Origin of the sequence: Escherichia fergusonii ATCC 35469 (assembly GCF_000026225.1) — a bacterium.
Lineage (GTDB): Bacteria > Pseudomonadota > Gammaproteobacteria > Enterobacterales > Enterobacteriaceae > Escherichia > Escherichia fergusonii.
In genome coordinates, this window is record NC_011740.1 from 288,358 (window position 1) to 346,028 (window position 57,671).

The 57,671-nt window shown below is 49.7% G+C and carries 50 protein-coding genes, 2 pseudogenes and 2 CRISPR repeat arrays (2 of these 54 only partly in view); of the genes and pseudogenes, 38 read left to right on the forward strand and 14 right to left on the reverse strand.

Annotated elements, in window-relative coordinates; translation table 11 throughout:
• Together EFER_RS01590 and EFER_RS01595 are read right to left on the reverse strand one after the other, a co-directional pair.
• Positions 1 to 89, reverse strand: partial view of a tripartite tricarboxylate transporter permease gene (locus EFER_RS01590; protein WP_000502612.1) — the 5' end (the start) only. The gene continues 1,414 nt to the left of window position 1, outside the view; the window shows 89 of its 1,503 coding nt (coding positions 1–89); its start codon is at positions 87 to 89; the stop codon falls past the left edge of the window.
• 24 nt (positions 90 to 113) lie between these two features.
• Positions 114 to 593, reverse strand: a complete 480-nt coding sequence (locus EFER_RS01595; protein ID WP_000429763.1) for a tripartite tricarboxylate transporter TctB family protein — start codon at positions 591 to 593, stop codon at positions 114 to 116.
• Between the two features lie 765 nt (positions 594 to 1,358).
• Here EFER_RS01595 and EFER_RS01600 point away from each other — a divergent pair.
• From EFER_RS01600 to EFER_RS01610, 3 genes are all read left to right on the forward strand, one after another.
• Positions 1,359 to 2,699, forward strand: a complete 1,341-nt coding sequence (locus EFER_RS01600) for an enolase C-terminal domain-like protein (RefSeq protein ID WP_012599880.1) — start codon at positions 1,359 to 1,361, stop codon at positions 2,697 to 2,699.
• 20 nt (positions 2,700 to 2,719) lie between these two features.
• A complete protein-coding gene (gene gudD / locus EFER_RS01605; RefSeq protein WP_000098272.1) occupies positions 2,720 to 4,060 on the forward strand; it encodes a glucarate dehydratase in 1,341 nt (446 codons plus the stop codon).
• 88 nt (positions 4,061 to 4,148) lie between these two features.
• Positions 4,149 to 5,303: a glycerate kinase gene (locus EFER_RS01610; RefSeq protein ID WP_000706448.1), complete on the forward strand. Its 1,155-nt coding sequence runs from the start codon at positions 4,149 to 4,151 to the stop codon at positions 5,301 to 5,303.
• Between the two features lie 114 nt (positions 5,304 to 5,417).
• Here the strand turns inward: EFER_RS01610 and barA are convergent, their stop codons facing one another.
• Positions 5,418 to 8,174: a two-component sensor histidine kinase BarA gene (gene barA / locus EFER_RS01615; protein WP_000186472.1), complete on the reverse strand. Its 2,757-nt coding sequence runs from the start codon at positions 8,172 to 8,174 to the stop codon at positions 5,418 to 5,420.
• Positions 8,175 to 8,230: 56 nt separating this feature from the next.
• On the opposite strand from barA, the gene rlmD reads away from it, so the two are divergent.
• From rlmD to eno, 7 genes are all read left to right on the forward strand, one after another.
• Positions 8,231 to 9,529 carry a 23S rRNA (uracil(1939)-C(5))-methyltransferase RlmD gene (gene rlmD, locus EFER_RS01620; RefSeq protein WP_000046872.1) on the forward strand — a complete coding sequence of 433 codons (1,299 nt, stop codon included), beginning with the start codon at positions 8,231 to 8,233 and terminating at the stop codon, positions 9,527 to 9,529.
• A 50-nt stretch (positions 9,530 to 9,579) separates the two neighbouring features.
• Positions 9,580 to 11,814 (forward strand): GTP diphosphokinase, encoded by a 2,235-nt coding sequence (gene relA / locus EFER_RS01625; RefSeq protein WP_000226845.1) that lies wholly within the window; start codon positions 9,580 to 9,582, stop codon positions 11,812 to 11,814.
• Positions 11,815 to 11,891: 77 nt separating this feature from the next.
• Complete coding sequence (gene mazE, locus EFER_RS01630; protein WP_000581937.1) at positions 11,892 to 12,140, forward strand: type II toxin-antitoxin system antitoxin MazE; 249 nt, start codon at positions 11,892 to 11,894, stop codon at positions 12,138 to 12,140.
• Positions 12,140 to 12,475 carry an endoribonuclease MazF gene (gene mazF, locus EFER_RS01635; RefSeq protein ID WP_000254732.1) on the forward strand — a complete coding sequence of 112 codons (336 nt, stop codon included), beginning with the start codon at positions 12,140 to 12,142 and terminating at the stop codon, positions 12,473 to 12,475. Before mazE ends, mazF begins: the two co-directional genes overlap by 1 nt.
• Before the next feature lie 70 nt (positions 12,476 to 12,545).
• Positions 12,546 to 13,337, forward strand: a complete 792-nt coding sequence (mazG, locus tag EFER_RS01640; protein WP_001071671.1) for a nucleoside triphosphate pyrophosphohydrolase — start codon at positions 12,546 to 12,548, stop codon at positions 13,335 to 13,337.
• Between the two features lie 227 nt (positions 13,338 to 13,564).
• Positions 13,565 to 15,202 (forward strand): glutamine hydrolyzing CTP synthase, encoded by a 1,638-nt coding sequence (gene pyrG / locus EFER_RS01645; protein ID WP_000210878.1) that lies wholly within the window; start codon positions 13,565 to 13,567, stop codon positions 15,200 to 15,202.
• 87 nt (positions 15,203 to 15,289) lie between these two features.
• On the forward strand, positions 15,290 to 16,588 hold the full coding sequence (gene eno, locus EFER_RS01650) for a phosphopyruvate hydratase (RefSeq protein WP_000036723.1): 1,299 nt from the start codon (positions 15,290 to 15,292) through the stop codon (positions 16,586 to 16,588).
• A gap of 54 nt (positions 16,589 to 16,642) precedes the next feature.
• On the opposite strand, the gene EFER_RS01655 is transcribed toward eno, so the two are convergent.
• The 5 genes and pseudogenes from EFER_RS01655 to EFER_RS01675 all read right to left on the reverse strand — a co-directional run bounded on the left by EFER_RS01655 (position 16,643) and on the right by EFER_RS01675 (position 21,653).
• The gene (locus EFER_RS01655; RefSeq protein ID WP_000547318.1) at positions 16,643 to 17,971 is read right to left on the reverse strand and encodes an IS4-like element IS4 family transposase; all 1,329 of its coding nucleotides are present in this window, start codon (positions 17,969 to 17,971) and stop codon (positions 16,643 to 16,645) included.
• Positions 17,972 to 18,087: 116 nt separating this feature from the next.
• Positions 18,088 to 18,960, reverse strand: a complete 873-nt coding sequence (locus tag EFER_RS01660; RefSeq protein WP_024256376.1) for a TPM domain-containing protein — start codon at positions 18,958 to 18,960, stop codon at positions 18,088 to 18,090.
• Between the two features lie 5 nt (positions 18,961 to 18,965).
• Positions 18,966 to 20,114 carry a TPM domain-containing protein gene (locus EFER_RS01665; RefSeq protein ID WP_001217995.1) on the reverse strand — a complete coding sequence of 383 codons (1,149 nt, stop codon included), beginning with the start codon at positions 20,112 to 20,114 and terminating at the stop codon, positions 18,966 to 18,968.
• Positions 20,115 to 20,365: 251 nt separating this feature from the next.
• Positions 20,366 to 21,037: pseudogene (locus EFER_RS01670) on the reverse strand (TPM domain-containing protein); the annotation flags it as partial.
• A gap of 13 nt (positions 21,038 to 21,050) precedes the next feature.
• The gene (locus EFER_RS01675) at positions 21,051 to 21,653 is read right to left on the reverse strand and encodes a LemA family protein (RefSeq protein ID WP_000944221.1); all 603 of its coding nucleotides are present in this window, start codon (positions 21,651 to 21,653) and stop codon (positions 21,051 to 21,053) included.
• A gap of 172 nt (positions 21,654 to 21,825) precedes the next feature.
• On the opposite strand from EFER_RS01675, the gene queE reads away from it, so the two are divergent.
• Together queE and EFER_RS01685 are read left to right on the forward strand one after the other, a co-directional pair.
• The gene (gene queE / locus EFER_RS01680) at positions 21,826 to 22,497 is read left to right on the forward strand and encodes a 7-carboxy-7-deazaguanine synthase QueE (RefSeq protein WP_001199973.1); all 672 of its coding nucleotides are present in this window, start codon (positions 21,826 to 21,828) and stop codon (positions 22,495 to 22,497) included.
• Positions 22,498 to 22,835: 338 nt separating this feature from the next.
• A CRISPR array of direct repeats spans positions 22,836 to 23,779; the repeat unit is 29 nt; unit sequence GAGTTCCCCGCGCCAGCGGGGATAAACCG.
• A 125-nt stretch (positions 23,780 to 23,904) separates the two neighbouring features.
• Positions 23,905 to 24,168, forward strand: a complete 264-nt coding sequence (locus EFER_RS01685) for a hypothetical protein (protein ID WP_000105745.1) — start codon at positions 23,905 to 23,907, stop codon at positions 24,166 to 24,168.
• Positions 24,169 to 24,528: 360 nt separating this feature from the next.
• Here the strand turns inward: EFER_RS01685 and queD are convergent, their stop codons facing one another.
• Positions 24,529 to 24,891, reverse strand: a complete 363-nt coding sequence (queD, locus tag EFER_RS01690) for a 6-carboxytetrahydropterin synthase QueD (RefSeq protein ID WP_000108294.1) — start codon at positions 24,889 to 24,891, stop codon at positions 24,529 to 24,531.
• A gap of 318 nt (positions 24,892 to 25,209) precedes the next feature.
• Here queD and cysJ point away from each other — a divergent pair, with 318 nt between their 5' ends.
• The 11 genes from cysJ to cas2e all read left to right on the forward strand — a co-directional run bounded on the left by cysJ (position 25,210) and on the right by cas2e (position 38,527).
• Entirely contained in the window at positions 25,210 to 27,009 is a 1,800-nt protein-coding gene (gene cysJ, locus EFER_RS01695; protein ID WP_000211943.1) for an NADPH-dependent assimilatory sulfite reductase flavoprotein subunit, read from the forward strand.
• A complete protein-coding gene (gene cysI, locus EFER_RS01700) occupies positions 27,009 to 28,721 on the forward strand; it encodes an assimilatory sulfite reductase (NADPH) hemoprotein subunit (protein WP_001003081.1) in 1,713 nt (570 codons plus the stop codon). Before cysJ ends, cysI begins: the two co-directional genes overlap by 1 nt.
• Positions 28,722 to 28,784: 63 nt before the next feature.
• Positions 28,785 to 29,519 carry a phosphoadenosine phosphosulfate reductase gene (gene cysH / locus EFER_RS01705; RefSeq protein WP_000039850.1) on the forward strand — a complete coding sequence of 245 codons (735 nt, stop codon included), beginning with the start codon at positions 28,785 to 28,787 and terminating at the stop codon, positions 29,517 to 29,519.
• Between the two features lie 357 nt (positions 29,520 to 29,876).
• Entirely contained in the window at positions 29,877 to 32,543 is a 2,667-nt protein-coding gene (cas3, locus tag EFER_RS01710; RefSeq protein WP_000433148.1) for a CRISPR-associated helicase/endonuclease Cas3, read from the forward strand.
• Between the two features lie 414 nt (positions 32,544 to 32,957).
• Positions 32,958 to 34,466: a type I-E CRISPR-associated protein Cse1/CasA gene (gene casA, locus EFER_RS01715; protein WP_001050409.1), complete on the forward strand. Its 1,509-nt coding sequence runs from the start codon at positions 32,958 to 32,960 to the stop codon at positions 34,464 to 34,466.
• Entirely contained in the window at positions 34,459 to 34,941 is a 483-nt protein-coding gene (gene casB / locus EFER_RS01720) for a type I-E CRISPR-associated protein Cse2/CasB (protein ID WP_000752794.1), read from the forward strand. The genes casA and casB overlap by 8 nt, the downstream gene beginning before the upstream one ends.
• 12 nt (positions 34,942 to 34,953) lie before the next feature.
• Positions 34,954 to 36,045, forward strand: a complete 1,092-nt coding sequence (gene cas7e, locus EFER_RS01725; RefSeq protein WP_000064441.1) for a type I-E CRISPR-associated protein Cas7/Cse4/CasC — start codon at positions 34,954 to 34,956, stop codon at positions 36,043 to 36,045.
• A 2-nt stretch (positions 36,046 to 36,047) separates the two neighbouring features.
• Positions 36,048 to 36,722 carry a type I-E CRISPR-associated protein Cas5/CasD gene (gene cas5e, locus EFER_RS01730; RefSeq protein ID WP_001258267.1) on the forward strand — a complete coding sequence of 225 codons (675 nt, stop codon included), beginning with the start codon at positions 36,048 to 36,050 and terminating at the stop codon, positions 36,720 to 36,722.
• Entirely contained in the window at positions 36,709 to 37,308 is a 600-nt protein-coding gene (gene cas6e, locus EFER_RS01735; protein ID WP_000281395.1) for a type I-E CRISPR-associated protein Cas6/Cse3/CasE, read from the forward strand. The genes cas5e and cas6e overlap by 14 nt, the downstream gene beginning before the upstream one ends.
• A 15-nt stretch (positions 37,309 to 37,323) precedes the next feature.
• Positions 37,324 to 38,241 carry a type I-E CRISPR-associated endonuclease Cas1e gene (cas1e, locus tag EFER_RS01740; protein ID WP_000220067.1) on the forward strand — a complete coding sequence of 306 codons (918 nt, stop codon included), beginning with the start codon at positions 37,324 to 37,326 and terminating at the stop codon, positions 38,239 to 38,241.
• A gap of 1 nt (position 38,242) precedes the next feature.
• The gene (cas2e, locus tag EFER_RS01745; protein ID WP_012599884.1) at positions 38,243 to 38,527 is read left to right on the forward strand and encodes a type I-E CRISPR-associated endoribonuclease Cas2e; all 285 of its coding nucleotides are present in this window, start codon (positions 38,243 to 38,245) and stop codon (positions 38,525 to 38,527) included.
• 105 nt (positions 38,528 to 38,632) lie between these two features.
• A CRISPR array of direct repeats spans positions 38,633 to 39,821; the repeat unit is 29 nt; unit sequence GAGTTCCCCGCGCCAGCGGGGATAAACCG.
• Between the two features lie 81 nt (positions 39,822 to 39,902).
• On the opposite strand, the gene EFER_RS01750 is transcribed toward cas2e, so the two are convergent.
• Positions 39,903 to 40,940 carry an aminopeptidase gene (locus EFER_RS01750; RefSeq protein WP_000490452.1) on the reverse strand — a complete coding sequence of 346 codons (1,038 nt, stop codon included), beginning with the start codon at positions 40,938 to 40,940 and terminating at the stop codon, positions 39,903 to 39,905.
• A gap of 251 nt (positions 40,941 to 41,191) precedes the next feature.
• Here EFER_RS01750 and cysD point away from each other — a divergent pair, with 251 nt between their 5' ends.
• The 12 genes and pseudogenes from cysD (at position 41,192) to rpoS (ending at position 50,949) form a co-directional block, all read left to right on the forward strand.
• Entirely contained in the window at positions 41,192 to 42,100 is a 909-nt protein-coding gene (gene cysD, locus EFER_RS01755) for a sulfate adenylyltransferase subunit CysD (RefSeq protein WP_000372392.1), read from the forward strand.
• Between the two features lies 1 nt (position 42,101).
• Positions 42,102 to 43,529: a sulfate adenylyltransferase subunit CysN gene (gene cysN / locus EFER_RS01760; protein WP_001098966.1), complete on the forward strand. Its 1,428-nt coding sequence runs from the start codon at positions 42,102 to 42,104 to the stop codon at positions 43,527 to 43,529.
• Positions 43,529 to 44,134, forward strand: coding sequence for an adenylyl-sulfate kinase (cysC, locus tag EFER_RS01765; RefSeq protein WP_001173682.1), 606 nt, complete (start codon positions 43,529 to 43,531; stop codon positions 44,132 to 44,134). The genes cysN and cysC overlap by 1 nt, the downstream gene beginning before the upstream one ends.
• Positions 44,135 to 44,183: 49 nt before the next feature.
• Positions 44,184 to 44,507 carry a DUF3561 family protein gene (locus tag EFER_RS01770; protein ID WP_001246060.1) on the forward strand — a complete coding sequence of 108 codons (324 nt, stop codon included), beginning with the start codon at positions 44,184 to 44,186 and terminating at the stop codon, positions 44,505 to 44,507.
• 174 nt (positions 44,508 to 44,681) lie between these two features.
• Positions 44,682 to 44,993 carry a cell division protein FtsB gene (gene ftsB, locus EFER_RS01775; protein ID WP_000517469.1) on the forward strand — a complete coding sequence of 104 codons (312 nt, stop codon included), beginning with the start codon at positions 44,682 to 44,684 and terminating at the stop codon, positions 44,991 to 44,993.
• Between the two features lie 18 nt (positions 44,994 to 45,011).
• A complete protein-coding gene (ispD, locus tag EFER_RS01780) occupies positions 45,012 to 45,722 on the forward strand; it encodes a 2-C-methyl-D-erythritol 4-phosphate cytidylyltransferase (RefSeq protein WP_000741662.1) in 711 nt (236 codons plus the stop codon).
• Positions 45,722 to 46,201, forward strand: a complete 480-nt coding sequence (ispF, locus tag EFER_RS01785) for a 2-C-methyl-D-erythritol 2,4-cyclodiphosphate synthase (RefSeq protein ID WP_001219242.1) — start codon at positions 45,722 to 45,724, stop codon at positions 46,199 to 46,201. Before ispD ends, ispF begins: the two co-directional genes overlap by 1 nt.
• A complete protein-coding gene (gene truD, locus EFER_RS01790; RefSeq protein ID WP_000568909.1) occupies positions 46,198 to 47,247 on the forward strand; it encodes a tRNA pseudouridine(13) synthase TruD in 1,050 nt (349 codons plus the stop codon). Before ispF ends, truD begins: the two co-directional genes overlap by 4 nt.
• Entirely contained in the window at positions 47,228 to 47,989 is a 762-nt protein-coding gene (gene surE / locus EFER_RS01795; RefSeq protein WP_001221544.1) for a 5'/3'-nucleotidase SurE, read from the forward strand. Before truD ends, surE begins: the two co-directional genes overlap by 20 nt.
• On the forward strand, positions 47,983 to 48,609 hold the full coding sequence (pcm, locus tag EFER_RS01800; RefSeq protein WP_000254699.1) for a protein-L-isoaspartate O-methyltransferase: 627 nt from the start codon (positions 47,983 to 47,985) through the stop codon (positions 48,607 to 48,609). Before surE ends, pcm begins: the two co-directional genes overlap by 7 nt.
• Positions 48,610 to 48,802: 193 nt before the next feature.
• Positions 48,803 to 49,894 (forward strand): murein hydrolase activator NlpD, encoded by a 1,092-nt coding sequence (gene nlpD / locus EFER_RS01805; protein ID WP_224219353.1) that lies wholly within the window; start codon positions 48,803 to 48,805, stop codon positions 49,892 to 49,894.
• Between the two features lie 62 nt (positions 49,895 to 49,956).
• A pseudogene (gene rpoS / locus EFER_RS01810) lies at positions 49,957 to 50,949 on the forward strand (RNA polymerase sigma factor RpoS).
• A gap of 120 nt (positions 50,950 to 51,069) precedes the next feature.
• Here rpoS and EFER_RS01815 read toward each other — a convergent pair.
• The gene (locus tag EFER_RS01815) at positions 51,070 to 51,477 is read right to left on the reverse strand and encodes a MarR family winged helix-turn-helix transcriptional regulator (RefSeq protein WP_001208086.1); all 408 of its coding nucleotides are present in this window, start codon (positions 51,475 to 51,477) and stop codon (positions 51,070 to 51,072) included.
• Between the two features lie 146 nt (positions 51,478 to 51,623).
• Between EFER_RS01815 and EFER_RS01820 the strand changes: the two genes are divergently transcribed.
• Genes EFER_RS01820 through EFER_RS01830 form a run of 3 tightly spaced genes read left to right on the forward strand, consistent with a single transcriptional unit; the run spans position 51,624 to position 53,891 of the window.
• Positions 51,624 to 52,217, forward strand: a complete 594-nt coding sequence (locus EFER_RS01820; protein WP_001237173.1) for a non-oxidative hydroxyarylic acid decarboxylases subunit B — start codon at positions 51,624 to 51,626, stop codon at positions 52,215 to 52,217.
• Positions 52,217 to 53,644 carry a non-oxidative hydroxyarylic acid decarboxylases subunit C gene (locus EFER_RS01825; RefSeq protein ID WP_000863233.1) on the forward strand — a complete coding sequence of 476 codons (1,428 nt, stop codon included), beginning with the start codon at positions 52,217 to 52,219 and terminating at the stop codon, positions 53,642 to 53,644. Before EFER_RS01820 ends, EFER_RS01825 begins: the two co-directional genes overlap by 1 nt.
• A 10-nt stretch (positions 53,645 to 53,654) precedes the next feature.
• Complete coding sequence (locus EFER_RS01830) at positions 53,655 to 53,891, forward strand: non-oxidative hydroxyarylic acid decarboxylases subunit D (RefSeq protein ID WP_000562985.1); 237 nt, start codon at positions 53,655 to 53,657, stop codon at positions 53,889 to 53,891.
• Positions 53,892 to 53,932: 41 nt separating this feature from the next.
• Here the strand turns inward: EFER_RS01830 and pphB are convergent, their stop codons facing one another.
• The 3 genes from pphB to EFER_RS01845 all read right to left on the reverse strand — a co-directional run.
• On the reverse strand, positions 53,933 to 54,589 hold the full coding sequence (pphB, locus tag EFER_RS01835) for a protein-serine/threonine phosphatase (protein ID WP_001141288.1): 657 nt from the start codon (positions 54,587 to 54,589) through the stop codon (positions 53,933 to 53,935).
• Positions 54,590 to 54,694: 105 nt separating this feature from the next.
• Complete coding sequence (mutS, locus tag EFER_RS01840) at positions 54,695 to 57,256, reverse strand: DNA mismatch repair protein MutS (RefSeq protein WP_001272891.1); 2,562 nt, start codon at positions 57,254 to 57,256, stop codon at positions 54,695 to 54,697.
• 238 nt (positions 57,257 to 57,494) lie between these two features.
• On the reverse strand, positions 57,495 to 57,671 hold the end of the coding sequence (locus EFER_RS01845; RefSeq protein WP_000876522.1) for a sugar-binding transcriptional regulator. It continues 777 nt past the right edge of the window; only the last 177 of its 954 coding nucleotides appear in the window; its start codon lies beyond the right edge, outside the window; the stop codon is at positions 57,495 to 57,497.

Genomic DNA, 57,671 nt, shown 5'->3' on the forward strand with positions numbered 1-57,671 from the left:
ATAATACCAACCGTTACGCCAGCCAGAATGTACAATAAATAAGTTGGTGTACCTACGGTTAAAATACCTTGTAAGAATAAATCACCCATTTTTTATCATCCTTGTAGTGTTAATCATAGTAATGCTCCCATTACACCGGCGGGTAACAAAATGTCGAATCCAAATCTAAAGAGGAAAAAGATAGACGACGAAACCACAAATGCGACAACCGCAAATAAAGGATAATTACGTTTTTTCTTACGAGGCAGGAGAACCAATGTCTGCAAGAAAATGTAGATGGCACAGGAGATAACAAATCCCAAAGATTCCAGGAAAAAGATACAACAGAAGATTAAAGCAGCAGTTAATAACAGGCGTTGATAAGAAACTTTTGACGATTCTTCTTGTGTAACTTTGTTTTGTTGATGAAGTCTATACCCCTTAATCGTTTGGATTACACCCAAAAGAATGATGATAACAGCGATAGAGACTGGAAATGTTTGCGAATCTATCCCTTCACTTCCTGGGATTTGTAGCGCATAAACCCCATAAATCAGCCCGAAGATGAGCATCGAAATACCGAGAATAAATTCACTACGTTTATTATTCTCCATGAAATATACTCCATTTTTATAGGACGTCAGTGTAAATGCTATGGTGCGTTTTTAATAACTTGCCAGATAACGCAATTAAAATTATTAACTGTGACGTTTCCAGTATAGAAGGGGCATCATGATGAGAATATGTGCATTTGCATAATACTTATTGGTGAAGAAGAGAAAAAATTAAACGTGTGATCAGACGCACAATGTAATTAAAGTGTTATATTCGTCATGCTACGAGTTACATGTGCAGTGCCTTGAATTATTTAGCGTATATTTTATTAAAACAAGTTTAATCTTTAAAGATTAGTCATGAGTTATGGCTGGCTAAGGCTGATGACAACGCAAAATTATCTGGACTGCTCTTAATTGAGTAATGAATTTATCTTAATTCATTGAATTTAAAGTGTTTTGTTGTGTGTCTGGTATTTGTGGTGTATCTGGCATTTACAAAGTACTCTTTTCAAAAGTGTGACTAATGTCTTTTATCCTCATTTTCGTGAAGTAGGTTGCTCTGACCAGGGCTTTTGCAACAAATGCCTTAAATTAACCGGGTAAATATTGTGTTTTTGCACGGTGAGTCGTATCGATGCGCTTTTTATACTAATTACACAAGCTATATTCGGCAATATTATCGGTGTTGTTACGTCTGACGTGATGAGTAATGCCGTTGCCATTAATATTTCATTTTGTAGTGTGCTGTTGGTTATATCGAATTATCAGCCACCGGAGAATGATATTAAGCATACCGAATCCAAACCTGTCACAGGGCAAAAAATGACAACACAATCCAGTCCCATTATTACCGATATGAAAGTCATTCCGGTCGCCGGACATGACAGCATGTTGCTTAATATTGGTGGTGCACATAACGCATATTTCACCCGCAATATTGTGGTACTCACCGATAACGCCGGGAATACCGGCATTGGTGAAGCACCGGGCGGAGAGGTGATTTATCAGACACTGGTCGATGCTATTCCGATGGTGCTGGGCCAGGAGATCGCGCGACTGAATAAATTGGTCCAGCAGGTGCATAAAGGTAATCAGGCTGCCGATTTTGATACCTTCGGCAAAGGCGTCTGGACTTTTGAATTGCGCGTTAATGCCGTGGCGGCGCTGGAAGCTGCCTTGCTTGACCTGTTAGGTAAGGCGCTGAATGTTCCAGTCTGCGAACTGTTAGGGCCAGGCAAACAACGCGATGCTATTATCGTCCTCGGTTATCTGTTTTATATCGGTGATCGGACTAAAACCGATCTTCCTTATCTGGAAAATACGCCGGGCAATCATGAGTGGTATCAGTTGCGGCATCAGAAAGCGATGAACAGCGAAGCCGTTGTGCGTCTGGCAGAAGCTTCACAGGATCGCTATGGTTTTAAAGATTTCAAACTTAAGGGCGGCGTGTTACCTGGCGAGCAAGAAATCGACACTGTTCGTGCATTGAAGAAACGCTTCCCGGATGCACGAATTACCGTTGATCCCAACGGTGCATGGCTGCTGGATGAAGCCATTTCTCTGTGCAAAGGGCTGAACGATGTGCTGACCTATGCGGAAGATCCATGCGGCGCAGAACAGGGTTTCTCCGGACGTGAAGTGATGGCGGAGTTTCGGCGGGCGACCGGCTTGCCCGTCGCGACCAACATGATTGCCACCAACTGGCGCGAAATGGGCCATGCGGTAATGCTCAATGCAGTAGATATTCCACTTGCCGATCCGCATTTCTGGACGCTTTCCGGTGCAGTTCGCGTGGCGCAGCTTTGCGACGACTGGGGGCTGACCTGGGGCTGCCATTCCAATAATCACTTCGATATCTCTCTGGCGATGTTTACCCATGTGGGCGCGGCGGCACCGGGTAATCCTACCGCTATAGATACCCACTGGATTTGGCAGGAGGGGGGTTGTCGCCTGACCAAAAATCCGCTGGAGATTAAAAACGGAAAAATTGCCGTTCCTGATGCGCCCGGCCTGGGCGTGGAACTGGACTGGGAACAGGTACAGAAGGCGCATGAAGCCTATAAACGTCTGCCTGGCGGTGCGCGTAACGACGCAGGCCCGATGCAGTATCTGATCCCCGGCTGGACCTTTGACCGTAAACGCCCCGTTTTCGGCCGTCACTGATTTTGAATAAGGACATAGATATGAGTTCTCAATTTACGACGCCTGTTGTTACTGAAATGCAGGTCATCCCGGTGGCGGGTCATGACAGTATGCTGATGAATCTGAGTGGCGCACACGCACCGTTCTTCACGCGTAATATTGTGATCATCAAAGATAATTCCGGTCACACCGGTGTAGGGGAAATACCCGGCGGCGAGAAAATCCGTAAAACGCTGGAAGATACGATTCCGCTGGTGGTGGGTAAAACGCTGGGTGAATACAAAAACGTTCTGACGCTGGTGCGTAATACTTTTGCTGATCGTGATGCCGGCGGGCGCGGTTTGCAGACATTTGATTTGCGGACCACTATTCATGTGGTTACCGGGATAGAAGCGGCAATGCTGGATCTGCTAGGGCAGCATCTGGGGGTTAACGTGGCATCGCTGCTGGGCGATGGTCAACAGCGTAGCGAAGTCGAAATGCTCGGTTATCTGTTCTTCGTCGGTAATCGCAAAGCCACACCGCTGCCGTATCAAAGCCAGCCGGATGACTCATGCGACTGGTATCGCCTGCGTCACGAAGAAGCGATGACGCCGGATGCGGTGGTGCGCCTGGCGGAAGCGGCATATGAAAAATATGGCTTCAACGATTTCAAACTGAAGGGCGGTGTACTGGCCGGGGAAGAAGAAGCTGAATCTATAGTGGCACTGGCGCAACGCTTCCCGCAGGCGCGTATTACGCTCGATCCTAACGGTGCCTGGTCGCTGAACGAAGCGATTAAAATCGGTAAATACCTGAAAGGTTCACTGGCTTATGCAGAAGATCCGTGCGGTGCGGAGCAAGGCTTCTCCGGGCGTGAAGTGATGGCAGAGTTCCGTCGCGCGACTGGCCTGCCGACCGCAACCAATATGATCGCCACCGACTGGCGGCAGATGGGCCATACGCTCTCCTTACAATCCGTTGATATCCCGCTGGCGGACCCGCATTTCTGGACGATGCAAGGTTCAGTACGTGTGGCGCAAATGTGCCATGAATTTGGCCTGACCTGGGGTTCACACTCTAACAACCACTTCGATATTTCCCTGGCGATGTTTACCCACGTTGCCGCTGCTGCGCCGGGTAAAATTACTGCTATTGATACGCACTGGATCTGGCAGGAAGGTAATCAGCGCCTGACCAAAGAACCGTTTGCGATCAAAGGCGGTCTGGTTCAAGTGCCGCAAAAACCAGGATTGGGCGTAGAAATCGATATGGATCAGGTGATGAAAGCCCACGAGCTGTATCAGAAGCACGGACTTGGTGCGCGTGACGATGCGATGGGAATGCAGTACCTGATCCCAGGCTGGACGTTCGATAACAAGCGTCCATGCATGGTGCGTTAATCATGATGCCGGTTCCCGAGGAAATCGGCATTATTCACCCACAAATTGAATGTGTTATTAACATAATTGGCATGAATAAGGACGGCTAATGAAAATCGTAATCGCACCGGATTCATATAAAGAAAGCCTGAACGCTTTTGCAGTGGCGACCGCCATTGAGCAGGGTTTCCGGGAAATCTGGCCTGATGCGGATTACGTAAAACTGCCAGTAGCAGATGGTGGTGAAGGTACTGTCGAGGCGATGGTTGAGGCGACAAGCGGTCATATTGTTCATGTTGATGTTACCGGACCGCTTGGGCAACAAGTGTCGGCATTTTATGGCCTTTCTGGTGATGAACGTACGGCGTTTATTGAAATGGCAGCAGCCAGCGGCCTGGAACTGGTGCCCGTCAATAAACGTAATCCGCTGATAACCACCTCCTGGGGAACAGGAGAGCTCATTCGCCATGCGCTTGATGCGGGTGTTGAGCATATCATTATTGGAATTGGTGGCAGTGCAACCAATGATGGCGGTGCCGGAATGGTACAAGCACTGGGAGCGAAACTGCTGGATGCGCAAGGACAACAAATTGCGCAAGGTGGTGCAGCACTTGAATTGCTGGCAAAAATTGATATCAGTCAGTTGGATCCCCGGTTGGCAAGTTGCCGTATTGAAGTGGCTTGTGACGTCACCAATCCTTTAACGGGAGAAGAGGGCGCATCAGTGATTTTTGGGCCGCAGAAAGGCGCGACACCGAAAATGATTGCGCGACTGGATAATGCACTTAGCCATTATGCACAGATCATCGCAAGTGATCTGGGGCTTGAAGTGTCAGAACTTGCAGGCGGTGGTGCTGCGGGCGGCATGGGCGTGGCGCTATATGCGTTTTGTGGTGCTCAGTTACGCCGTGGCATTGAAATTGTGACCGACGCGTTAAACCTCGATGAGTGTGTGGCCGATGCAGATCTGGTGATTACCGGAGAAGGGCGGATCGACAGTCAAACCATTCACGGTAAAGTACCTGTTGGTGTGGCGAAGATTGCCAAGCGCTACCATAAGCCGGTGATCGGAATTGCAGGCAGCCTGACAGCGGATGTGGGGGTTGTTCACCAGCATGGGCTGGATGCTGTGTTTAGTGTGATTTACAGTGTGTGTTCACTGGACGATGCACTGGAAAATGCTGCTGAAAATGTGCGCCTGACCGCGCGTAATATTGCCGCGACAATTAAGATTGGCCAGACTGTTAATTCAGCACCATATTAAAAAATGGATATTGGATTAATTTTAATTCATTGAATTTAAAATATATTATTAGCCGAATGGAGCGTTTGCGCTGCATCCGGCTAATAACATGTCACTCAGTCAGCAATCTGATTATCACCCGAGAATTTTTTTTGCTTCCCGCGCTACGTTGTCCATCTCATCCAGCAATTCCAGGAACTCAGGTTCGAGATCCTCTTCTTTAGTACCGCTACGCAACTGCTGTTCTATCAACTGACAGAGATTTTTCATGCGTGGTACACCGCTATAGCCACAACTGCCGTGTAATTTGTGAATCAAATCAACCAAACCATCGGTGTTTTCCCCCACCAGTTGTTCTTCAACTTTGTTGCGAACTTCTGGCAGAAAATCGAGCAGCATTTGCAGCATGTCACGCGCCAGATCCGTTTTTCCTGCGGCCTGACGCAACGCCAGTTGCCAGTCGAGGGTCGTATTTTGATTAACCATCACTTCATTTACATCAGGCGTGACGACCCGGGAAGAGATTCCGCTTCCAGGCTTATAGCGCAAGAGCAGATTATGCAAGCGCTCTTCTTCGATGGGTTTCGCCAGATAATCGCTCATTCCTGCACCAAGTAACTTTTCTTTCTGCCCGGCCATCGCGTGGGCGGTAACGGCGATCACTGGTGTTTGCTGCTGATGAGGCAACTGATGGATAAGTTCACATGCCCGAATACCATCCATGTCGGGCATTTGAATATCCATCAGAATCAAATCGAACGGCATTTGTTTAGCGCGCTCAACTGCCTGATGCCCACTGTCGCAAAGCTCGACGTGTTGCACTTTATCTTCCAGTAACGCACCAATAAGTTTCAGGTTAGCTGGGTTATCATCAACCGCCATAACGGTCATCGCCAGTTTGTTTTCGTCTGTGGAAGATAAACTATGAATTTGATTTTTATTGCCAAACTCTTTTAGGGCCGGTAGTAAGCGAGTGGAGGTCAGCGGTTTTAGTAAGCAGGCGCCAACACCCTCTTGTTTGAGTTTTTCAGCATTAACTTGAGCATGACACGGCAGTGCTAACAGCAAAAAGTCGGTCATTGCGACGGCTTTATCCAGCCGTTCATGATGCAGCGTCAAAGGCTCACGGAAAGTAACCGCAATCCCCAGCAACATAATATCGTAATGACTTTCCGGTAATGCCGAGAAGGTTGGACTGTAGATCACTTCCAGCGGTGTTTCGCTCAGGATATCAAGCGTACATTGCGCAGCTGCAGAGTTCGGTTCGACATAGGCCAGGCGCTTACCGGCGAGGCACTGAGTTGACGGCCCTTCGATAATAATATTGGGGTTCAGATCGAGATTAATGTGGAACCAGAACGTGGAACCACGGTTTGGCTGGCTATGGAAAGAGATATCGCCGCCCATCTCATTAACCAATTTTTGTGTAATAACCAGCCCCAGCCCGGTACCACCATGACGGCGCGAAATACTGGCATCAGCCTGGCGAAATGCCTGGAACAGGCGTGATTGATCTCGCTCAGGAATACCAATTCCGGTATCGCGGATTTGCACTTCTATCTGCACTTTGGTGTTACTGAGCGCGCGTTTTTCGACCAGGATATCGATGTTACCGCGCTCAGTAAATTTAATCGCATTACCTACCAGGTTGGTGATGATCTGTTGTAAACGCAGCGGGTCGCCAATCACGTTATCTGGTACATCGCCCTTAATATTAAGAGTCAGTTCCAGACCTTTATCGTGTGAAGAGTGCGCCAGTAATGTTACAACTTCATCAAGCGTGCTGCGCAGCGGGAACGGAATACTTTCCAGAATCAGTTTGCCTGCCTCGAGTTTTGAAAAGTCGAGCACATCATTAATGATGGTGAGCAGATTATTAGCTGAACGTTCGATGGTATTCAGGTGATCACGCTGTGTAGGAGTGAGTTCCGTTTTTAATGTCAGGCGAGTAAAGCCAATTACACCATTGAGTGGTGTACGCAGCTCATGCGACATATTGGCGAGGAACTCCGATTTAATACGAGCAGCTTCCTGAGCGCGTTTTTTTGCCAGATCCAACTCGACGTTTTGAATCTCCATCTGCTCCAGTGTTTCGCGCAAATCAGAGGTGGCCTGGTCAATATTATGTTGCATCTCTTCGTGGTAGGCTGCCAGCGACATCGCCATCGAGTTAATGCCGTTTTTCAGCATATCCAGCTCGCCGAGCATAAAGCCTTCAACACGACTATCGAGTTGCCCACGACGGATGCGGTCAACCGTATTGACCATGTTACGAATGGGGCCGGTGACATCACGCATCAGACGCCAGCCAAAAATAAGCGCAATGCCTATACAAAACAGCATCATCACGCTGGAGATAAAAATCTCTTTATATTGTTGTAAGCGAACAGATTTGAGATCCAACTCCAGTGCGACATAGCCCAACATATTTTGGCTATTTTTGGCTTCGCTACTGGGTGATTCATCTGGTGAGTAACTTTCAGAAATAATCGGCGTGCGCAGAATCATGACATCGCCATTGCGCGTCACACTAAGTTGCCGGGGAAACGGCGCACCGCTGGAAAGTTGCATCGCTGACGGATCGAGATGAAAATTCGAAGTGACAAAAAGATGGTTATTCTCATCAAAAACCGAAATCGCCCGCACAATATCAGAATGGCGACGATGCAGGACGCTAATCAACTGGCCTATCGATTCGCGGTTTTGCAAATTCATACCGTATTCGGTGGATACCGCAAGAGGCTCGATAATACTGGCTCCGGCATCTTCCAGTTGACGCTGCAAGTCGTTATAGCGGTGCACAACGAAAAATAAACTTAGCAACAAACCAATCAGGACGGTCGGTGCCAGGATCAGTATCATCATGCGTGCGCGCAGGCTGTAGTTGGTCATGGAGTTCCGTTATGGGACAATTAAGTTCACACTGTTAAATTGAGAAAGTCTCGCCAATGGCGCAATTCTACTCTGCAAAACGACGCGTGACGACGCGTCAGATCATAACCGTTACAGCCAACGACCTCGACGCTTTTGGTCAGGGTGTCGCTCGTCATAACGGAAAAGCGCTGTTTATTCCCGGCTTATTGCCGCAAGAAAGCGCGGAAGTCTCTGTCACCGAAGATAAAAGGCAATTTGCCCGGGCTAAAGTTGTTCGTCGTTTGAACGATAGTCCCCAGCGTGAAGTTCCTCGCTGCCCACATTTTGGCGTTTGCGGTGGCTGCCAGCAACAGCATGCCAGCGTCGAACTCCAGCAGCAAAGCAAAAGTGCGGCGTTGGCGAGATTAATGAAACACGATGTTGCAGATATTATCGCTGATGCGCCGTGGGGATATCGCCGCCGTGCGCGGTTAAGCCTGAATTATCTGGCCAAAACGCAACAATTACAGATGGGGTTTCGCAAGGCTGCCTCCAGTGACATTGTCGATGTGAAGCAATGCCCTATTCTGGTGCCCCAAATTGAAGCATTACTGCCAAAGGTCAGAGCATGTCTGATGAGTTTGCAGACAGTGCGCCATCTCGGACACGTCGAGCTGGTGCAAGCGACCAGCGGGACGTTAATGATTTTGCGCCACACTGCGCCGCTAAGTTCTGCCGACAGAGAAAAACTGGAACGCTTTTCGCATTGTGAAAGACTTTCTCTGTTCCTGGCGCCCGATAGTGAGATACTCGAACCCCTGGTCGGTGAGACGCCCTGGTATGATTCCAACGGTCTACGGTTGATGTTTAGCCCACGCGATTTCATCCAGGTGAATGACGGCGTAAACCAGAAAATGGTTGCACAAGCCATTGAATGGCTGGATATCCAGCCACAGGATCGCGTGCTGGATCTGTTCTGTGGAATGGGGAACTTTACCCTGGCGTTGGCAACACGCGCAGCCAGTGTGGTAGGTGTAGAAGGTGTTCCTGCTTTGGTCGAAAAAGGGCGAGAAAATGCACGTGAAAATGGCTTAGCTAATGTCACGTTTTATCACGAAAATCTTGAAGACGATGTTACGAAGCAGCCCTGGGCGAAAAACGGCTTTGATAAAGTCCTTCTTGACCCGGCGCGGGCAGGTGCAGCAGGGGTAATGCAGCAAATTATAAAGCTGGAACCAATTCGTGTTGTTTATGTATCCTGTAACCCTGCGACGCTGGCTCGGGATAGCGAAGCGTTAATAAATGCAGGATATACCATTGCGCGACTGGCGATGCTGGATATGTTCCCACACACGGGGCATCTGGAGTCGATGGTTCTTTTTGAGCGCGTGTAATAATTGCAGCTTGTCGTTTACGACAGGCTTTGTCCCTAAAGGAGAGGACGATGGTTGCGGTAAGAAGTGCACATATCAATAAAGCTGGTGAATTTGATCCGAAAAAATGGATCGCGAGTCTGGGTATCTCCAGCCAGCAGTCGTGTGAGCGCTTAGCCGAAACCTGGGCGTATTGCCTGCAACAAACACAAGGGCACCCGGATGCCAGTCTTTTGTTGTGGCGTGGTGTTGAGATGGTGGAAATCCTTTCAACATTAAGTATGGATATTGACACGTTGCGGGCTGCGTTGTTGTTCCCTTTGGCGGATGCCAACGTCGTGAGCGAAGACGTACTGCGTGAAAGTATGGGCAAGTCTGTTGTTCATCTGATTCATGGTGTGCGGGATATGGCTGCCATTCGCCAGCTTAAAGCCACGCATACCGATGCGGTATCTTCTGAGCAGGTAGATAACGTACGCCGGATGCTGCTGGCAATGGTCGATGATTTCCGTTGCGTGGTCATTAAGCTGGCAGAGCGAATTGCCCATCTGCGTGAAGTGAAAGACGCGCCGGAAGATGAACGTGTACTGGCGGCAAAAGAGTGTACTAACATCTACGCACCGCTGGCCAATCGTCTCGGAATCGGGCAACTGAAATGGGAACTGGAAGATTACTGCTTCCGTTACCTCCATCCAACCGAATACAAGCGAATTGCCAAACTGCTGCATGAACGCCGTCTCGACCGCGAACACTACATCGAAGAGTTCGTTGGTCATCTGCGCGCTGAGATGAAAGCAGAAGGCGTTAAAGCTGAGGTGTATGGCCGTCCTAAACACATCTACAGTATCTGGCGCAAAATGCAGAAAAAGAACCTCGCCTTCGATGAGCTGTTTGATGTGCGTGCGGTACGTATTGTCGCCGAGCGTTTACAGGATTGTTATGCCGCACTGGGGATAGTGCACACTCACTATCGCCACCTGCCGGATGAGTTTGATGATTACGTTGCTAACCCGAAACCAAACGGTTATCAGTCTATTCATACCGTGGTTCTGGGGCCGGGTGGCAAAACTGTTGAAATCCAGATCCGCACCAAACAGATGCATGAAGATGCAGAACTAGGTGTGGCGGCACACTGGAAATATAAAGAAGGCCCGTCGTCCAGTGGAGCAAGATCCGGGCATGAAGACCGTATTGCATGGTTGCGTAAACTGATCGCCTGGCAAGAAGATATGGCAGACTCCGGTGAGATGCTCGACGAAGTACGTAGTCAGGTCTTTGACGACCGGGTGTACGTCTTTACGCCGAAAGGTGATGTCGTTGATTTGCCTGCGGGATCAACACCACTTGATTTTGCTTACCACATCCATAGCGATGTCGGGCACCGTTGCATCGGGGCAAAAATTGGCGGGCGCATTGTGCCGTTCACCTACCAGCTGCAGATGGGCGACCAGATTGAAATTATCACCCAGAAACAGCCGAACCCCAGCCGTGACTGGTTAAACCCAAACCTGGGTTACGTCACAACCAGCCGTGGGCGTTCGAAAATTCACGCCTGGTTCCGTAAACAGGACCGTGACAAAAACATTCTGGCTGGGCGGCAAATCCTTGACGACGAGCTGGAACATCTTGGAATCAGCCTGAAAGAGGCTGAAAAACACCTGTTGCCGCGTTATAACTTTAACGAGCTTGAAGAGCTGCTTGCTGCAATAGGCGGGGGAGATATTCGCCTCAACCAGATGGTGAATTTTCTGCAATCCCAGTTCAATAAGCCAAGTGCTGAAGAACAAGATGCAGCCGCGCTGAAACAGCTTCAGCAAAAAACATATGCCCCACAAAACCGACGTAAAGATGACGGTCGAGTGGTAGTAGAAGGTGTTGGCAACCTGATGCACCACATCGCGCGTTGCTGCCAGCCGATTCCTGGAGATGAGATTGTCGGCTTCATTACTCAGGGACGCGGTATTTCAGTGCATCGTGCAGACTGTGAGCAACTGGCGGAGCTGCGCTCACACGCACCAGAACGTATTGTTGACGCGGTATGGGGCGAGAGCTACTCCGCCGGATATTCGCTGGTGGTCCGCGTGGTGGCTAATGATCGTAGTGGGTTGTTACGTGATATCACGACCATTCTCGCCAATGAGAAAGTGAACGTGCTTGGCGTTGCCAGCCGTAGCGACACCAAACAGCAACTGGCGACCATCGACATGACCATTGAGATTTACAACCTGCAAGTGCTGGGGCGCGTGCTGGGTAAACTCAACCAGGTGCCGGATGTTATTGACGCGCGTCGGTTGCACGGGAGTTAGGCCGAAATTTGCTCGTATCTACAATGTAGATTGATATATACTGTATCTACATATGATAGCGGTTTGAGGAAAGGGTTATGATCCACAGTAGCGTAAAGCGTTGGGGAAATTCTCCTGCGGTGCGGATCCCGGCTACGTTAATGCAGGCGCTCAATCTGAATATTGATGATGAAGTGAAGATTGACCTGGTGGATGGCAAATTAATTATTGAGCCAGTGCGTAAAGAGCCCGTATTTACGCTTGCTGAACTGGTCAACGACATCACGCCGGAAAACCTCCACGAGAATATCGACTGGGGAGAGCCGAAAGATAAGGAAGTCTGGTAATGGTAAGCCGATACGTACCCGATATGGGCGATCTGATTTGGGTTGATTTTGACCCGACAAAAGGTAGCGAGCAAGCCGGACATCGTCCGGCTGTTGTCCTGAGTCCGTTCATGTACAACAACAAAACAGGTATGTGTCTGTGTGTTCCTTGTACAACGCAATCAAAAGGATATCCGTTCGAAGTTGTTTTATCCGATCAGGAACGTGATGGCGTAGCGTTAGCTGATCAGGTGAAAAGTATCGCCTGGCGGGCAAGAGGAGCAACGAAGAAAGGAACGGTTGCCCCAGAGGAATTACAACTCATTAAAGCCAAAATTAACGTACTGATTGGGTAGTGTTACTAACTCACTTCTATTCTGGTCTCAGGTTTCTACCTGACAGACCCGCAATTTTCAGGACATTCTAATGAATCAAATCGACCGTTTGCTCACTATTATGCAGCGTCTTCGCGACCCGGAAAACGGCTGCCCGTGGGATAAAGAGCAGACATTTGCCACCATTGCACCTTACACCCTTGAAGAAACCTACGAAGTGCTGGACGCCATCGCCCGCGAAGACTTTGACGAACTGCGCGGTGAACTCGGCGATCTGTTGTTCCAGGTGGTGTTTTACGCGCAAATGGCTCAGGAAGAAGGGCGCTTTGATTTTAATGATATCTGCGCCGCGATTAGCGATAAGCTAGAACGTCGCCATCCGCATGTTTTTGCAGGCAGTTCTGCCGAAAACAGTAATGAAGTGCTCGCCCGTTGGGAAGAAATCAAAACCGAAGAGCGCGCGCAGAAAGCGCAGCATTCGGCGCTGGACGATATTCCTCGTAGTTTGCCGGCTTTAATGCGTGCGCAAAAAATCCAGAAACGTTGCGCCAACGTTGGCTTTGACTGGACGACGCTCGGCCCGGTAGTCGATAAGGTCTACGAAGAGATCGACGAGGTGATGTACGAGGCGCGGCAGGCTGTTGTCGACCAGGCTAAACTGGAGGAGGAAATGGGTGACCTGCTGTTTGCCACGGTTAATCTGGCTCGTCATTTAGGGACAAAAGCGGAAATCGCATTGCAAAAAGCGAACGAAAAATTCGAGCGTCGTTTTCGCGAAGTGGAGCGTATTGTTGCCGCGCGTGGACTGGAAATGACAGGTGTTGACCTCGAAACAATGGAAGAAGTCTGGCAACAGGTAAAACGGCAGGAAATTGATCTCTAAGGGAATTACGCGGTCAAGCGCGATTTGTGTCATTTTTTAAATGACAAGCGCTTGATTTGCGTCAAAAACATTTACCCCAAAGGGGCTATTTTCTCACTCCTGATTTCAATGGTGCGCTGGCGAAGAGGAGGGATAATGAAAGTTTGTGGCACAGGTCATGTTCGGGTATACTGCTTTCCCGTCCTGGTTATTCCATCGTCTTTTCAACCTAACTTCTCAGGTTCAGCATGACAACGAACTATATTTTTGTGACCGGCGGGGTCGTATCCTCTCTGGGTAAAGGCATTGCCGCAGCCTCCCTCGCAGCCATTCTTGAAGCCCGTGGCCTCAATGTGACCATCATGAAACTGGATCCGTACATCAACGTCGATCCAGGTACTATGAGCCCAATCCAACACGGGGAAGTGTTCGTTACTGAAGACGGCGCTGAAACCGACCTGGACCTGGGGCATTACGAGCGTTTCATTCGTACCAAAATGAGCCGCCGCAACAACTTCACCACGGGTCGTATCTACTCTGACGTTCTGCGTAAAGAACGCCGCGGTGATTACCTCGGCGCAACCGTACAGGTTATTCCGCACATCACTAACGCTATCAAAGAGCGCGTGCTGGAAGGCGGTGAAGGTCATGACGTGGTACTGGTAGAAATCGGCGGTACTGTAGGTGATATCGAGTCCCTGCCGTTCCTCGAAGCGATTCGCCAGATGGCTGTTGAAATTGGCCGTGAGCACACCCTGTTTATGCACCTGACGCTGGTGCCTTACATGGCAGCGTCTGGTGAAGTCAAAACCAAACCGACTCAGCACTCCGTAAAAGAGCTGCTTTCAATCGGTATCCAGCCTGACATCCTGATTTGTCGTTCAGATCGCGCCGTTCCGGCGAACGAACGTGCGAAGATTGCATTGTTCTGTAATGTCCCGGAAAAAGCGGTTATTTCTCTGAAAGACGTCGATTCCATCTATAAAATTCCGGGCCTGTTGAAATCTCAGGGGCTGGACGATTATATTTGTAAACGATTCAGCTTAAACTGCCCGGAAGCGAATCTGTCCGAATGGGAACAGGTTATCTTCGAAGAAGCGAATCCGGTAAGTGAAGTCACCATCGGTATGGTCGGCAAGTACATTGAACTGCCGGATGCTTACAAATCCGTGATCGAAGCACTGAAACACGGTGGGCTGAAGAATCGTGTCAGCGTCAACATCAAACTGATCGATTCACAAGATGTTGAAACGCGCGGTGTTGAAATCCTTAAAGGTCTGGACGCGATCCTCGTACCTGGCGGTTTCGGCTATCGTGGCGTTGAAGGCATGATTACGACCGCGCGTTTTGCGCGTGAGAACAATATTCCTTATCTGGGCATTTGCCTGGGTATGCAGGTGGCGTTAATTGATTACGCTCGCCATGTTGCCAACATGGAGAACGCCAACTCTACGGAATTTGTGCCAGACTGTAAGTACCCGGTTGTGGCGCTGATTACCGAGTGGCGCGATGAAAACGGCAACGTTGAAGTTCGTAGCGAGAAGAGCGATCTCGGCGGTACCATGCGTCTCGGCGCACAGCAGTGCCAGTTGGTTGACGATAGCCTGGTTCGCCAGCTGTACAATGCGCCGACAATTGTTGAGCGTCATCGTCACCGTTACGAAGTCAACAACATGCTGTTGAAACAGATTGAAGATGCAGGTCTGCGCGTTGCGGGCCGTTCCGGGGATGATCAGTTGGTCGAGATCATCGAAGTTCCGAATCATCCGTGGTTCGTGGCTTGTCAGTTCCATCCGGAGTTTACTTCTACTCCACGTGATGGCCACCCGCTGTTTGCAGGCTTTGTGAAAGCCGCCAGTGAGTTCCAGAAACGTCAGGCGAAGTAAGTAAAAAAGTTAGAACGGCAACGCGTACCCAGGGTACGCGTTGTTTGTCTGGAGTTTCAGTTTAACTAGTGACTTGAGGAAAACCTAATGTCCAAAATCGTAAAAATCATCGGTCGTGAAATCATCGACTCCCGTGGTAACCCGACTGTTGAAGCCGAAGTACATCTGGAGGGTGGTTTCGTCGGTATGGCAGCTGCTCCGTCAGGTGCTTCTACTGGTTCCCGTGAAGCTCTGGAACTGCGCGATGGCGACAAATCCCGTTTCCTGGGTAAAGGCGTAACCAAAGCTGTTGCTGCGGTGAATGGCCCGATCGCTCAGGCACTGATTGGCAAAGACGCTAAAGATCAGGCTGGCATTGACAAGATCATGATCGACCTGGACGGCACCGAAAACAAATCCAAATTCGGCGCGAACGCAATCCTGGCTGTATCTCTGGCTAACGCCAAAGCTGCTGCTGCCGCTAAAGGCATGCCGCTGTACGAGCACATCGCTGAACTGAACGGTACTCCGGGCAAATACTCCATGCCGGTTCCGATGATGAACATCATCAACGGTGGTGAGCACGCTGACAACAACGTTGATATCCAGGAATTCATGATTCAGCCGGTTGGCGCGAAAACTGTTAAAGAAGCCATCCGCATGGGTTCTGAAGTTTTCCATCACCTGGCAAAAGTTCTGAAAGCGAAAGGCATGAATACTGCTGTTGGTGACGAAGGTGGCTATGCGCCGAACCTGGGTTCCAACGCTGAAGCTCTGGCTGTTATCGCTGAAGCTGTTAAAGCTGCTGGCTATGAACTGGGCAAAGACATCACTCTGGCGATGGACTGCGCAGCTTCTGAATTCTACAAAGACGGTAAATACGTTCTGGCTGGCGAAGGCAACAAAGCATTCACCTCTGAAGAATTCACTCACTTCCTGGAAGAACTGACCAAACAGTACCCGATCGTTTCTATCGAAGACGGTCTGGACGAATCTGACTGGGACGGTTTCGCATACCAGACCAAAGTTCTGGGCGACAAAATCCAGCTGGTTGGTGACGACCTGTTCGTAACCAACACCAAGATCCTGAAAGAAGGTATCGAAAAAGGTATCGCTAACTCCATCCTGATCAAATTCAACCAGATCGGTTCTCTGACCGAAACTCTGGCTGCGATCAAAATGGCGAAAGATGCTGGCTACACTGCAGTAATCTCTCACCGTTCCGGTGAAACTGAAGATGCTACCATCGCTGACCTGGCTGTTGGTACTGCTGCAGGCCAGATCAAAACGGGTTCTATGAGCCGTTCTGACCGTGTTGCTAAATACAACCAGCTGATTCGTATCGAAGAAGCTCTGGGCGAAAAAGCACCGTACAACGGTCGTAAAGAGATCAAAGGCCAGGCATAAGCCTGACTTTATCTGATTTAAAAATGCCAGCCTTCGGGCTGTAATGCCAGTCAGTTAAGCAACTGACTGGCTCTTTTTCGGGGCTGTGGGGTATTTCCAGGGCCTCTCCTTTACCACTCTCGGGAAGGCCCTTTCCCTTCTTGTCGGTAATTTCACAAGTTGTCCCATACTTGCAAGATCGCGCATCAGCTCCGGTATACGTCCCGGTGAAGCGCCCTGCAATGTCATCAGCATTCTCATCACCATTCCGCATGATTCTGAGAAACTCAGTTGATTCGGCCAGTAACCTTTCTGATGTTCCGCCATTTTAATCATCTGATATCTCACCAGATTATAAGCCAGTAAGACACCCCACAGCTCTTGCTCCACAAGCTCCGGCTTTTTACTTCTCAGCGTCAGCCTGCTCAGTTGCATCGTCTGTTTTATCTCCCTGTATCCCAGTTCGATTTCCCAGCGATGACTGTACAGATCCGCCATTTCTCCTCCGGGGAAGCGCATGGCGTCCGTCATCGACGTCAGCAGATGGCAGACCTTTCCTTTGCGCGTCACAGTCAGCAGGCGGGCTGTCACCTCATTTCCCAGTCCCGGCCACTTTTTTCGTGCCTGTGGGCTGGTTTTCAGCTTCACCAGATGATCGCCTTTACCCAGTTTTCTGATCTCTTCATATTGCGCTCCCTTTCTGAGAGGGATCATCCAGTGGCGGTGTTCTCCCGCCAGGCTCCAGGCATTTAACAGTCCCAGTGAGTAATAACCTTTATCCATTAACGTCAGAGTGTTATCGCCGGTTTGTTCTATAAGTTGCTCAGCAAGCTCATTTTCGCTGTTCTTCATCGTGCCGAAGGCTGCAGCCGTCAGCAGATGGCTGGTCAGTTCCATCTGGCAGACCATTTTGACCTGCGGGTAGAGCGCCGGGTTCCCGGCATGTGTCTGGCGGGGGAAGGCTGCATCGTTCTCTGGTGTATCCGGTGTGCGCCAGAACACACCATCGATGGCCAGCAGGGTCAGGCCGCACCATTGCGGATGCGGCGTGGCGTTATGCCAGAGCTGCGCTGTTTTCGTGAACACGCGGCGGACAGCCTCACTTCCCAGGCGCTGGCGGGCCTGAATAACGGCACTGGGGGCAACGAAAGGGCGATTGCCCGGCAGCATGATGTCCAGGCGATTCACAATCTGGTGAAGAGGTTCTTTACGCTCAAGCGCCATGCCAACAATACACCAGACCATCATTTCGAGGGGAAGACGGCGCTTGCGTAGCGTTACAGTACCAGATTCGGCAAGGCAACGAGAGATGAGTTCGGGGTCGAGGTAATCCCCCAGAGAAGTCAGTGGGTTACGCAGAGAATCATAACGGGATACCAGATCAAGAGCCTGTCCAATGTGCATAAAAAAATCCGGAAACGAGTGAGCGTTTCCGGATTCTTACACAGCCACTGGATCGGTCAACTGATCCTTAACTGATCGGCATTACAGCCTTCGGGCTGGCATTTTTTATGGCTGAGTTACCAGCGGCCAGACGCGCCGCCACCGCCAGAAGAACCGCCACCTCCGCTAAATCCGCCGCCACTTGAGCCGCCACCAGAACCGCCGCTGTCTGAATGATAACTTCTACCTGATGCTTTTTTCTGTGGGACACATAACCAGGTAAAGACCATAATGATGGTGAAAGCAAAAAAGAAGGAAAATACAGCAATGGAAAAAGTTTTATCGGAGAACAGGAATAAATCTATAAGATAGACTGTTGAAATACAAACACTGCTTTTAAATGCCCGACAAAAATTATTGCCTTGATGAAAAAACCAGAAAGGGAAGAACATCACTGCAAATACCCAAAAAATAGCAAAGTAGTAATGATCACTGGAAGACGCTGATTCACTTTCTGAAGGATTAGACGAATATTGGTGTTGTGAAGTGAGTTGGTTATTCAAAGCGATTATAGCTAACTCTAATCCCTTAGCTAATTTTTGTTTTTTAAAGGCGGGTATCATGATGCTACGGATGATATTGCCAGCCAGAGCATCGGTTACCTTTTCTTCCAGCCCATAACCTACCTGAATGCGGACAGTTCGATCCGACCAGGCAACAACGATCAGTATCCCATCATTGCGTTTGGCATCTCCTAAACGCCAATTGTCAAAAACCCTTGTAGCATATTGTTCAATAGAATCGTCTCCGGTGGATGGCACTATTAATACAGCGACCTGTGCCCGTGTTTTTTGTGTAATATCCTGCAGCTGTTGTGTTAGTGATTGTTGTTCAGACGTGCTTAAGGTACCAGTAATATCGGTCACCTGTTGGCGCAGCTCCGGCACAGCAATTTGCTGGGCAAGCACAGGAAGGCACCATAAAGTGAGTAGAAAAAGGATTATACGCATAACGATCACCAACGGTCGGATGAACCGCCGCCTCCTGAAGAACCGCCGCCACCGCGGAAAGAATTTTTCGACGAAGAGCGAGAATGAGCATTACGATTCCCCGTTTTCCTGTTGCTTTTATGTCCTGATCCCAGTTTAAGATTGCCAGTAAATTTGGCCACAATGATCAGCAGAACGATGCCAGCAATGGTTATTGGACCGATAAAATGATCAATTAGCCCAATAATTGTTGAGATGAATGCTATATCTTTATTACTGGCGAACACCAGGCACCATCCCACAACAATTATCAGCAGCACGACAAACAATGAGTTTCGTTCGGATTGAGAAACCTGCTGAGTCGTCTTTTGTTTTTTCACTTTAGCGTTTTTATTTTTTGGGGCCAGCATCATAGGAAATACGCGACACATATGAAAAATTACCGCGAGACGCTGCCAGCAGGTTGCTGCGAAAAATAAACTAAAACAAACGACCGATACCCGCCGAATGATGACATCATCCTGAAAGCAGAAAAACCAGACCATAGGGGTAATCATCGATATCATCCATATGCCAGGCCCTGGATGGGTGGTAAATCGCCAGAGGACAACGATGGCAACGATTATCAGCAGTGTCCAGGCAAGACATGGCAGAGAGCGTTGCGGATTAGCAAACAGATGATTGGCTAAAGCATCCAAAGGGCTAAGATTCGCTTTTATATAGGTAAACTGTGCGATGCCTTCAATTCCCTGCGTTAACCCGGAGAAGAGATTATTTTTTTTGAATTCCGGTTGCATATGGTAATGAACAATTTGCGCAGCTTGTTCCGGTGGCAGCATCTCTTCCAATCCATGCCCAATCTTCATTGACGCCAGCCCTTCCGGCCAAACGACGAGAATTAAGATACCTTCGCCGTACCGCTTCTCTCCAACAGGTTTCCAGTGATATAACCCGTAGCTTTGCGAGGCTGCAAGTTTAATGTCTTTACCCCCAGTGGTCGGCGTTACCAACACGGCAACCTGAAAGTGGTTTTGCTGCTCGAGAGTCTGTAATTGTTGATTTAAAGCAGTTTGTTCTTCTGTCGTTAATGTCCCGGTTAAGTCAGTTACTGAAGGCAATTGTTCAGCGAATGCCTGGAAACCATATAGCATCAGAAGTAAGAGAAAAATACGCATTTCAATTCCTTTTGTTACCAGCGCCCGGAGGCGCCACCGCCGCCAGATGAACCGCCGCCGCCGCTGAAATTATCATTGTCAAAAGAGGATGAAGAGGAAGATGACGACGATGATGAAGAACGCCTGGAGGCCGAGTTACTTCTTTCGTAATGTGACGGTCGGTTGGCACTGCGCATCGAATCCCGAACCTTTTTGCCGAAGGGGGTAAAAGCGATGGCGACAGCCAGGAACGGTGTGGCGAAGCAGAGTAATGTTGCGAGTACTCCCCAGCTTCCGCTGAAACCTGCTATAGGTAAAACAAAGGCCAGTACAATAGCTGTGAAGCAAATTAGTCCCAGCGTTTTGAAATATCCTCTGGCAGAAATAAAGGTCAGTACTATTGCCCAGACTAACAAAGCCCACCAACCGTTAAAGGGCAAAGGGTGAACGGTCGGTGTTATCGTTGCTAAATTATTCCCCGTCAGACGATTATCAATATCGCTTATTCCCTTTTGCAAGCCGCCAGCCAGGTCGCCATTTTTAAATGCCGGAATAATACTGTTGCGAATAATTTTCCCGGACTGCGCATCCGTAATAACGCCTTCCAGTCCGTAACCGATTTCAATACGCACGGCCTGATCCTGCCAGGCGACTAACAGTAGAACGCCATCATCGCGGTCTTTATCACCCGGTTTCCAGCTATCGAATACCCGCGTAGCGTACTGCTCGATGGTTTCATCGCCCGTTGTTTCAACCACTAACACGACCAGTTGTGCGTGGCTTTTTTGCGTCAGCTCTTTAATCTGATTGGTCAAAGTATTTACTTCATCGTTCGTCAATTTACCGGTTAAGTCATTCACATACCTGGGTGATTCAGGCACTGGAATTTGTATGGCAAACACAGATGAACAAAAGAAAGCCATAAGGAAGATAAAATTTCGCACAGGACTTCCTCGCTTAATGAGCATTAGTATTCTGGCTAAAATCTATTGTTGGGGTTTTACTCACAGCGGCGACATCATCCGGCAAATAATTTTTCTTCGGTGTGTAATCCATGACTTTTGCGGTTAACACTGCGGGGAATTTGCGGATAGTGACATTATATTGTTCGATGGCTTTAATATATCTTCCTCGCGCAACGGCAATTCGATTTTCACTTCCTTCGAGCTGTACCATCAAATTTTGATAGAGTTCCTGGGCCTTTAGCTCAGGGTAACGTTCACTAAATATCGTTAACTGACCGAGAGTGCGAGACACCTGCGCCTGAGCTTGTTGCCAGGTTTGTAATTTTTGTTCATCTCCCGGAGTTTGCTGAAGAGCACTACTGGCGCGATTAGCCTGACTACGTGCCAATGTTACGGCTTCCAGTACCTCTTGTTCATGGCTGGAATAACCTTTAATACTGGCGACAAGATTAGGAATAAGATCGGCGCGACGTTGATATTGATTTAATACCTCAGACCAGGAAGCGTTAACCTGCTCATCATAGGTTTGAATATCGTTATATCCACAGCCTGATAAATTGAAAATAAATATAATTACGATGAATATTCTGAGCATGGTTAAATTCCTTTTAATTAATTCCTTAAAACATAATACGCCACTTCATTTTATTCTTTATGATCTAATCCACTTTTTGCCTTAAACCTGCCTGTAACAGAATGTTAATAAGACATGATTGTTGTGGCAGGATCTGCAATAATTAACAATTATCCACTTCACAGAGAATGCTATGCAGTACCCGATTAACGAGATGTTCCAGACCCTGCAAGGTGAGGGTTACTTTACCGGCGTCCCCGCCATTTTTATTCGTTTACAGGGATGCCCGGTCGGCTGTGCCTGGTGCGACACCAAACACACCTGGGAAAAGCTTGAGGATCGGGAAGTCTCCCTTTTCAGCATTCTGGCGAAGACCAAAGAGAGTGATAAGTGGGGGGCGGCGAGCAGTGAAGATTTGCTGGCTGTCATTGGTCGTCAGGGATACACCGCGCGGCATGTGGTGATTACGGGTGGTGAGCCTTGCATTCATGATTTGCTGCCACTGACTGACCTGCTCGAAAAGAACGGTTTTAGCTGCCAGATCGAAACCAGCGGTACTCATGAAGTACGCTGCACGCCGAATACCTGGGTTACCGTATCGCCAAAGCTGAACATGCGCGGCGGCTATGAAGTGTTGTCACAGGCACTGGAACGAGCCAACGAAATCAAGCATCCAGTGGGACGCGTACGTGATATTGAAGCACTGGATGAACTACTGGCAACGCTGACCGATGATAAACCACGAGTCATTGCACTGCAGCCAATTAGCCAGAAGGACGATGCCACACGTTTGTGCATTGAAACCTGTATTGCGCGTAACTGGCGTTTATCGATGCAAACACATAAATATTTAAATATTGCCTGATTAAACATTTATAAGCGTTATAAATGGGTGGAACCTGTAAAGACTTCCACTCATTTATATTCTTTGTCGCCTCTGAAAAAACTCCATTTTGCCCATCCTGGACTAATCATTATCATTCTCTACAAATTCTCTGGCGTTAATTTTTCGTTGGAGTGAAAATTATTGCGGTAAAGTTTGGTAGATTTTAGTGGGTATAGAGTTATTTTAAATATTTACTTTTTTAATCAATGGATTAAGTGTTCTTTAACATAATGGATGTGTTGTTTGTGTGATCCTGTAAAGTTGGTAGATTGTGACTGGCTTAAAAAATCATTAATTAATAATAGGTTATGTTTAGAGAGTTCCCCGCGCCAGCGGGGATAAACCGTTTTCGAAACCGGCACCCCCTGCGCCTCCGTCGAGTTCCCCGCGCCAGCGGGGATAAACCGGAATAAATGATCATGACACAGCGTTGCACAATGAGTTCCCCGCGCCAGCGGGGATAAACCGGTCCTACCTGTTGGCGATTTCAGCATCATCATGAGTTCCCCGCGCCAGCGGGGATAAACCGTGATCCGGGTGTCTAACGAACTGCTGAGCGATGAGTTCCCCGCGCCAGCGGGGATAAACCGTTGCAAAGTGGAACTCGGCGCAGAACGTTATGGAGTTCCCCGCGCCAGCGGGGATAAACCGCCCGCCGCACCGGATTCCTGAACTAACTTCTTGAGTTCCCCGCGCCAGCGGGGATAAACCGCTACAAAAAACCCATCAGGCAATTCAACGGCAGAGTTCCCCGCGCCAGCGGGGATAAACCGGGGTATTTTGGTATTTTGCCTGGCGCTAAAACGAGTTCCCCGCGCCAGCGGGGATAAACCGTTGGCGCGGATCTACAACCCTGACTGACGGGGGAGTTCCCCGCGCCAGCGGGGATAAACCGAGTGAGCCAGCCTGGATTGTTGAGGCGCGTAAGAGTTCCCCGCGCCAGCGGGGATAAACCGGCTGAAAAATTGGGGCATGAACTGGATGTTGCGAGTTCCCCGCGCCAGCGGGGATAAACCGACGGCGCATTTTTGAGTTCCGTGTACTGCTCGGAGTTCCCCGCGCCAGCGGGGATAAACCGGCCTTGGATACGGGCAGGGCGTCCGACTGGTCGAGTTCCCCGCGCCAGCGGGGATAAACCGAAATTTCATAACGTCAATTTCGACGGCTGCGGGAGTTCCCCACGCCAGCGGGGATAAACCGTTGGCGAGATTGTTAACGTTGCGATGTCTCAAGAGTTCCCCGCGCCAGTGAGGATAAACCGGCTTCAGATACATATACTTTAAGTGCAGCGCTGAGTTCCCAGCTCCAACACGAATAATCCGATAATATCGACGATACCAACCTAATATTATCAAACGTAAAAATTCCAATTTAAGAGGAAATTTAATGTCTACGTTAATGGAAAAAGAATGCCTCCTGAACGGCGTGAGTCAAAATATTGCATTTTTATCAAAATTATCTGAAATGGTTTACAACTCTCAGAATGAAGAGTTGCAACATGAAATATATGAATTGGTGAGTTATAAAGATTATCTGTACTCAACAGGCCATGAACTTGTTGATTTTCAAGAGGGAGTATTACGATTTCAGAAAATTAGGATAAAATACAGACAAGAGCTAAAAGAACTCGGTTATCCTGTAGGTAATTAATAAATATTATCTTTATGGTTGGAAAACGTAATTTTTTATATTGTAAATATTAGATTAAAACAATAAGTTAATATCATGCTTTTACTTTTATTCTCGATAATACCTAATTTCATTAAATACGTTCTCCTGTAAATGTAAACCGGGCATTTTTCCGCCCGGCCTTCCCCGATTACGCATTTGAGTAGGTCTCGAGCGAATTCACACTCTCCCGTTCAACTTGCATCACAAGTTGGTTAAATTCAGTCAAACCCTCGCTGATAATAATGTCGCAGTCGTCTTCCATGCCATGCCCCAGATATCCAGAACACAACACCCTAACATAGCGTTACTTAAGGGAAATTGACCGCCGACACACTCTTATCATTCGCCGCGATAGATACAACCTGCGGTGCAGGTTTCTTTTACCATCACCGCACTTAACAGCGGCACAACGGGTTTAACCTGATCCCAAATCCATTTTGCTAAAACTTCGCTGGTTGGGTTTTCCAGACCTGGAATATCATTGAGATAATGGTGATCGAGGCGCTCATAAGTTGGCTTAAACGCTGCTTTCAGTTCAGCGAAATCGATAATCCAGCCCGTATGCGGATCGACTTCCCCGGTAATTTCCAGTCGCACCATAAAGGAATGCCCGTGCAGGCGACCACATTTATGCCCTTCCGGGACGTGTGGTAAGCGGTGAGCGGCTTCGAAGGTGAAATCTTTAAATAACGTGGTGGACATCATAATTTCTCTACAGGACGATAAAACCGCCGTAGAGTACCGGAAAGGCTGTTTTTTCGCATTATCTAAAACGACTTTGTTGCGCAAAATCGCTGATTTATCTTAATGATTGGATAAATTCATTTGTTTTTCATTGGGTTGAGTAATCTATTTTGTTGTTAAAGACTATTGCTAAAACAGGTTAGTCGATTTGGTTATTAGTTATCGCTATCCCGTCTTTAATCCACACCGTTCATCCCGTTAACCTTACCTTCTCTTCTGTTTTATGGGCGCTGACAGGGCGCAGAAACAGCTTTGCTTACTGGAACATAACGACGCATGACGACACAGGTCCCACCTTCCGCGTTGCTTCCGTTGAACCCGGAGCAACTGGCACGCCTTCAGGCGGCCACGACCGATTTAACTCCCACCCAGCTTGCCTGGGTTTCTGGCTATTTCTGGGGCGTGCTCAACCAGCAGCCTGCTGCGCTTACAGCGACGCCAGCGCCCGCCGCAGAAATGCCGGGTATAACTATTATCTCCGCTTCGCAAACCGGCAATGCGCGCCGGGTTGCTGAAACATTACGCGATGATTTATTAGCGGCAAAACTGAACGTTAAGCTGGTGAACGCGGGCGACTATAAATTCAAACAAATCGCCAGCGAAAAACTGCTCATCGTGGTGACGTCAACGCAAGGTGAAGGGGAACCGCCGGAAGAGGCCGTCGCGCTGCATAAGTTCCTGTTCTCCAAAAAAGCGCCGAAGCTGGAAAACACCGCGTTTGCCGTGTTTAGTCTCGGCGATAGCTCTTATGAATTTTTCTGCCAGTCCGGGAAAGATTTCGATAGCAAGCTGGCGGAACTGGGCGGTGAACGCCTGCTCGACCGTGTCGATGCCGACGTTGAATACCAGGCTGCTGCCAGCGAGTGGCGCGCCCGCGTGGTCGATGTTCTTAAATCGCGCGCGCCTGTCGCAGCACCTTCACAATCCGTCGCTACTGGCGCGGTAAATGAAATCCACACCAGCCCGTACAGCAAAGACGCGCCGCTGGTGGCGAGCCTTTCGGTTAACCAGAAAATTACCGGGCGTAACTCTGAAAAAGACGTTCGCCATATCGAAATTGACTTAGGTGACTCTGGCCTGCGTTATCAGCCGGGTGACGCGCTGGGCGTCTGGTATCAGAACGATCCGGCACTGGTGAAAGAACTTGTCGAACTGCTGTGGCTGAAAGGTGATGAACCTGTCACCGTTGAGGGCAAAACCCTGCCGCTGAATGAGGCGCTACAGTGGCATTTTGAACTCACCGTCAACACCGCCAACATCGTTGAGAACTACGCCACGCTAACCCGCAGTGAAACGCTGCTGCCGCTGGTGGGCGATAAATCGAAGTTACAGCATTACGCCGCGACGACGCCGATTGTCGACATGGTGCGTTTTTCTCCGGCACAGCTTGACGCTGAAGCCCTGATTAACTTGCTGCGCCCGCTGACGCCGCGCCTGTACTCCATCGCCTCCTCGCAGGCGGAAGTCGAGAACGAAGTACACGTCACCGTTGGTGTGGTGCGTTATGACATTGAAGGCCGCGCCCGTGCTGGCGGTGCCTCCAGCTTCCTCGCGGACCGTGTGGAAGAAGAGGGCGAAGTCCGCGTCTTTATCGAACATAACGATAACTTCCGCCTGCCCGCTAACCCGGAAACCCCGGTGATTATGATTGGTCCGGGCACCGGTATTGCGCCGTTCCGCGCCTTTATGCAGCAACGTGCTGCTGACGAAGCGCCGGGCAAAAACTGGCTGTTCTTTGGCAATCCGCACTTTACGGAAGATTTCCTCTACCAGGTGGAGTGGCAGCGCTACGTCAAAGAGGGCGTGCTGACACGTATCGATCTTGCCTGGTCGCGCGATCAAAAAGAAAAAGTTTACGTACAAGACAAACTGCGCGAACAGGGCGCAGAGCTGTGGCGCTGGATCAATGACGGTGCCCACATTTATGTCTGCGGCGACGCTAATCGCATGGCGAAAGACGTTGAACAGGCACTTCTGGAAGTGATTGCCGAATTTGGTGGCATGGACACCGAAGCGGCGGATGAATTTTTAAGTGAGCTGCGCGTAGAGCGCCGTTATCAGCGAGATGTCTACTAATGAACGAAAAACATCCAGGGCCTTTAGTGGTCGAAGGAAAACTGACAGACGCCGAGCGCATGAAGCTTGAGAGCAACTACCTGCGCGGGACCATTGCGGAAGATTTAAACGACGGTCTGACCGGCGGTTTTAAGGGCGACAACTTCCTGCTGATCCGTTTCCACGGTATGTATCAGCAGGATGACCGCGATATCCGCGCCGAACGTGCTGAACAGAAGCTGGAACCGCGTCATGCGATGCTGCTGCGCTGCCGTCTTCCGGGTGGGGTGATCACCACTAAACAGTGGCAGGCAATTGATAAATTCGCCGGTGAAAACACCATTTATGGCAGCATTCGCCTGACCAACCGCCAGACGTTCCAGTTCCACGGCATTCTGAAAAAGAACGTCAAACCGGTGCACCAGATGCTGCATTCGGTCGGTCTTGATGCGCTGGCGACCGCCAACGACATGAACCGTAACGTACTCTGCACCTCGAACCCTTACGAGTCGCAGCTGCACGCGGAAGCCTATGAATGGGCGAAGAAAATCTCTGAACATCTGCTGCCGCGAACCCGTGCCTATGCGGAGATCTGGCTCGATCAGGAAAAAGTCGCCACCACTGACGAAGAACCGATCCTCGGTCAGACCTATCTGCCGCGTAAATTCAAAACCACGGTAGTGATCCCGCCGCAGAACGATATCGATCTGCACGCCAACGACATGAACTTTGTGGCGATCGCGGAAAACGGCAAGCTGGTGGGCTTCAACCTGCTGGTGGGCGGTGGGCTTTCTATCGAACACGGCAACAAGAAAACCTACGCCCGCACGGCGAGCGAGTTTGGCTATCTGCCACTGGAGCATACGCTGGCGGTGGCGGAAGCGGTCGTTACCACTCAGCGTGACTGGGGTAATCGTACTGACCGTAAAAACGCCAAAACCAAATACACGCTGGAGCGCGTGGGGGTCGAGACGTTTAAAGCAGAAGTGGAACGTCGCGCGGGGATCAAGTTCGAACCGATCCGTCCATATGAATTTACCGGGCGCGGCGATCGTATCGGCTGGGTAAAAGGGATCGACGACAAATGGCACCTGACGCTGTTTATCGAAAATGGCCGAATTCTTGATTATCCGGGGCGTCCGCTGAAAACCGGCCTGCTGGAGATCGCGAAGATCCACAAAGGTGATTTCCGCATTACGGCGAACCAGAATCTGATCATCGCCGGTGTACCGGAAAGCGAGAAAGCGAAGATTGAGAAGATCGCCAAAGAGAGCGGATTGATGAATGCCGTCACGCCGCAGCGCGAAAACTCAATGGCCTGCGTGTCATTCCCGACTTGCCCGCTGGCGATGGCGGAAGCGGAGCGTTTCCTGCCGTCGTTTATCGATAACATCGATAATTTAATGGCGAAACATGGTGTCAGCGATGAGCACATCGTGATGCGTGTAACAGGCTGCCCGAACGGTTGTGGTCGCGCGATGCTGGCGGAAGTTGGCCTGGTGGGTAAAGCGCCTGGGCGCTACAACCTGCATCTTGGTGGCAACCGCATTGGGACACGTATCCCACGGATGCATAAAGAAAACATCACCGAGCCGGAAATCCTGGCGACGCTTGATGAACTGATAGGGCGCTGGGCGAAAGAACGTGAAGCGGGTGAAGGCTTCGGTGACTTTACGGTGCGTGCGGGCATCATTCGCCCGGTGCTCGACCCGGCGCGCGATTTGTGGGATTAACGCATCTCCTGACCATTCCCTCTCTCTCTGGGAGAGGGTGAGGGAAAAAGTGCAGAGGTAATTATGTCCAAACTCGATCTAAATGCCCTGAACGAACTGCCGAAGGTAGATCGCATTCTGGCGCTGGCGGAAACTAACGCCGAGCTTGAAAAACTGGATGCTGAAGGCCGCGTTGCCTGGGCGCTGGATAATCTGCCCGGTGAATATGTGCTTTCTTCCAGCTTCGGTATCCAGGCGGCGGTTAGCCTGCATCTGGTGAATCAGATTCGCCCGGATATTCCGGTGATCCTCACCGATACCGGTTATCTGTTCCCGGAGACCTACCGCTTTATTGACGAGTTAACGGACAAACTCAAGCTCAACCTGAAAGTGTACCGCGCTACCGAAAGCGCCGCCTGGCAGGAAGCACGCTACGGCAAACTGTGGGAACAGGGCGTTGAAGGCATTGAAAAGTACAACGATATCAACAAAGTCGAACCGATGAACCGGGCGCTGAAAGAACTGAACGCGCAAACGTGGTTTGCTGGCCTGCGCCGTGAACAATCCGGCAGCCGCGCTAATTTACCGGTGCTGGCAATTCAGCGTGGTGTATTTAAAGTGCTGCCGATTATCGACTGGGATAACCGAACTATTTATCAGTATCTGCAAAAACATGGCCTGAAATATCACCCATTATGGGACGAAGGATATTTATCGGTTGGTGATACCCATACAACCCGTAAATGGGAACCTGGTATGGCGGAAGAAGAAACGCGTTTCTTTGGCTTAAAAAGGGAATGTGGGCTGCACGAAGGGTAAATATTGCCGGATAAAATAAACGCCTCTGTCAGAAATGATGGGGGTGTTTTAATTTTTGCGAGCAGCATTCCGGCATTTAAACGTGAATATAGCAGGGGAAATCAACAGTTATAGAATGGCGTCGGGTGCTTGAGGCTGTCTGGCGTTAAGCATTCGCGAGGTTCCAGATGGACAAAAGCCCCAGGCGATATTTCTATCAACCTGAGGCTCGCGTTCGAACGTAGCAATTCGGATGTTAGTCTCTTCTTTGCAGGGAGGCAAGACATGTGTAGATCACTGTAATTCGATATTTATGAGCAGCATCGAAAAATAGTCCACTGATATCATCGATAATACTAAAAAACAGGGAGGCTATTAATGGAACCTTTTAAATATATATGTCATTACTGGGGGAAATCCTCAAAAAGCCTGACGAAAGGAAATGATATTCATCTGTTGATTTATCATTGCCTGGATGTTGCAGCTGTTGCAGATTGCTGGTGGGATCAATCAGTCGTACTACAAAATGCTTTTTGCCGAAATGAAATGCTATCAAAACAGAAGGTGAAAGCCTGGCTGTTATTTTTCATTGCCCTTCATGATATCGGAAAGTTTGATATACGATTCCAATATAAATCAGCAGAAAGTTGGCTGAAATTAAATCCTGCAACGCCATCACTTAATGGTCCATCAACACAAATGTGCCGTAAATTTAATCATGGTGCAGCCGGTCTGTATTGGTTTAACCAGGATTCACTTTCAGAGCAATCTCCCGGGGATTTTTTCAGTTTTTTTGATGCCGCTCCTCATCCTTATGAGTCCTGGTTTCCTTGGGTAGAGGCCGTTACAGGACATCATGGTTTTATATTACATTCCCAGGATCAAGATAAGTCGCGTTGGGAAATGCCAGCTTCTCTGGCATCTTATGCTGCGCAAGATAAACAGGCTCGTGAGGAGTGGATATCTGTACTGGAAGCATTATTTTTAACACCAGCCGGGTTATCTATAAACGATATACCACCTGATTGTTCATCATTGTTAGCAGGTTTTTGCTCGCTTGCTGACTGGTTAGGTTCCTGGACCACAACGGATACCTTTCTATTCAAAGAAGATGCACCTTCAGGCATACAAGCGCTAAGAAAATATTTTCAGGATAGACAACAGGATGCGTGTCGGGTACTGGAGTTGAGTGGCCTTGTATCAAATAAGCGTAGTTATGACGGCGTACATGCCTTACTGGACAATGGCTATCAACCAAGACAATTACAGGTGTTGGTTGATGCTCTTCCTACAGCTCCCGGGCTGACGGTGATTGAGGCACCTACGGGATCAGGTAAAACCGAAACAGCGCTGGCCTATGCCTGGAAACTTATTGACCAACAACTTGCGGATAGTGTTATTTTTGCCCTCCCTACACAAGCTACTGCAAATGCAATGCTCAGCAGAATTGAAGCGAACGCGAGCCGTTTATTTACCTCCCCAAATCTTATTCTTGCTCATGGTAATTCACGTTTTAACCACCTTTTTCAATCAATAAAATCACGCGCATTTACTGAGCAGGGGCAAGAAGAAGCGTGGGTTCAGTGTTGCCAATGGTTGTCACAAAGCAATAAGAAAGTGTTTCTTGGGCAAATAGGCGTTTGCACGATTGATCAGGTGTTGATATCGGTATTGCCAGTTAAACACCGCTTTATCCGTGGTTTGGGAATTGGTCGAAGTGTTTTAATTGTTGATGAAGTTCATGCTTACGACACGTATATGAACGGCTTGCTGGAGGCTGTGCTCAAGGCTCAGGCTGATGTGGGGGGGGGTGTTATTCTTCTTTCCGCAACTCTACCAATGAAACAAAAACAGAAACTTCTGGATACTTATGGTCTGCATACAGATCCAGAGGAAAATAACTCCGCATATCCACTCATTAACTGGCGAGGTGTGAATGGTGCGCAACGTTTTGATCTGTTAGCTCATCCAGAACAACTCCCGCCCCGCTTTTCAATTCAGCTAGAACCTATTTATTTAGCTGACATGTTACCTGACCTTACGATGTTAGAGCGAATGATCGCAGCGGCAAACGCGGGTGCACAAGTCTGTCTTATTTGCAATTTGGTTGACGTTGCACAAGTATGCTACCAACGGCTAAAGGAGCTAAATAACACGCAAGTAGATATAGATTTGTTTCATGCACGCTTTACGCTGAACGATCGTCGAGAAAAAGAGAATCGTGTTATTAGCGATTTCGGAAAAAATGGGGAGCGAAATGTTGGACGAATACTTGTCGCCACGCAAGTCGTGGAACAATCGCTCGACGTTGATTTTGATTGGTTAATTACCCAGCATTGTCCCGCAGATTTGCTTTTCCAACGATTGGGCCGTTTACATCGCCATCATCGCAAATATCGTCCCGCTGGTTTTGAGATTCCTGTTGCCACCATTTTGCTGCCTGATGGCGAGGGTTACGGACGACATGAGCATATTTATAGCAACGTTAGAGTCATGTGGCGGACGCAGCAACATATTGAGGAACTTAATGGAGCATCCTTATTTTTCCCTGATGCTTACCGGCAATGGCTGGATAGCATTTACGATGATGCGGAAATGGATGAGCCAGAATGGGTCGGCAATGGCATGGATAAATTTGAAAGCGCCGAGTGTGAAAAAAGGTTCAAGGCTCGTAAGGTTCTGCAGTGGGCTGAAGAATATAGCTTGCAGGATAACGATGAAACCATTCTTGCGGTAACGAGGGATGGGGAAATGAGCCTGCCATTATTGCCTTATGTACAAACGTCTTCAGGTAAACAACTGCTCGATGGTCAGGTCTTTGAGCACCTAAGCCATGAACAGCAGTATGAGGCGCTTGCACTTAATCGTGTCAATGTGCCATCCACCTGGAAACGTAGTTTTTCTGAAGTAGTCGATGAAGATGGGTTACTTTGGTTGGAAGGGAAACAGAATCAAGATGGATGGATCTGGCAGGGTAACAGTATTGTTATTATCTACACTCGGGAAGAAGGGATGACCAGAGCCATCCCTGCAAATCCCAAATAGCTTCGGGAATGATTTGTATCAATGACGATAATAAGATCAATAACGGTTTATCCCTACTTAAGTAGGGAAGGTGCACAATGTACATCTTCTTTTTCTTTTCCGATATGAGATTTTATATTCACAATAAGAATATAAAGTGTGATTGAATTCATGGTGATTATAATTGATAAAAAATTCTTCAATAAAAAGATGAATAACTTGCAGGTTTGAAATGCATGCATTATTGTCTTTGAACAATTAAACACATCTTAATATATGTATCGATTAATTGTATTGAACCAACAAATACATTTATTTAGTGAATGTGATTATTGAATTAATTACGTCGTATTTTTTCTTTGTTTTTACCGATAACGGAAGTGTGCCGACGTATAGAAATGCAGGAGAAATGTCGGAGCATATGAAGGAGAACAAATGAATTTGCTTATTGATAACTGGATCCCTGTACGCCCGCGAAACGGGGGGAAAGTCCAAATCCTAAATCTGCAATCGCTATACTGCAGTAGAGATCAGTGGCGGTTAAGTTTGCCCCGTGACGATATGGAACTGGCCGCTTTAGCACTGCTGGTTTGCATTGGGCAAATTATCGCCCCGGCAAAAGATGACGTTGAATTTCGACATCGCATAATGAATCCGCTCACTGAAGATGAGTTTCAACGACTCATCGCGCCGTGGATAGATATGTTCTACCTTAATCACGCAGAACATCCCTTTATGCAGACCAAAGGTGTCAAAGCAAATGATGTGACTCCAATGGAAAAACTATTGGCAGGGGTAAGCGGCGCGACGAATTGTGCATTTGTCAATCAACCGGGGCAGGGTGAAGCATTATGTGGTGGATGCACTGCGATTGCGTTATTCAACCAGGCGAATCAGGCACCTGGTTTTGGTGGTGGCTTTAAAAGCGGTTTACGTGGAGGAACACCTATAACCACCTTCGTATGTGGGATCGATCTTCGCTCGACGGTGTTACTCAATGTCCTCACAATACCTCGTCTTCAAAAACAATTTCCCAATGAATCAAATACGGAAAACCAACCTACCTGGATTAAGCCTGTCAAGCCCAATGAATCTGTGCCAGCTTCGTCAATTGGGTTTGTCCGTGGCTTATTCTGGCAACCAGCACATATTGAATTATGCGATCCCATTGGGATTGGTAAATGTTCTTGCTGTGGACAGGAAAGCAATTTGCGTTATACAGGTTTTCTTAAGGAAAAATTTACCTTTACAGTTAATGGGCTATGGCCCCATCCGCATTCCCCTTGTCTGGTAACAGTCAAGAAAGGGGAGGTTGAGGAAAAATTTCTTGCTTTCACCACCTCCGCACCATCATGGACGCAAATCAGCCGAGTTGTGGTAGATAAGATTATTCAAAATGAAAATGGAAATCGCGTGGCGGCGGTTGTGAATCAATTCAGAAATATTGCGCCGCAAAGTCCTCTTGAATTGATTATGGGGGGATATCGTAATAATCAAGCATCTATTCTTGAACGACGTCATGATATGCTGATGTTTAATCAGGGGTGGCAACAATACGGCAATGTTATAAACGAAATAGTGACTGTTGGTTTGGGGTATAAAACAGCCTTACGCAAGGCGTTATATACTTTTGTGGAAGGTATTAAAAATAAAGACTTTAAAGGGGCTGGAGTCTCTGTTCATGAGACTGCAGAAAGGCATTTCTATCGACAGAGTGAATTATTAATTCCCGATGTATTGGCGAATGTTAATTTTTCCCAGGCTGATGAGGTAATAGCTGATTTACGAGACAAACTTCATCAATTGTGTGAAATGCTATTTAATCAATCTGTAGCTCCCTATGCACATCATCCTAAATTAATAAGCACATTAGCACTCGCCCGCGCCACGCTATACAAACATTTACGGGAGTTAAAACCGCAAGGAGGGCCATCAAATGGCTGATGAAATTGATGCAATGGCTTTATATCGAGCCTGGCAACAGCTGGATAACGGAGCATGTGCGCAAATTAGACGTGTTTCAGAACCTGATGATTTACGCGATATCCCTGCGTTTTATCGGTTGGTGCAACCTTTTGGTTGGGAAAAACTGCGTCACCAACAGGCTCTTTTGCGCATGGTGTTTTGCCTGAGCGCAGGAAAGAATGTCATCCGACATCAGGATAAAAAACCGGAGCAAACAACAGGTATCTCGTTGGGAAGAGCTTTAGCCAATAGTGGAAGAATTAACGAGCGCCGTATCTTCCAATTGATTCGGGCTGACAGAACAGCCGATATGGTCCAGTTACGTCGATTGCTTGCTCACGCCGAACCCGTACTTGACTGGTCATTAATGGCCAGGATGTTGACCTGGTGGGGAAAGCGCGAACGCCAGCAACTTCTGGAAGATTTTGTATTGACCACAAACAAAAATGCGTAAGGAAACCTCTCAATGTCTAATTTTATTAATATCCATGTCCTGATCTCTCACAGCCCTTCATGTCTGAACCGCGACGATATGAACATGCAGAAAGACGCTATTTTCGGCGGGAAAAGGCGAGTAAGAATTTCAAGTCAAAGCCTTAAACGTGCGATGCGTAAAAGTGATTATTACGCACAAAATATTGGTGAATCCAGTCTCAGAACAATTCATCTTGCACAATTACGTGATGTTCTTCGGCAAAAACTTGGTGAACGTTTTGAGCAAAAAATCATCGATAAGACATTAGCTCTGCTCTCCGGTAAATCAGTTGATGAAGCCGAAAAGATTTCTGCCGATGCGGTTACTCCCTGGGTTGTGGGAGAAATAGCCTGGTTCTGTGAGCAGGTTGCAAAAGCAGAGGCTGATAATCTGGATGATAAAAAGCTGCTCAAAATTCTTAAGGAAGATATTGCCGCCATCCGTGTGAATTTACAGCAGGGTGTTGATATTGCGCTTAGCGGAAGAATGGCAACCAGCGGCATGATGAGTGAGTTGGGAAAAGTTGATGGTGCAATGTCCATTGCGCATGCGATCACTACTCATCAGGTTGATTCAGATATTGACTGGTTCACCGCTGTAGATGATTTACAGGAACAAGGTTCTGCACATCTGGGAACTCAGGAATTTTCATCGGGTGTTTTTTATCGTTACGCCAACATTAACCTCGCTCAACTTCAGGAAAATTTAGGTGGTGCCTCCAGGGAGCAGGCTCTGGAAATTGCAACCAATGTTGTTCATATGCTGGCAACAGAGGTCCCTGGAGCAAAACAGCGTACTTATGCCGCTTTTAACCCTGCGGATATGGTAATGGTTAATTTCTCCGATATGCCACTTTCTATGGCAAATGCTTTTGAAAAAGCTGTTAAAGCGAAAGATGGCTTTTTGCAACCGTCTATACAGGCGTTTAATCAATATTGGGATCGCGTTGCCAATGGATATGGTCTGAACGGAGCTGCTGCGCAATTCAGCTTATCTGATGTAGACCCAATTACTGCTCAAGTTAAACAAATGCCTACTTTAGAACAGTTAAAATCCTGGGTTCGTAATAATGGCGAGGCGTGAACATGAGATCTTATTTGATCTTGCGGCTTGCTGGGCCAATGCAAGCCTGGGGGCTGCCGACCTTTGAAGGAACGCGACCTACCGGAAGATTTCCGACCCGAAGCGGGTTATTAGGGCTACTCGGGGCTTGTCTTGGGATCCAACGTGATGATACTTCTTCATTACAGGTGTTATCAGAGAGTGTGCAATTTGCAGTGCGCTGCGATGAACTCATTCTTGACGATCGTCGTGTGTCTGTAACGGGGTTGCGTGATTACCATACAGTCCTTGGAGCGCGAGAAGATTACCGTGGTTTGAAAAGTCATGAAACGATTCAAACATGGCGCGAATATTTATGTGATGCCTCCTTTACCGTCGCTATCTGGTTAACACCACAGGCAACGATGGTTATGTCAGAACTTGAAAAAGCAGTATTAAAGCCTCGGTATACACCGTATCTGGGGCGGAGGAGTTGTCCGCTAACACAACCGCTTTTTCTCGGGACATGTCAGGCGTCGGATCCTCAGAAGGCGCTATTAAATTATGAGCCCGTTGGCGGCGATATTTATAGTGAGGAATCAGTTGACGGGCATCATTTAAAATTTACGGTGCGCGACGAACCGATGATCACCTTACCTCGACAATTTGCTTCCCGAGAATGGTATGTGATTAAAGGAGGTATGGATGTATCTCAGTAAAATCATCATTGCCAGGGCCTGGAGCAGGGATCTTTACCAACTTCACCAGGGATTATGGCATTTATTTCCAAATAGACCGGATGCTGCTCGTGATTTTCTTTTTCATGTTGAGAAGCGAAACACACCAGAAGGCTGTCATGTTTTATTGCAGTCAGCGCAAATGCCTGTTTCAACTGCCGTTGCGACAGTCATTAAAACTAAACAGGTTGAATTTCAACTTCAGGTTGGTGTTCCACTCTATTTTCGACTTCGGGCAAATCCGATCAAAACTATTCTCGACAATCAAAAGCGTCTGGACAGTAAAGGGAATATTAAACGCTGTCGGGTTCCGTTAATAAAAGAAGCAGAACAAATCGCGTGGTTGCAACGTAAATTGGGCAATGCGGCGCGCGTTGAAGATGTGCATCCCATATCGGAACGGCCACAGTATTTTTCTGGGGAAGGTAAAAATGGAAAAATCCAAACGGTTTGCTTTGAAGGTGTGCTCACCATCAACGACGCGCCAGCGTTAATAGATCTTTTACAGCAAGGTATTGGGCCAGCCAAATCGATGGGATGTGGTTTGCTATCTTTGGCTCCACTGTGATTGAGGTGTAATAAAATGACCTGGCTTCCTCTTAACCCCATTCCACTCAAAGATCGCGTCTCCATGATCTTTCTGCAATATGGGCAGATCGATGTAATCGATGGCGCGTTTGTACTTATCGACAAGACAGGGATCCGCACTCATATTCCTGTTGGCTCGGTTGCCTGCATCATGCTGGAGCCAGGTACACGGGTTTCGCATGCAGCAGTGCGTCTGGCTGCGCAAGTTGGAACATTGTTGGTATGGGTGGGGGAAGCGGGCGTTCGTGTTTATGCTTCTGGTCAGCCTGGTGGTGCGCGTTCAGATAAGCTGCTCTACCAGGCAAAACTTGCTCTGGATGAAGATTTGCGTCTGAAGGTAGTACGCAAAATGTTTGAACTTCGGTTTGGTGAACCTGCGCCCGCCCGACGTTCCGTAGAACAACTCAGAGGTATAGAAGGAAGCCGTGTGCGAGCAACTTATGCACTTCTGGCGAAGCAATACGGGGTGACATGGAATGGACGTCGCTACGATCCGAAAGACTGGGAAAAGGGCGATACGGTCAACCAATGCATTAGCGCTGCAACTTCCTGTTTATACGGCGTAACTGAAGCGGCGATACTTGCAGCTGGTTATGCACCAGCTATTGGGTTTGTGCATACAGGAAAGCCTCTTTCCTTTGTTTACGATATTGCAGACATCATTAAATTTGACACTGTTGTACCGAAAGCTTTTGAGATAGCGCGTCGTAACCCTGGTGAGCCGGACCGGGAAGTCCGTTTGGCGTGCAGGGATATTTTTCGCAGTAGTAAAACATTAGCCAAATTGATTCCGCTTATAGAGGACGTGCTTGCTGCTGGAGAAATACAACCGCCGGCCCCACCTGAAGATGCACAGCCTGTTGCCATTCCGCTTCCTGTTTCACTGGGAGATGCAGGCCATCGGAGTAGCTGAAATGAGTATATTGGTCGTGGTCACTGAAAATGTACCTCCGCGCTTACGAGGCAGATTAGCCATCTGGTTGTTGGAGGTACGTGCAGGGGTATATGTAGGTGATGTATCCGCAAAAATTCGTGAAATGATCTGGGAACAAATAGCTGGACTGGCGGAAGAAGGCAATGTAGTGATGGCATGGGCAACGAATACGGAATCGGGATTTGAGTTCCAGACATTTGGGGTAAACAGGCGTACCCCGGTAGATTTGGATGGTTTAAGGTTGGTGTCTTTTTTACCTGTTTGAAAACAAAGAATTAGCTGATCTTTAATAATAAGGAAATGTTACATTAAGGTTGGTGGGTTGTTTTTATGGGAAAAAATGCTTTAAGAACAAATGTATACTTTGAGAGAGTTCCCCGCGCCAGCGGGGATAAACCGTGATCCGGGTGTCTAACGAACTGCTGAGCGATGAGTTCCCCGCGCCAGCGGGGATAAACCGAATCAATAAAACAATTTAGAAATATAATGGGGGAGTTCCCCGCGCCAGCGGGGATAAACCGGCAATGCGTCGTGCGGATTCTCACGTCATTCCGAGTTCCCCGCGCCAGCGGGGATAAACCGCCTGTTGAAACAGATATTCCCTACGCGCTGGTGAGTTCCCCGCGCCAGCGGGGATAAACCGAGGCCGCAGTTGTACTCTTGGTGCTGCTTCCTGAGTTCCCCGCGCCAGCGGGGATAAACCGCGCCTGAAATCATCGTTCTGTAGTTGTCTAGCGAGTTCCCCGCGCCAGCGGGGATAAACCGCCTATCAGAATTGGCGGTGAACTTTTATTTGTGAGTTCCCCGCGCCAGCGGGGATAAACCGCGCAGCAGATGCAGGCAGCACAGCAGCAGCAAGAGTTCCCCGCGCCAGCGGGGATAAACCGTCTCTCATCTGGTCAGGCATTGGCCCTTGCATGAGTTCCCCGCGCCAGCGGGGATAAACCGGTCACTTCGTTTTTATCAACGGCCAGCACGGCGAGTTCCCCGCGCCAGCGGGGATAAACCGCATGCATTGCTCAGCCAGTTTTATGGCAGCCCGAGTTCCCCGCGCCAGCGGGGATAAACCGCGGTTATCACAGAGCTGAAACAGAACTGGAAAAGAGTTCCCCGCGCCAGCGGGGATAAACCGGCAAACAGAACGGGCACGTAAAATGGAATGACGAGTTCCCCGCGCCAGCGGGGATAAACCGGTTTACATGCAGGCGCTGGTCACGTGGGCTGCGAGTTCCCCGCGCCAGCGGGGATAAACCGTAATAGCCGCCCTCTTTCTGATTCTCTTCAACGAGTTCCCCGCGCCAGCGGGGATAAACCGGCTGTAAACCTTGCTGTAAAAGGCCATCGTTTGAGTTCCCCGCGCCAGCGGGGATAAACCGGATGGCTGTCATAAAAATTTCTCCGCTATTTGGAGTTCCCCGCGCCAGCGGGGATAAACCGCATTACGTAAAAGCGTAGAAGGCGAAAATCACGAGTTCCCCGCGCCAGCAGGGATAAATCGGCAACGACGGTGAGATTTCACGCCTGACGCTGGTGTTCCCCGCATCAGCGGGGATAAACCGGGCGCACTGGATGCGATGATGGATATCACTTAGAATTCCCCGCCCCTGCGGTAGAACTCCCAGCTCCCATTTTCAACCCCATCAAGACGCCTTTGCCAGCTCCTTCACCAGCGGTAGCATTATCCGCATAACGTCACGGCAGCGACGTTCTATTCTTCCAGGAAGCGCCTTATCAATATGCTGTTGATTATCAAGCCTTACATCATGCCAGCTATTTCCCATCGGGAAGGCCGGTGTTTTTGAGCGTTGCTGATAACCATCCTTATTTCCAAGATTCCAGTTGGTCGTCTCCACCGAAAGTACCGCAATACCGGCTTTGTCGAAAACTTCTGCATCGTTACAACACCCGGTGCCTTTCGGATAGTTTTTATTCAAACCTGGATTTGTTGTCGCTGCAATCCCATGATTACGCGCAATTGCCAGCGCTCGATCACGGGTTAATTTCCTGACAGCTTCTGGTGTATTTACGCCACTATTAAAATAAAGCTTATCGCCCACGATCAAATTATCGAGATTAATCACCAGCAGGGTATTTTTCTTTTCAGTATCGCTCATGCGCTTGAGTAAATTCTCAGCACCTAATTTCCCTTCCTCTTCACCACTGGTGGCAATAAAACGAATCCCATACTCAGTCGGAATATCTTTCAGGCGCTCTGCCAGTTCAAGCATAACACCAAGGCCTGCGGCATTATCATCCACACCTTGTAATGTTAATCCCCCAAGGTTGGCATCAATATCTGCATCACTTTGCGGAGCATAGGTATCAAGATGCGCCATGATGATGATTTGCTGGGGCACTTTTCCTTCATGAGCGGCAATCACCGTACTTCCTGTCACGTTATGCCAGCTTTTACGCTTGTTTTTATCGGTGAAGATATAACGGCTATTAAATGTCCGAATATCGCTGCGATAACCCATCTGTTGAAACTGCTGATTGATATAATCGGCAGATAACATTTCCGCAGGTGTTCCGGTCATTCGTCCAGGAAAGAAAGTGGCGAGATGTCGCGTCTGAGTATTGGCAATATCTCCAGGTCTTACAGTGGCAGCCTGGACAGGGAGGATAAAGCATACGCCGAGCGCCAGGGCAGCGGTACGGTGGCGCAATGCGGAAAACATAGTGAGTCCTTAAATACCATGCAAATTTTTTTACCGCCATAGTATGAAACTGCCGCTGCGCTAAAACAATTTCAAATCTTCCTAAACGCCCGAAATCCGGTGGCTTAAGCACTTTTTGATATTAGCTTTGCCAATGCGTTATTCCGTTAAGGAACTACTCATTCCAATTGGTAATTTCATTCGTTCTCCTGCGCTCCCTATAGTCGAAACATCTGATGGCAAGAAAATAGCGGTATTGCAAAGGAACGGTTATGGATCAAAAACGACTTACTCACCTGCGGCAACTGGAGGCGGAAAGCATCCACATTATTCGTGAGGTGGCGGCAGAATTCTCAAATCCGGTGATGCTCTACTCCATCGGTAAAGATTCCAGCGTCATGCTGCATCTGGCGCGCAAGGCGTTTTATCCAGGTACGCTGCCTTTCCCATTGCTGCATGTCGATACTGGCTGGAAATTCCGCGAGATGTATGAGTTCCGCGATCGTACGGCTAAAGCCTACGGCTGCGAGCTGCTGGTACATAAAAACCCGGAAGGCGTGGCGATGGGGATTAACCCATTCGTGCACGGTAGCGCCAAACATACCGATATTATGAAAACCGAAGGTTTGAAGCAGGCGTTGAACAAATATGGTTTTGATGCCGCCTTCGGTGGCGCGCGCCGCGACGAAGAGAAATCCCGCGCTAAAGAGCGTATCTACTCTTTCCGTGATCGCTTCCATCGCTGGGACCCGAAAAATCAGCGCCCGGAACTGTGGCACAACTACAACGGGCAAATTAACAAAGGCGAAAGTATTCGTGTCTTCCCGCTCTCTAACTGGACCGAGCAGGATATCTGGCAATACATCTGGCTGGAAAATATAGACATTGTCCCACTGTATCTCGCCGCTGAACGTCCGGTTCTGGAACGCGACGGTATGTTGATGATGATTGATGACAACCGTATCGACCTGCAACCGGGCGAAGTGATTAAAAAACGGATGGTGCGTTTCCGTACGCTGGGCTGCTGGCCGCTGACCGGCGCGGTGGAGTCAAATGCGCAAACACTGCCGGAAATCATCGAAGAGATGCTGGTTTCCACCACCAGTGAACGTCAGGGGCGCGTGATTGACCGCGACCAGGCGGGATCCATGGAGCTGAAAAAACGTCAGGGGTATTTTTAAGATGAACACCGTACTTGCACAACAAATCGCCAACGAAGGCGGCGTCGAAGCCTGGATGATTGCGCAACAACATAAAAGCCTGCTGCGTTTTCTGACCTGTGGTAGCGTCGATGACGGCAAAAGTACCCTGATTGGTCGCCTGCTGCACGATACCCGCCAAATCTACGAAGATCAGCTCTCATCGCTGCATAACGACAGTAAACGTCACGGCACCCAGGGCGAAAAACTGGATCTGGCACTGCTGGTGGATGGCCTGCAAGCTGAGCGTGAACAGGGCATCACCATTGATGTGGCTTACCGCTATTTCTCCACCGAGAAGCGTAAATTTATTATCGCCGATACCCCTGGACACGAGCAGTACACCCGCAATATGGCGACTGGCGCATCGACATGCGATCTGGCGATCTTACTGATCGATGCCCGTAAAGGCGTGCTCGATCAAACCCGTCGTCACAGTTTTATCTCCACGCTGTTGGGGATCAAACATCTGATCGTGGCGATCAACAAAATGGATCTGGTGGATTACAGTGAAGAGACGTTCACCCGCATTCGTGAAGATTATCTGACCTTTGCCGAGCAGCTGCCGGGTAATCTGGATATTCGCTTTGTGCCGCTCTCCGCGCTGGAAGGCGACAACGTGGCTTCGCAAAGTGAAAGCATGTTGTGGTACAGCGGTCCGACACTACTCGAAGTACTGGAAACAGTGGAGATACAGCGAGTGGTGGATGCCCAGCCAATGCGCTTTCCGGTGCAGTACGTTAACCGCCCGAATCTTGATTTTCGTGGCTACGCCGGAACGCTGGCATCCGGTCGCGTGCAAGTCGGGCAACGAGTCAAAGTGCTGCCCTCTGGTGTGGAGTCAAACGTCGCGCGGATAGTTACTTTTGATGGCGATCGCGAAGAAGCCTTTGCCGGAGAAGCGATCACCCTGGTGCTGACGGATGAGATCGACATCAGCCGTGGCGATCTGCTGCTGGCGGCAGACGAAGTGTTACCGGCTGTGCAGAGTGCGTCGGTGGCTGTGGTATGGATGGCGGAACAGCCGCTTTCCCCGGGCCAGAGTTACGACATCAAAATTGCCGGTAAGAAGACGCGTGCTCGTGTTGATGGCATTCGTTATCAGGTTGATATTAATAACCTTACCCAACGCGAAGTTGAAAATCTGTCACTGAATGGCATCGGCCTCGTGGATCTCACCTTTGACGAGCCGCTGGTGTTAGATCGCTATCAACAAAATCCGGTAACGGGTGGGCTGATTTTTATCGATCGCCTGAGCAATGTGACCGTGGGTGCCGGTATGGTGCACGAGCCAGTTAGCCAGGCAACTGCTGCGGCATCTGAATTCAGTGCATTCGAACTGGAATTGAATGCCCTGGTCCGTCGCCATTTCCCACACTGGGGCGCGCGCGATTTACTGGGAGATAAATAATGGCGCTGCATGACGAAAACGTCGTCTGGCATAGCCATCCGGTCACTGTGCAACAACGCGAGCAACACCACGGTCATCGTGGTGTTGTGTTGTGGTTTACCGGCCTCTCCGGGTCCGGTAAATCCACCGTCGCCGGGGCGCTGGAGGAGGCGTTACATAAACTTGGCGTCAGTACGTATTTGCTGGATGGCGACAACGTTCGCCACGGATTATGCAGCGATCTCGGTTTTAGTGATGCCGATCGTAAAGAAAATATCCGTCGCGTCGGTGAAGTGGCGAATTTAATGGTTGAAGCTGGACTGGTGGTGCTGACCGCGTTTATCTCGCCACACCGCGCCGAACGCCAGATGGTTCGCGAACGCGTAGGAGAAGGGCGTTTTATCGAAGTGTTTGTCGATACGCCGCTGGCGATTTGCGAGGCCCGCGATCCAAAAGGCTTATATAAGAAAGCGCGTGCCGGTGAACTGCGTAACTTTACGGGAATAGATTCCGTTTACGAAGCGCCTGAATCGGCAGAAATTAATCTCAATGGTGAACAATTAGTAACAAATTTGGTTCAGCAATTATTAGATCTGCTGAGACAGAACGATATTATCAGATCCTGAGACCCCACCGGGCTTGCAAGCCCGGTTCGTCAAAGTAACAGGATCAAATATGCGTAATAGCGATAACATAACCTTCACAAAATCAGAGGCATTTGCCGTTGACGACGAGACTACATGGTCTTTGTCGGGAGCTGCTGTGGGCTTTGTATCGTGGCTATTCGCACTGGCGATTCCCTTTCTGGTTTATGGTCCTAACACGCTGTTTTTTTTCCTCTACACCTGGCCATTCTTTCTTGCATTGATGCCTGTAGCGGTGGTTGCGGGTATCGCGTTACATTCACTGACTGGCGGCAAATTGCTTTACACCATCTTGTTAACTCTTCTCATTGTCGGCGTTATGTTCGGCGCACTATTCTTGTGGTTGCTGGGATGAGTTGCCGATAATTCAAACCGTAACCAATAATGAGATTATGTTCCGCACACCCTGGGTATACGTAACAATGGACAAATGTGGTACATTTGCCCGCGTTGTCGCGGCTTTCCAGCCCCAGTACATAGCGTTCGTGGGGCGAATATGGGATGAAAATGCCGTTTTTCAGGGGGCAGGATGGGTAAACTAACACTGCTGTTGCTGGCTATACTGGTCTGGCTGCAGTATTCGCTGTGGTTCGGTAAGAACGGTATTCATGACTATAGCCGCGTCAATGATGACGTTGCGGCACAGCAGGCTACAAACGCAAAACTCAAAGCGCGTAACGACCAGCTTTTTGCCGAAATTGATGATCTCAATGGCGGTCAGGAAGCCCTTGAAGAGCGCGCGCGTAATGAACTCAGTATGACTAAACCGGGCGAAACCTTTTATCGTCTGGTGCCTGACGCGTCGAAACGTGCTCAGACCGCCGGGCAAAATAATCGATAAATCAGCCCAGGAATTAACATGGCAGCCACTAATATTGACGTTTGCGCCGTGGTGCCGGCGGCTGGCTATGGCCGCCGTATGCAAACGGAATGTCCTAAGCAGTATCTCTCAATCGGTAATAAAACCATTCTTGAACACTCGGTGCATGCGCTACTGGCGCATCCCCGGGTAACGCGTGTCATCATTGTGATAAGTCCCGGCGACAGCCGCTTTGCGCAACTTCCACTGGCAAATCATCCGCAAATCACCGTTGTTGACGGTGGCGAAGAACGTGCCGATTCCGTTTTGGCTGGTATTAAAGCCGTGGGGGATGCCGAATGGGTGCTGGTGCATGACGCTGCACGTCCTTGTCTTCATCAGGATGATCTTGCACGCCTTTTAACCCTTAGCGAAACCAGCCGCACGGGCGGCATTCTCGCCGCACCAGTGCGCGATACCATGAAACGCGCCGAACCGGGCAAAAATGCCATTGCTCATACCGTTGATCGCAGCGGCTTATGGCACGCGCTGACGCCGCAGTTTTTCCCTCGTGAGCTGTTACATGATTGTCTGACGCGTGCATTAAATGAAGGCGCTACTATTACCGACGAAGCCTCGGCGCTGGAATATTGTGGATTTCATCCGCAGCTGGTTGAAGGCCGCGCAGATAACATTAAAGTCACGCGCCCGGAAGATTTGGCACTGGCCGAGTTTTACCTCACCCGAACCATCCATCAGGAGAATACATAATGCGAATTGGACACGGTTTTGACGTACACGCCTTTGGCGGTGAAGGCCCAATTATCATTGGTGGCGTACGCATTCCTTACGAAAAAGGATTGCTGGCGCATTCTGATGGCGACGTAGCGCTCCATGCGTTGACCGATGCATTACTTGGTGCAGCGGCGCTGGGGGATATTGGTAAGCTGTTCCCGGATACTGATCCCGCATTTAAAGGCGCCGACAGCCGCGAATTGCTGCGCGAAGCCTGGCGTCGTATTCAGGCGAAGGGGTATACCCTCGGTAACGTCGATGTCACTATCATCGCTCAGGCACCGAAGATGTTGCCGCATATTCCACAAATGCGCGTGTTTATTGCCGAAGATCTCGGCTGCCATATGGATGATGTTAACGTGAAAGCCACTACTACGGAAAAACTTGGATTTACCGGACGTGGGGAAGGGATTGCCTGTGAAGCGGTGGCGCTACTCATTAAGGCAACAAAATGATTGAGTTTGATAATCTCACTTACCTCCACGGTAAACCGCAAGGCACCGGGCTACTGAAAGCTAACCCGGAAGACTTTGTAGTGGTGGAAGATTTAGGCTTCGAGCCTGATGGTGAAGGTGAACATATTCTGGTTAGAATCCTCAAAAACGGCTGTAATACCCGTTTTGTGGCGGATGCACTGGCGAAATTCCTGAAAATTCATGCCCGTGAAGTCAGCTTCGCAGGGCAAAAAGATAAACATGCTGTTACGGAACAGTGGTTTTGTGCACGAGTGCCAGGTAAAGAGATGCCGGATCTCAGTGCTTTTCAACTGGAAGGCTGCCAGGTGCTGGAGTATGCGCGACACAAGCGTAAGTTGCGTTTAGGCGCACTAAAAGGTAATGCCTTCACTCTGGTGCTGCGCGATGTAAGCAACCGTGACGATGTTGAACAACGTCTCATCGATATTTGCGTAAAAGGCGTGCCTAACTATTTTGGTGCTCAGCGTTTTGGTATTGGCGGTAGCAACTTGCAGGGCGCGCTGCGCTGGGCGCAAACCAATACTCCGGTGCGCGATCGCAATAAACGTAGTTTTTGGTTGTCGGCAGCCCGCAGTGCGTTGTTTAATCAGATTGTTGCTGAGCGCCTCAAAAAAGCAGACGTTAATCAAGTTGTTGACGGCGATGCGCTACAATTAGCCGGACGTGGTAGCTGGTTTGTCGCAACCACCGAAGAACTGGCGGAATTACAGCGTCGCGTCAACGATAAAGAGCTGATGATAACCGCCGCATTGCCGGGCAGTGGCGAATGGGGAACTCAGCGTGAAGCGCTGGCATTCGAACAAGCCGCTGTCGCTGAAGAAACTGAATTACAAACCTTACTGGTGCGCGAAAAAGTTGAAGCCGCGCGCAGAGCGATGCTGCTATATCCGCAACAATTAAGCTGGAACTGGTGGGATGATGTCACCGTAGAAATCCGTTTCTGGCTTCCGGCAGGCAGTTTTGCGACCAGCGTTGTCAGGGAACTAATCAACACAACAGGTGAATATGCGCATATTGCTGAGTAATGATGACGGGGTTCACGCACCCGGTATACAAACGCTGGCGAAAGCTTTGCGTGAGTTTGCTGACGTACAAGTGGTTGCCCCCGATCGTAACCGCAGTGGCGCATCAAATTCTCTGACGCTGGAATCCTCGCTTCGTACTTTTACTTTTGAAAATGGCGATATCGCAGTACAGATGGGCACGCCTACTGACTGCGTTTATTTAGGTGTTAACGCTTTAATGCGTCCGCGTCCGGACATCGTAGTTTCTGGTATTAATGCAGGACCAAATTTAGGTGATGATGTTATTTATTCCGGTACGGTAGCCGCCGCGATGGAAGGCCGTCATTTAGGCTTTCCGGCGCTGGCGGTTTCCCTGGATGGTCATAAACATTACGACACCGCTGCGGCAGTTACCTGTTCTATTCTGCGTGCATTGTGCAAAGAACCGCTGCGAACAGGGCGTATTCTTAATATAAATGTACCGGATTTGCCGCTGGACCAAATCAAAGGAATCCGCGTGACTCGCTGTGGGAGCCGCCATCCGGCAGATCAGGTGATCCCGCAGCAAGATCCTCGTGGTAATACACTGTACTGGATTGGTCCTCCAGGGGGGAAATGTGACGCCGGGCCGGATACCGACTTCGCAGCGGTAGATGAAGGTTATGTCTCCATCACGCCGTTGCATGTGGATTTAACTGCGCACAACGCGCAGGATGTGGTTTCAGACTGGTTAAACAGCGTGGGAGTTGGCACGCAATGGTAAGCAGACGCGTACAGGCACTTCTGGATCAATTACGCGCGCAGGGCATCAAGGATGAACAGGTGCTCAACGCGCTCGCCGCCGTGCCGCGTGAAAAGTTCATTGATGAAGCATTTGAACAAAAAGCCTGGGACAATATCGCATTACCGATAGGTCAAGGGCAGACAATCTCGCAGCCTTATATGGTGGCGAGAATGACGGAACTCCTCGAACTGACGCCGCAGTCGCGAGTACTGGAGATCGGCACCGGTTCGGGATACCAAACAGCAATTCTGGCGCATCTTGTCCAGCATGTATGCTCGGTTGAGCGTATTAAAGGATTACAGTGGCAGGCACGCCGTCGCCTGAAAAATCTTGATTTACATAATGTTTCAACCCGTCATGGTGATGGATGGCAAGGTTGGCAGGCGCGTGCGCCTTTTGACGCCATCATCGTAACGGCAGCGCCGCCCGAAATACCAACAGCGTTAATGACGCAACTGGACGAAGGCGGCATTCTCGTCTTACCCGTAGGGGAAGAGCACCAGTATTTGAAGAGGGTGCGTCGTCGGGGAGGCGAATTTATTATCGACACCGTGGAGGCAGTGCGCTTTGTTCCTTTAGTAAAAGGGGAACTAGCCTGAAGGCTGTGACGCGCATACCTGGATTTTTCCTGGTTATTTTGCAGCAGGTCAGCGTATCGTGAACACGTTTTTCAGTGTTCAGTCCGACGCCTTGCGCGGTAATTATGTCACTGGTTATTAACCAATTTTTCCTGGGGGATAAATGAGCGCGGGAAGCCCAAAATTCACCGTTCGCCGCATTGCGGCTTTGTCACTGGTTTCGCTCTGGCTGGCAGGTTGTACAGATACGTCGAATCCACCAGCACCGGTTACCTCCGTCAACGGCGGTAATTCGACCAATACCAGTTCCGGGATGCTAATTACGCCGCCACCAAAAATGGGGTCAACCAGCACCGGGATACAACAGCCCCAAATTCAGTCAGTACAACAACCACAAATTCAATCTGCACAGCAGCCGCAAATCCAGCCAGTGCAGCCAGTAGCTCAGCAGCCGGTACAGATGGAAAACGGACGCATCGTCTACAACCGTCAGTATGGGAACATTCCGAAAGGCAGTTATAGCGGCAGTACCTATACCGTGAAAAAAGGCGACACACTTTTCTATATCGCCTGGATTACTGGCAACGATTTCCGCGATCTCGCCCAACGCAATAATATTCAGGCGCCATACGCGCTGAACGTCGGTCAGACCTTACAGGTGGGTAATGCTTCAGGTACGCCAATCACTGGAGGAAATGCAATTACCCAGGCCGACGCAGCAGAGCAAGGAGTTGTGATCAAGCCTGCACAAAATTCAACCGTTGCTGTTGCGTCGCAACCGACAATTACGTATTCTGAGTCTTCGGGTGAACAGAGTGCTAACAAAATGTTGCCGAACAACAAGCCAACTGCGACGGCTGTCACAGCGCCTGTAACGGTACCAACAGCAAGCGCAACCGAGCCAACTGCAAGCAGTTCGTCCAACAGTGCCGCTATTTCTGCATGGCTCTGGCCGACGAGTGGCAAAGTGATCGAAACCTTTGGGGCTTCCGAAGGGGGCAATAAAGGGATCGATATTGCAGGCAGTAAAGGACAGGCAATCAACGCGACCGCAGATGGCCGTGTTGTTTATGCCGGTAACGCGCTGCGCGGTTACGGTAATCTGATTATCATCAAACATAATGATGATTACCTGAGTGCCTACGCCCATAACGATACAATGCTGGTCCGGGAACAACAAGAAGTGAAGGCGGGGCAAAAAATAGCGACCATGGGTAGCACCGGAACCAGTTCAACACGCTTGCATTTTGAAATTCGTTACAAGGGGAAATCCGTAAACCCGCTGCGTTATTTACCGCAGCGATAATTCGGCGGAACCAGGCTTTTGCTTGCTAGTTCCGTCAAGGGATCACGGGTAGGAGCCACCTTATGAGTCAGAATACGCTGAAAGTTCATGATTTAAATGAAGACGCGGAATTTGATGAGAACTGAGTTGAGGTTTTTGACGAGAAAGCCTTAGTTGAAGAGGAACCCAGTGATAACGATTTGGCTGAAGAGGAGCTGTTATCGCAAGGGGCCACACAGCGTGTGTTGGACGCGACTCAGCTTTACCTTGGTGAGATTGGTTATTCGCCACTGTTAACGGCCGAAGAAGAAGTTTATTTCGCGCGTCGCGCACTGCGTGGAGATGTCGCTTCACGTCGCCGGATGATTGAAAGTAACCTGCGTCTGGTCGTGAAGATTGCCCGCCGTTATGGCAATCGTGGTCTGGCGTTATTGGATCTGATCGAAGAGGGCAACCTGGGGCTGATCCGCGCGGTTGAGAAGTTTGACCCGGAACGTGGTTTCCGCTTCTCAACATACGCAACCTGGTGGATTCGCCAGACGATCGAGCGGGCGATTATGAACCAAACCCGTACTATTCGTTTGCCGATTCACATCGTAAAGGAGCTGAACGTTTACCTGCGAACCGCACGTGAGTTGTCCCATAAGCTGGACCACGAACCGAGCGCGGAAGAGATCGCAGAGCAACTGGATAAGCCAGTTGATGACGTCAGCCGTATGCTTCGTCTTAACGAGCGCATTACCTCGGTAGACACCCCGCTGGGTGGAGATTCCGAAAAAGCGTTGCTGGACATCCTGGCCGATGAAAAAGAAAACGGCCCGGAAGATACCACGCAAGATGACGATATGAAACAAAGCATCGTCAAATGGCTGTTCGAACTGAACGCCAAACAGCGTGAAGTGCTGGCACGTCGATTCGGTTTGCTGGGGTACGAAGCGGCAACACTGGAAGATGTAGGTCGTGAAATTGGCCTCACCCGTGAACGTGTTCGCCAGATTCAGGTTGAAGGCCTGCGCCGTTTGCGCGAAATCCTGCAAACGCAGGGGCTGAATATCGAAGCGCTGTTCCGCGAATAAGTAAGCATCTGTCAGAAAGGCCAGTCTCAAGCGAGGCTGGCCTTTTTCTTTTATTTGGGGAGTCGGTGTGTTTTGTCGCCTGGATAAGACACGTCAGCGTCCCACCCGGCAATCAACATCCTATTTGCTCATCATCTTGCGCACCAGCTGCATAAACAGCTCCTGCTCTTCTCCACTCAAACGCCCCAAAAATTCCTCATCCACACTGTCGCCAATCGGTATCGCCGCAGCAAGTACCTTTTCTCCTTCGGCAGTCAGCCAGACAAAGCGTCGCCGCTTGTCAGCAGAGTCATGTTCTCGTCTGACTAAGCCACGATTTTCCATTCGTGCCAGCATTTCTGCCAGCGTTGCTTTGGTGCTGACTGCTGCTTCCATCAGCGCAACCTGTTCGATGCCAGGCTTATCAGCAATGGCGCGCATCACCGCGTACTGCGGTTTGGTCAGGTCAGGTAGCTCATGCTGCCAGCGAGATGTGTGCTGCTGAAAAAGCTGTCGTAACTGATGGAACGCTTTATTTCGTAACGCCATGTAAACTCCGGGCAAACTATCTGCCGCTATCATAGCGGTTTTTCAGTGACGCAGGGGATGTTGTTACTTTTCAGTGCTTGCCGCGATGAGAACAGAGGCGTATTTTAATAATAACGTTCGTATACGAACAATTAAGAGAATTAACAATGAGACTGATCGTCGGGATGACAGGGGCCACCGGAGCGCCTCTTGGTGTGGCATTACTGCAAGCGCTGCGGGAGATGCCGAATGTCGAGACTCATCTGGTGATGTCGAAGTGGGCGAAAACCACCATTGAACTGGAAACGCCTTACAACGCCCGCGATGTTGCTGCCCTCGCAGACTTCTGCCATAACCCGGCGGATCAGGCCGCAACCATCTCCTCAGGTTCCTTTCGTACCGACGGTATGATCGTTATTCCGTGCAGTATGAAAACGCTCGCCGGTATCCGCGCTGGTTACGCCGATGGCCTGGTAGGGCGCGCGGCGGACGTCGTGCTCAAAGAAGGCCGCAAACTGGTGCTGGTGCCGCGTGAAATGCCGCTTAGCACCATCCATCTCGAAAATATGCTCGCACTTTCGCGCATGGGCGTGGCGATGGTGCCGCCGATGCCTGCCTTTTATAACCATCCCGAAACGGTAGATGACATTGTCCACCACGTGGTAGCCCGCGTGCTGGATCAATTTGGCCTCGAACATCCTCACGCCAGGCGCTGGCAAGGATTGCCGCAGGCCCGGAATTTTTCCCAGGAGAATGAATAATGGCATTTGATGATTTACGCAGCTTTTTACAGGCGCTTGATGACTACGGTCAGTTACTGAAAATCAGTGAAGAAGTGAACGCCGAGCCGGATCTGGCAGCCGCTGCCAACGCCACCGGGCGTATCGGCGACGGTGCACCGGCGCTGTGGTTTGACAATATTCGCGGCTTTACCGATGCCCGCGTGGCAATGAACACCATCGGCTCCTGGCAGAACCACGCGATTTCCCTCGGCCTGCCGCCAAACACCCCGGTTAAAAAACAGATTGATGAGTTTATCCGCCGCTGGGATAACTTTCCCATTGCCCCGGAGCGCCGTGCGAATCCGGTCTGGGCGCAGAACACCGTCGATGGCGACGAGATTAATTTGTTCGATATTCTGCCGCTGTTTCGTTTAAACGATGGCGATGGCGGTTTCTATCTCGACAAAGCGTGCGTGGTTTCCCGCGATCCGCTCGACCCGGATAATTTCGGCAAGCAGAATGTCGGCATCTACCGCATGGAAGTGAAGGGCAAGCGTAAGCTCGGCCTGCAACCGGTGCCGATGCACGATATCGCCCTGCATCTGCATAAAGCAGAAGAGCGCGGTGAAGATCTGCCGATTGCGATCACGCTCGGTAACGATCCGATCATCACCCTGATGGGGGCCACCCCGCTGAAATACGATCAATCAGAGTACGAAATGGCTGGCGCACTACGCGAAAGCCCGTACCCGATCGCCACCGCCCCGCTGACCGGTTTTGATGTGCCGTGGGGCTCAGAAGTGATCCTCGAAGGCGTTATCGAAAGCCGTAAACGCGAGATTGAAGGGCCGTTCGGTGAATTTACCGGCCACTACTCCGGCGGGCGCAACATGACCGTAGTGCGCATCGATAAAGTCTCTTACCGCACCAAACCGATTTTTGAATCGCTCTATCTCGGTATGCCGTGGACCGAAATCGACTACCTGATGGGGCCAGCCACCTGTGTGCCGCTGTATCAGCAACTGAAAGCCGAGTTCCCGGAAGTGCAGGCGGTGAACGCCATGTACACCCACGGCCTGCTGGCGATTATCTCCACCAAAAAACGCTACGGCGGCTTTGCCCGCGCGGTGGGCCTGCGTGCGATGACCACGCCGCACGGTCTGGGCTACGTGAAGATGGTGATTATGGTCGATGAAGACGTTGATCCGTTCAACCTGCCGCAGGTGATGTGGGCGCTTTCGTCGAAAGTGAACCCGGCAGGGGATCTGGTGCAGTTGCCGAATATGTCAGTACTGGAACTCGACCCTGGCTCAAGCCCGGCGGGGATCACCGATAAGCTGATTATCGACGCCACTACGCCTGTCGCCCCGGACAACCGTGGTCACTACAGCCAGCCGGTGGTGGACTTACCGGAAACCAAAGCCTGGGCTGAAAAACTGACCGCTATGCTGGCCGCACGTAAATAAGGAGAACAAGATGATTTGTCCACGTTGTGCCGATGAACAGATTGAAGTGATGGCGAAATCGCCGGTGAAAGATGTCTGGACGGTCTACCAGTGCCAGCATTGCCTTTATACCTGGCGCGATACTGAACCGCTACGCCGCACCAGCCGCGAACATTACCCGCAAGCGTTCCGTATGACTCAAAAAGATATTGATGACGCGCCAATGGTGCCGAGCATTCCGCCGCTGCTGGCGGCAGATAAGCGCTAATAAAAAAGGGCCGGGTAGAGGCTTTGCTTTACCCGGCCACGTTATTTGATTTTATAAAACGACAGCCGCCCGCTTTCCGGCGATCCGGTATCAATATATACCTGGTTGGCGAACGTCTGGATGTTATCAAACATCATATGACCGAAGATAAAGCAGTCGGCGCCGTTTATTTCCTGTAACTCGCCTTTGAGCGATTTCAGTACACGATCAACAGGCCAGAGTAATTCGCTTTCTGCTATTTCTTTTCCAAACTGATATTCATCACCTGGATAATCCGCATGTGCGATGACATATTTTATGATGTCGTTAGTGATTTCAATAATATGTGGGAGGTGATGAAATTTCAGCAACAGATCTATAGCTTCTTTTTGCTCTGAATCATTTAAATCGAAAAACCAGTTACCACCGCTGGCTAACCACATATTACCATCGCCAGTCGCGAATGCATCAAGCGCCATCGCTTCGTGGTTGCCTTTGACGGAGGTAAACCAGGGCTGGTTTAACAGGCGCAGCACGTTAAGGCTATCCGGCCCCCGATCAATGTTATCGCCGACAGAAATAAGAAAGTCAGTTTCGGGACAAAAAGATAATTGGTGTAAGCGGGATTGTAATAATTGATAGTCACCATGAATATCACCAACGGCCCATATATGGCGATAGTGATGGGCATTAATTTTTTGATAGCGTGTAGATGGCATGGTTTTACCCTGTAAAATAAGATTTCCTATTATACAGGGTATTTTTATTTGATTCGTCAGTTGTCGTTAATATTCCCGATAGCAAAAAACTATCGGGAATTGTTATTACACCAGACTCTTCAAGCGGTAAATCCACTCCAGCGCCTGACGCGGAGTCAGTGAATCCGGGTCAAGATTTTCCAGTGCTTCGACCGCTGGCGAGGTTTCTTCCGGTACTGACAGCAAAGACATCTGCGTACCATCAACCTGTGTAGCGGCGGCGTTCGGCGAAATGCTTTCCAGCTCACGCAGTTTTTGCCGTGCGCGCTTAATCACCTCTTTTGGCACGCCCGCCAGAGCAGCAACCGCCAGACCGTAGCTTTTGCTCGCTGCGCCGTCCTGAACGCTGTGCATAAAGGCAATGGTGTCGCCGTGCTCCAGTGCATCGAGATGCACGTTGGCGACGCCTTCCATTTTTTCCGGTAACTGGGTCAGCTCGAAATAGTGGGTGGCAAACAACGTCAACGCTTTAATCTTATTCGCCAGATTTTCCGCGCACGCCCATGCCAGCGACAGACCATCGTAAGTGGACGTTCCGCGCCCAATCTCATCCATCAACACCAGGCTGTACTCCGTGGCGTTATGCAGAATATTGGCGGTTTCGGTCATCTCCACCATAAAGGTTGAACGCCCGGATGCCAGATCGTCAGCCGCGCCTACACGGGTAAAGATACGGTCGATCGGGCCAATCTCGACTTTTTGCGCCGGTACGTAGCTACCGATGTAGGCCATCAGCGCAATCAACGCGGTCTGGCGCATATAGGTACTTTTACCGCCCATGTTCGGACCGGTGATGATCAACATGCGGCGCTGCGGCGACAGGTTCAGCGGGTTAGCGATAAACGGCTCATTCAGTACCTGTTCAACCACCGGATGGCGACCTTCGGTAATGCGAATGCCCGGTTTATCAATGAAGGTCGGGCAGGTGTAGTTCAGGGTATAGGCCCGTTCCGCCAGGTTTACCAGTACGTCGAGTTCTGCCAGTGCGCTCGCGCTCTGTTGCAACGCTTCCAGATGCGGCAACAACAGGTCGAACAACTCTTCATAAAGCTGTTTTTCCAGTGCCAGCGCTTTACCTTTCGAGGTGAGTACTTTGTCTTCATACTCTTTTAGCTCTGGAATAATGTAGCGTTCGGCGTTTTTCAGCGTCTGGCGACGCATATAGTTGATGGGTGCCAGATGGCTTTGTCCACGGCTAATCTGAATGTAATAACCATGCACCGCGTTAAAGCCGACTTTCAGCGTGTCCAGGCCGGTACGTTCACGCTCGCGAACTTCCAGACGCTCCAGATAATCGGTCGCGCCGTCAGCCAGCGCGCGCCACTCATCCAGCTCTTCGTTATAGCCCGATGCGATAACACCACCGTCGCGTACCAGCACCGGCGGTGTGTCGATGATTGCCCGCTCCAGCAGATCGCGCAGCTCTGCAAACTCGCCCATTTTCTCACGCAGCGCCTGCACTGGTGCACTATCGACATTCTCTAACTGCGCTCGCAGCTCCGGCAGTTGCTGGAAAGCGTGACGCATACGGGCCAGATCGCGTGGGCGAGCGGTACGCAACGCCAGACGCGCCAGAATACGTTCCAGGTCGCCAACCTGACGTAGTACCGGCTGCAACTCGGCGGTGAAATCCTGCAATGCGCCAATAGTTTGCTGGCGCTCAAGCAACACGCGGGTATCGCGCACTGGCATATGCAGCCAGCGTTTCAGCATACGACTCCCCATCGGCGTTACAGTGCAGTCGAGCACAGAAGCCAGCGTGTTTTCCGCACCGCCCGCCAGGTTCTGGGTAATTTCCAGGTTACGGCGCGTTGCGGCATCCATAATGATGCTGTCCTGCTCACGTTCCATAGTGATAGAACGAATATGCGGCAGGGTCGTGCGTTGCGTATCTTTCGCATACTGCAACAGACAACCGGCGGCACAAAGTCCGCGCGGCGCGTTCTCGACGCCAAAACCGACCAGATCGCGAGTGCCAAATTGTAGATTCAACTGCTGGCGCGCGGTGTCGATTTCAAACTCCCACAGCGGACGACGGCGCAAACCGCGACGACCTTCAATTAACGACATTTCAGCAAAATCTTCTGCATACAGCAGTTCCGCCGGATTAGTGCGTTGCAGTTCTGCCGCCATCGTTTCGCGGTCAGCCGGTTCACTCAGGCGAAAACGACCGGAACTGATATCCAGCGTCGCGTAGCCGAAACCTTTACTGTCCTGCCAGATAGCCGCCAGCAGGTTGTCCTGACGCTCCTGCAACAGCGCTTCATCGCTGATGGTGCCCGGCGTAACGATACGCACAACTTTGCGCTCAACTGGACCTTTGCTGGTCGCCGGATCGCCAATTTGTTCGCAGATGGCAACGGACTCGCCCTGATTCACCAGTTTGGCGAGGTAGTTTTCCACTGCATGGTAGGGAATCCCCGCCATCGGGATCGGCTCGCCCGCTGAAGCGCCGCGTTTGGTCAGTGAAATATCCAGCAGTTGTGACGCACGTTTTGCGTCGTCATAAAACAGTTCGTAAAAGTCACCCATCCGGTAGAACAGCAGGATCTCGGGATGCTGGGCTTTCAGCTTGAGATACTGCTGCATCATTGGCGTGTGGGCGTCGAAATTTTCTATTGCACTCATGGCGTTATGTCCGGTTCCCTGATTTTAAGTGAATAGCGATGTTTTTTTGTTTTCGTTGTTATCGCAGAAGGAACACATGATAACGGAGATAGCTATTTCAGGGAAAGCGAGGAAAGGTGGCTTCGCGATCGCTATTCCTGAAGTGTGTGTAAATTGCATTGGGTAAAAAAAGGGGAGGAAGAAGGCTCACACTTTTGCTCTGAAACTTCCCGGAGTAAACAATAACTCTCAGTATGTGTCAGTCTGCTGTTGCATCAAGCAATGCCCTGGCCGTTAATTCGTCAGTAATTAGACCATTAATAAGCCCACTGGCCAGCACCGCCTGGATGGCGGATATTTTCGTTGGCCCACCCGCCAGTGCCACAATATTGTCGCGGCGTTGCAGATCCAAAGGAATTGTCATTGTCCTGGCGGT

Excerpts from the sequence above, each read along its gene's own strand:
- EFER_RS01595 (WP_000429763.1), bottom strand. The coding sequence starts at position 593 with ATGGAGAATAATAAACGTAGTGAATTTATTCTCGGTATTTCGATGCTC.
- EFER_RS01600 (WP_012599880.1), top strand. The coding sequence starts at position 1,359 with ATGACAACACAATCCAGTCCCATTATTACCGATATGAAAGTCATTCCG.
- gudD (WP_000098272.1), top strand. The coding sequence starts at position 2,720 with ATGAGTTCTCAATTTACGACGCCTGTTGTTACTGAAATGCAGGTCATC.
- EFER_RS01610 (WP_000706448.1), top strand. The coding sequence starts at position 4,149 with ATGAAAATCGTAATCGCACCGGATTCATATAAAGAAAGCCTGAACGCT.
- barA (WP_000186472.1), bottom strand. The coding sequence starts at position 8,174 with ATGACCAACTACAGCCTGCGCGCACGCATGATGATACTGATCCTGGCA.
- rlmD (WP_000046872.1), top strand. The coding sequence starts at position 8,231 with ATGGCGCAATTCTACTCTGCAAAACGACGCGTGACGACGCGTCAGATC.
- relA (WP_000226845.1), top strand. The coding sequence starts at position 9,580 with ATGGTTGCGGTAAGAAGTGCACATATCAATAAAGCTGGTGAATTTGAT.
- mazE (WP_000581937.1), top strand. The coding sequence starts at position 11,892 with ATGATCCACAGTAGCGTAAAGCGTTGGGGAAATTCTCCTGCGGTGCGG.
- mazF (WP_000254732.1), top strand. The coding sequence starts at position 12,140 with ATGGTAAGCCGATACGTACCCGATATGGGCGATCTGATTTGGGTTGAT.
- mazG (WP_001071671.1), top strand. The coding sequence starts at position 12,546 with ATGAATCAAATCGACCGTTTGCTCACTATTATGCAGCGTCTTCGCGAC.
- pyrG (WP_000210878.1), top strand. The coding sequence starts at position 13,565 with ATGACAACGAACTATATTTTTGTGACCGGCGGGGTCGTATCCTCTCTG.
- eno (WP_000036723.1), top strand. The coding sequence starts at position 15,290 with ATGTCCAAAATCGTAAAAATCATCGGTCGTGAAATCATCGACTCCCGT.
- EFER_RS01655 (WP_000547318.1), bottom strand. The coding sequence starts at position 17,971 with ATGCACATTGGACAGGCTCTTGATCTGGTATCCCGTTATGATTCTCTG.
- EFER_RS01660 (WP_024256376.1), bottom strand. The coding sequence starts at position 18,960 with ATGCGTATAATCCTTTTTCTACTCACTTTATGGTGCCTTCCTGTGCTT.
- EFER_RS01665 (WP_001217995.1), bottom strand. The coding sequence starts at position 20,114 with ATGCGTATTTTTCTCTTACTTCTGATGCTATATGGTTTCCAGGCATTC.
- EFER_RS01675 (WP_000944221.1), bottom strand. The coding sequence starts at position 21,653 with ATGCTCAGAATATTCATCGTAATTATATTTATTTTCAATTTATCAGGC.
- queE (WP_001199973.1), top strand. The coding sequence starts at position 21,826 with ATGCAGTACCCGATTAACGAGATGTTCCAGACCCTGCAAGGTGAGGGT.
- EFER_RS01685 (WP_000105745.1), top strand. The coding sequence starts at position 23,905 with ATGTCTACGTTAATGGAAAAAGAATGCCTCCTGAACGGCGTGAGTCAA.
- queD (WP_000108294.1), bottom strand. The coding sequence starts at position 24,891 with ATGTCCACCACGTTATTTAAAGATTTCACCTTCGAAGCCGCTCACCGC.
- cysJ (WP_000211943.1), top strand. The coding sequence starts at position 25,210 with ATGACGACACAGGTCCCACCTTCCGCGTTGCTTCCGTTGAACCCGGAG.
- cysI (WP_001003081.1), top strand. The coding sequence starts at position 27,009 with ATGAACGAAAAACATCCAGGGCCTTTAGTGGTCGAAGGAAAACTGACA.
- cysH (WP_000039850.1), top strand. The coding sequence starts at position 28,785 with ATGTCCAAACTCGATCTAAATGCCCTGAACGAACTGCCGAAGGTAGAT.
- cas3 (WP_000433148.1), top strand. The coding sequence starts at position 29,877 with ATGGAACCTTTTAAATATATATGTCATTACTGGGGGAAATCCTCAAAA.
- casA (WP_001050409.1), top strand. The coding sequence starts at position 32,958 with ATGAATTTGCTTATTGATAACTGGATCCCTGTACGCCCGCGAAACGGG.
- casB (WP_000752794.1), top strand. The coding sequence starts at position 34,459 with ATGGCTGATGAAATTGATGCAATGGCTTTATATCGAGCCTGGCAACAG.
- cas7e (WP_000064441.1), top strand. The coding sequence starts at position 34,954 with ATGTCTAATTTTATTAATATCCATGTCCTGATCTCTCACAGCCCTTCA.
- cas5e (WP_001258267.1), top strand. The coding sequence starts at position 36,048 with ATGAGATCTTATTTGATCTTGCGGCTTGCTGGGCCAATGCAAGCCTGG.
- cas6e (WP_000281395.1), top strand. The coding sequence starts at position 36,709 with ATGTATCTCAGTAAAATCATCATTGCCAGGGCCTGGAGCAGGGATCTT.
- cas1e (WP_000220067.1), top strand. The coding sequence starts at position 37,324 with ATGACCTGGCTTCCTCTTAACCCCATTCCACTCAAAGATCGCGTCTCC.
- cas2e (WP_012599884.1), top strand. The coding sequence starts at position 38,243 with ATGAGTATATTGGTCGTGGTCACTGAAAATGTACCTCCGCGCTTACGA.
- EFER_RS01750 (WP_000490452.1), bottom strand. The coding sequence starts at position 40,940 with ATGTTTTCCGCATTGCGCCACCGTACCGCTGCCCTGGCGCTCGGCGTA.
- cysD (WP_000372392.1), top strand. The coding sequence starts at position 41,192 with ATGGATCAAAAACGACTTACTCACCTGCGGCAACTGGAGGCGGAAAGC.
- cysN (WP_001098966.1), top strand. The coding sequence starts at position 42,102 with ATGAACACCGTACTTGCACAACAAATCGCCAACGAAGGCGGCGTCGAA.
- cysC (WP_001173682.1), top strand. The coding sequence starts at position 43,529 with ATGGCGCTGCATGACGAAAACGTCGTCTGGCATAGCCATCCGGTCACT.
- EFER_RS01770 (WP_001246060.1), top strand. The coding sequence starts at position 44,184 with ATGCGTAATAGCGATAACATAACCTTCACAAAATCAGAGGCATTTGCC.
- ftsB (WP_000517469.1), top strand. The coding sequence starts at position 44,682 with ATGGGTAAACTAACACTGCTGTTGCTGGCTATACTGGTCTGGCTGCAG.
- ispD (WP_000741662.1), top strand. The coding sequence starts at position 45,012 with ATGGCAGCCACTAATATTGACGTTTGCGCCGTGGTGCCGGCGGCTGGC.
- ispF (WP_001219242.1), top strand. The coding sequence starts at position 45,722 with ATGCGAATTGGACACGGTTTTGACGTACACGCCTTTGGCGGTGAAGGC.
- truD (WP_000568909.1), top strand. The coding sequence starts at position 46,198 with ATGATTGAGTTTGATAATCTCACTTACCTCCACGGTAAACCGCAAGGC.
- surE (WP_001221544.1), top strand. The coding sequence starts at position 47,228 with ATGCGCATATTGCTGAGTAATGATGACGGGGTTCACGCACCCGGTATA.
- pcm (WP_000254699.1), top strand. The coding sequence starts at position 47,983 with ATGGTAAGCAGACGCGTACAGGCACTTCTGGATCAATTACGCGCGCAG.
- EFER_RS01815 (WP_001208086.1), bottom strand. The coding sequence starts at position 51,477 with ATGGCGTTACGAAATAAAGCGTTCCATCAGTTACGACAGCTTTTTCAG.
- EFER_RS01820 (WP_001237173.1), top strand. The coding sequence starts at position 51,624 with ATGAGACTGATCGTCGGGATGACAGGGGCCACCGGAGCGCCTCTTGGT.
- EFER_RS01825 (WP_000863233.1), top strand. The coding sequence starts at position 52,217 with ATGGCATTTGATGATTTACGCAGCTTTTTACAGGCGCTTGATGACTAC.
- EFER_RS01830 (WP_000562985.1), top strand. The coding sequence starts at position 53,655 with ATGATTTGTCCACGTTGTGCCGATGAACAGATTGAAGTGATGGCGAAA.
- pphB (WP_001141288.1), bottom strand. The coding sequence starts at position 54,589 with ATGCCATCTACACGCTATCAAAAAATTAATGCCCATCACTATCGCCAT.
- mutS (WP_001272891.1), bottom strand. The coding sequence starts at position 57,256 with ATGAGTGCAATAGAAAATTTCGACGCCCACACGCCAATGATGCAGCAG.